Genomic DNA, 55,216 nt, shown 5'->3' with positions numbered 1-55,216 from the left:
GGCAGAACTGGCCCGCCTTGTAGTGCTTGCCGGACGGGGAGAGGATCGCGCCCTCCGCGGGGGCGGGCGCGGGGGCAGGGGCCTTCGTGCGCTTCGGGGCGCGGGGCTCGGGGGCCGACTCCTGTACGCGGGTGGACGACCGCTTGGGAGCGGGCTTCTCGCCGGTACGGGGTGGGGGTGCTACCGGGCGGGGAGTGGACGCCGTGGGTGACGGTGACGCGGTGGGGGTGCTGGTGGGGGTGGGGGTGGGGGTGGGGGACGCCGTGGTCGTGGTTGTCGCCGTGCGCGTGGGGGGTGTGGCCCCGGGTGTGTCCTGGCAGCCGGTGAGCAGCAGGGCGGCGAGCAGTGCGGTGCCGGGGAGGGCGAGTCGGCGTACGAGGCCGGAGGTGCGGGAGGTCATGCCGGGCCGTTCCTGGGCGGAGGGGAGCAGGGAGGGTCATGCCCAGGTTCATATGGGGTGGTTAAGGAAATGAGCGGCGTTCGGCCCGTTTGGGAAGGCCGAAGGGCTTGATTCGGCGGGACCTTCGGCGGGCGGCGGCCGGGAGGAACGGATCCGGGGCGAGGCCCCCCGGGGCGTTGTCAGTGGCCGTCCCTACAGTGGACGCACTGATCAAGAACGGGGGCGGTTCGGATGTTGTGGCGGTTCGAGGTCGACGGGTACGTGGTGGGGCTGGACGCGAACCTGGAGTGGGAGTTCCGCAATCCGCGCGGGGGCCGTCTCAAGCAGACGCCGAAGAAGGCGGAGGAGCACCCCGAACGGGCCGCCATGGCACGGTTCCTGCGGAAGCTGCGATTGCATCGGAACGAGTGCGCGGAGCAGGCCCAGGGGTGGGCGGACCGCGGGGTGACGGCCGTGCCCGGGGAGCTGGCCGCGGACCCGGTGTGGGGGCCCGCCCTGGAGGCGGCCGGGATCGGGGTGGGGGCCGGGCCGGAGGACCGCGAAGAGAGCCCGGTGGGCGGGGAACTGCTGGTCGGGCGGGTCTATGAGCACTCCGTTACCGGACACCGGATCGTCCAGGTGGTGGCCGAGGAGGCCGCCCGGTACCGGGACATGGTGATGCGGCACGCCGGATGGGAGCGGACGGAGGGCTTCCAGGTCGCGTTCCTGCCCGGGGCGAAGAACGAACTGCCCTGGCCCGAGCGGGCGTTGGCGGCGCACCCCGGCATGGAGGAGACCGTGCTGGCGGAGGCCGAGGAACTGTTCGACCTCGGGCTGTACAAGAAGGGCATCGACGGCTTCTTCAAGTCGCTGGAGCAGCGCGCCCCGGGCCTCGTCCCGCTGTTCCTCGACGAGATCGCGCAGTACTGCCTCCGCGGCTACCCCGGCGGCCACGGGGACGACATCGAGGCCGCCGCCGCCTACTTCGGGCGGGCCCGGCTCGCCGAGCGGGAGCGCGGGCTCCCCATGGACTACGACTGGCTGGACGGCCGGTACACGCAGTTCGCCATGGCCGGCGCGATCTCGGCGACGACCCTGCGCGCACGCGCCAAGGAACTGGCGGTCAAGGGGGCCTGCACACCGGAACACGTGGAGGACTTCCGGGAGATGCTCTGCTGCCGGGTCGACGGGGACGTCGAGAGCGAGGAGCTGTGGGTGTACGCCCAGCTGCCCGCCGACCTCGCCAAGGTCGCCAGGGCCGCCGGACTGGACCCCGAGGAGGAACTGGCGACACTGCTCGTCGACTCCGGTCTGCTCGCGGACGTGTCGCTCGCCGAGGACGCGTTCTGGGCAACCGTGCTCAAGGGCAAGGCGTACGACCTGGCGGTCGCCCAGGATCCGGAGGCGGCGCGGACGGCACTGCTGCGGCTGGTCCCGACCACCCGCCAGGAAACGCACGGCCTGTGGATGACCCTGGTCGAGCGGAGCGGACTGCTGACCTGGCTGACGGCCGGGGCGGCGGGCGCGGAGCCGGGCGAGGCGGCCGGATGGCTGAGCCGCTGCATCGCCCCGATCAACACCCGCAAGGCGTCGGCTCCGCTGCTCCACGACCTCGCGCAGCGGCTCGCGCCGCGTCTGCGGGCGGACGGGGTTGCGCTGGAGATCCCGTACGGCTCCCTGCGCCGGGAGTACTCCGAGGCGCTGCCGCTGGACCTCCTCGACGAACTGCTCGGACTGGAGGTGCCGGTGGCGGACCCGCCGCCGCTGTTCGGCAGGTCCGGCCCGGCCCAGCTCCTCACGGAGCGCCGGCCCGAACTGCGGCACCTGCGGGCGGACGCGCGGTTCGCGCCGGAGCTGCGGCGGATGCTGCGCGCCCTGCTCGACATGACGGACGGGCTCGTGCTCGGCGGCAACTCCTGGTACCAGCCCTACGAGGACAAGGGCTGGGCACAGCTGCCCGAAGCCTTTGCGAACGACCTGGGACGCCAGGTGCTGGGCGAGTGGGGCGCCGCCGAACGGGAGTGGCTGCGGGGCGGCGGGTTCGGCGTGGCGGAACTGGCGATGCTGCTCGGCAGGTTCGTCCACGCGGGAGCGGTGGTGGACGCGCTCCCCGAGGACGTGCGGAGCGGGCTCGCGAAGGACCTCGCGGCCGTCGACCCCGTGGAACTGCTGCTGCGGGAGATGCCCGAGGACACGGAGCGCGCCCAGGTCGAGAAGCTCGTCGCGGACGGGGAACCCAAGTCCACGTACCGGGTGAAGGGAATGCCGCTGTCGGGCGGCCTCCTGACGCAGGAGGGCGTGAACTGCCGGGTGGGCCTGGCGAAGCTGATCGCCCGGCTGGAGAAGCGCGGCGGGGCCGAGGCGGCCGACGCGCAGAAGACAGAACCGAAGCCCGCCGCCGCTCCCCGGGGCGGGGTGCGGGAACTCTGCGCGGACATGGCGGCCTGGGCCCGCGACGGGGAACTCCCCGTCTGGCAGGGAAACCTGACCGAGCCGAGCGCACGCTCGCCGCTGGCGACCCACGCCGTCAGCGCCCTGTTCTACCTGCACTCCTACACGCCCCGGCAGGTCCTGGCCCAGGAAGGCCGCTGGCACTCCCACCAGAACGTCGCACCTGCCGAGTTCGGCGAGTACGCGACGTACCCCTTCCTCGTGGGGGCCGCCGACGGCTCCCACCGGGAGTGGCGGATCGTGACGACCGCCTGGGGCGAGGAGAACCGGGGCGCCGCCGTCGGCCGGGCCTACCGGACGGAGAGCTCCGTCGCGGTCGTCCTGTCCGCGGGACCGTCCTACCGGCTGCTCCTGGAGCACGCGCCCGGGGGGACATTCCCCGAGGGCGGCCCGCTGGCCGCCGCCGGGCTGCCGGTCGTCGAGACGCACGAAGCGATCCCGCAGCGTCCGCCCGCGTGGTACGCCGGGTTCGCCCGGCTGTGCAAGGAGCGCGGCGCGCGCCCCGTACGCCCGGCCCTCGCGGTCGCTTTCGGTGCGGCGACCGGGCTCTCGGCCGCCGCCGCGACCGCGCTGCTCCTGGGGCGGCTGGAAGCCACCCCGTACGCACCGATCGGTGCCGAAGTGCCGTCGGCGACCCCCAGGATATTGCTGTCGGACGCGTGGGAGGTGCGGGAGGCCGACGTGGAGGCGGAGGCCGCGGCACTGCGGGACATGCTGGACCCGGACGACGTCGCGAAGCTGTACGACCTCCTGGTCCCGGACGACCCGGAACTGCTCTGGACGCAGGGCCCCGACGTCGCTCGGGCGGCCCGCTGGTGGTGCGAGCGCTTCGGGGCGCCGATCCCCGTACCGGCCGAGGTCCTGCCGACGGCGCAGAAGGAGTGCGTGCGCCCCACCGGGGAGAACGCGTTCCGCAGGAACGGGGTGCGCCGGAGGGACCCGTGGTGGCCGGTGTTCCGCTTCGACGCGGTGGCGGCGCGGGTCGCGACCGGTACGGGAGTGCTGGACGAGGGGCTGCCGCTGCACGCGGGGCCGCCGGACCTGCTGGGTTCGGTGCGGGTGGCGGCCTGGCTGGCGTACCGCACGCCGCTCGGGGATCCCTTGCGGCCCGCGATCGGCGCGGCGGTGGGGCGGCTGCGGGCGGAGGTGGAGGGGCGGAGTCCGGGCAGCCCGGTCACCGTCTTCGCCACCCAGTCCAACTACCTGATGGGGGCGCCCGAGTCGGTGGAGGCGGCGGGCCTCACCGGGCACCCGGCGGTGTCGGTCGAGGAGGACGCCACGTACGACATGCGGAACGTGCGGGTCGATCCCGCGCTGCTCCGCGGCCCGGCCGATCCGGTGCTGGACCGGCTGGACGCCTATCTGGACTCCGTGCTGCCGTCCCAGTGGGTGCCGGCGGCGAACGGGCTGCCGGGGACGGCGGAACTGCGGATGCTGCTGTCGGAGGAGTTCGCCGAACTGGGACGGGCACTGGCGGCGGAACCGGAAGGGGCTTCGGGCTGGGCGCAGGACCCGACGCGGTCGGCACCGCAGGTGGTGGAGGCGTGTGCGCTCAAGCACGGGCTGAGCGCCGACGCCGCCGCTTACTTCCTGATGCTGGCGGTGCTGCCCGATCCGACGGACCGGATGGTCAAGTTCTGGACGGGGTGGAAGCCGGCCCGGTTCAGGGCGGCGCGGGAGGAACTGGCCGCTTCGGGCCGGGTGCTGGAGGCGTCGCGGACGCGGGCGGGCCGGTCGTTGTTCGTGGCGGGGGAGTGGGCCGGGCGCAAGAGGCCGAGGCTGCCGCTGGAGGCACCCAAGGTGCGGCTGCTGGGGCCGCTGGCGGCGGAGCACCGGGCCACGGCGCACGTGGTGGCGGTACCGAGCGGGTCGGTGGCGGGGCTGTTCCGGAGGTGGGGGGCGGAGAAGGGGCTGGGGTAGGGGGCTTGGGGGGCTTGGGCGCGGGGGCTTGAGGCCGAGGGGCTTGGGCGCGGGGGCTTGAGGCCGAGGGGCTTGGGTTCGGGGGCTCTGGGGCTCTGGGGCCGGGGGACTTGGGCGCGCGGGCCCTGGGGCCGGAGGGCTCGGGTGCGTGGGGCCGGGGGCCGAGGGGCTTGGGTGCGGGGCTCGGGTGCGTGGGGCCGAGGGCCCTGGGGCCGGGGGGCTTGGGTGCGGGGCTCGGGTGCGTGGCGGGGTGTGGGGTTCCCGCGCCCCTGAAGGGGTGGTCGGTGCTGGGGGAGGTGGCCGCCGGGGCCCTGGGCTTCGGGGGTCCGTCCCTTTGGGGCGGGCGCCTCGGCGCGGTGGGCCGGGGGTGCGGCGGCGGGTTTGGCGGGCACCGTGGTGGGGGCGGCGTGGGGGTGGGACGCCGTCGTGGGGGCCGGTGCGGGGAAGGCCCGGCGGTGCTCAGAGGCTGCTGACGCCGTCGAGGTCGGACTGCCAGTAGGAGACCCGGATGGAGCTGTCGATGTACACGCCCTTGGCGGGGATCCTGACGTCGACGGAGCCGTCGAGGCCGTTGTTGCTGCGGTCGTAGAAGTTCACCTTGAGGGACTTCGCCGTGTAGCCGTTCTCGTCCTTCTCGTCGCCCTTGGAGAGCTTCACCGCCGCGTACCCCTTCTCGCCGGGCATCAGGCTGGTCACGGCCTGCGGCTTGCTCTCCTCCATGGTCGGCGGCACGGACTGGGCGTTCTCGAACTGGACCGCCGGGGAGAAGTAGAGGTCGCAGAGCTTCGAACCGGTGTTGGTCGCCGTGAGGATCATGGTGTTGATGGGGCGCTGCACCACCTGCGCGGTGACCTTGATGTTGGAGGAGTCGCAGACGGCCCGGTTCTTGGGGTCGGTCGGGTCGGAGGCGGACTGGTCCTTGCCGCCGGTGCTGCCCGAGGAACTGCTGTGGCCGCTGCTGTTGCTGCCGCCGCTGCTCTTGCCCGTGCTGTTGCCGCTGGTGCTCCCGGAGCCGCCGGTGCTTCCGGTGCCCGTGCTGGTGCCGGTGGAGGAGGAGCTGCCCTTGCCGGGCTCGGACTCGCCGCCCGGCTTGTTGTCGGAGACGGGCTGGGAGGCGGTGGGGGCCGAGGTGCCCGCCGGGCCGGCGTCCCTGGTGCCCTCCCCGTTCTCACAGGCGGTGAGCGAGAGCGTGGCGGCGAGGGCGACCGCGGAGAGCGTGATCAGACGGGTGCGGCGGTTGCGACGGACGATGCGTGCGGACATGGCGGAACTCGTTTCTGTGGTGAGGGTCTGTACGAGTGGTGGGGCTCAAGGAGCCGCTCGACCGTGGGCCGGGAGCGGCGTGCTTTGATGACCAGAGATTGCACGCAAGGTCGTCCCAGAGGCCAGAGTTGGCGGGGAGTCAGGGACGCTGGAACGTTCGCACCGGCTTTGACCTGGGGTTATGGGTGAACCCTGGAACGCCGGGCTGGGATGGAGGAACGGTGGCAGGGGCAGGCGGAACGGCCGAATTCGCGGAAGCGCTGCGTGAATTGAAGGGGCGTTCGGGCCTCAGCTACGGGGTGCTGGCCAAGCGGTTGCACATGAGTGCGTCGACGCTGCACCGGTACTGCAACGGGGATGCGGTGCCGACGGAGTTCGCTCCGGTGGAGCGGATGGCTCGGGTGTGCAAGGCGGGGCCGGAGGAGGTGGTGCGGTTGCATCGGAGGTGGATTTTGGCCGATGCGGAGAGGGGGAGGGGGAGGGGGGTTGTTGCGGAGTCCGGGTCCGCGTCCGGCGTGTCCGGGTCCGCGTCCCGGGCGTCCGGGGCCGCGCCCGGGGGTGCGCCCGGGGGTGCGTCCGAGGGGGAGGGCGGTGCGGGTTCTGCGGGGGTGGGCGGGGGCGAGGGGAGCGGCTCCGCCGGGGGGCCGCCCCCTTGCCCGCCCGTTCCGCCCCCGGGGGGCGGCCCCGCCGCCCAAGGGGACTCGGGCGGCCCCGCCGCCCAAGGGGGCGGGGGGAGTGAGGCGGGTGGCTCCGCCGCTCAAGGGGGCTTGGGTGGTGGGGCGGTTGAGGAGGGGCCGGTGGTGGATATTGGGGTGGGGGGTGGGGGTGGGACGCGTCGGAGGGGGCGGGTTGTGGGGATCGCGATTTCCACCGTGCTCGCCGTCGCGGCCTCCGTCGTCCTCGTGGTGAATCTGACCGGAGGGAAGGGCAGCGACGTCGTCGAGGGCGGGCGGGCCGCCGGTGCGGACTCCTCGCCCGGCCCCGACGGCGGCGGGCGCAGCGCCCCGCCCACCGGGGCCAAGGAGTCGCCCTCCGCCTCCGCGACGACCCGGCCGACCGGGGGCACCACCCCCACTCCCTCCGCGACCACCGGCGGAAGCGCCGGGGCCAGCGGCAGGCCCGGCGGCGCGGGCAAGGGCACGGACGGGGCGCGCAAGCCCGGGGGCGGCGGCTCGATCGTCACCGGCGACACCCCCTTCTCCGTGGCCACCCGCCCCTACGTCTACGAGAACCCCTGCAGCCAGTACTTCCTCGTCGACAGCGACCCCGCCCGCGTCGGCCCGCCGCCCAACGAGCAGGACGCCCCCGGCTGGGCCGCCGCCAACGGGGCCGTCTCCGCCGACGAGCAGGTGGTGGCGCTGACGTTCCAGGGCCGCTCGCGCGACACCGTCGTACTGGAGGCCATGCACGTACGGGTCGTGAAGAACGAGCCGCCGCTGACCTGGAACCGGTACGCCACCGGCGTCGGCTGCGGCGGCCAGGTCGACACCAAGTCCTTCGCGGTCGACCTCGACGCCGGCCGCCCCGTCACCGCCCCCACCAACGGCCAGCGCGACTTCCCGTACAAGGTCAGCGAGGCCGATCCGGAGGTCTTCTACGTGAAGGCCAGGACCGGCACGCAGAGCGTCAGCTGGTACCTGGAGGTGGAGTGGTCCAGGGGCGGGCAGCGCGGTGTGCAGAAGGTGGACGACCACGGCAAGCCGTTCCGCACCAGCGGCTCCGCCGGACGCCCCGAGTACCAGTACCCGCCGGGCGCCTCGAAGTGGTCCCGGCTGGAGTCCTAGCCCCGGGCAGGGCGCCCGCCGGCCCGCCGGGAACGGCAGCGGCCCCGCCGTCCCGGGAGGACGACGGGGCCGCTGCGCGGTCGGTCAGAGGCGTTCCGGGGTGCGGATGCCCAGCAGGGCCATCGCCCGGTGGATCGTGCGGGCGGTCAGCTCGCACAGGAAGAGCCGGTTCTCGGCGACCTCCAGCGCGGGCGCCGGCTTGATCACCGGGCACTCGGAGTAGAACGTCGTGAAGAGCGACGACAGCTGGTAGACGTACGCGGCCAGCTTGTGCGGCTCGTAGGACGCCGCCGCCTCGGCCAAGACCTCGCCGAACTGGTCCAGGTGCAGACCCAGCGCCCGCTCCGCCGGGGCGAGCGCCAGCTCCGGGTGCGCCACCGGGCCCCGCTCGCCCGCGTCGCGCAGGATCGACCGGGCACGGGCGTACGCGTACTGGCTGTAGACGCTGGTGTCGCCGTTCAGCGAGACCATCTGGTCGAGGTCGAACTTGTAGTCGCGGGCGGCCGAGGTGGAGAGGTCGGCGTACTTCACGGCACCGATGCCGATGTCCGCGCCGTTCTTGACGATCTCCTCCTCGGAGAGGCCGATCTTGTCGTTGTTCTTCTCGCGCACCACCGACGTGGCCCGCTCGACGGCCTCGTCGAGGAGGTCGATCAGCCGGACCGTCTCGCCCTCACGGGTCTTGAACGGCTTGCCGTCCTTGCCCAGCACCGTGCCGAAGCCCAGCTGGTGCGCCTTGACCTCGTCGGTCAGCCAGCCCGCCCGGCGGGCCGTCTCGAAGACCATCTTGAAGTGCAGGGACTGCCGCACGTCCACGACGTAGAGCAGCGTGGTCGCCTTGAGGTCGCCGACCCGGTCGCGGATCGCGGAGAGGTCGGTGGCGGCGTACCCGTACCCGCCGTTGGACTTCTTCACGATGAGCGGCGTCGGGTTGCCGTCCGGGCCCTTCACGTCGTCGAAGAACACGCACAGGGCGCCCTCGGAGCGGACCGCGACCCCGGACTCCTCCAGGATCCGGCAGGTCTCCTCCAGCATGTCGTTGTAACCGGACTCGCCGACGATGTCCGGGTCGGCGATCTGCATGTCCAGCTTGTTGAAGACCGAGTAGAAGTAGATCTTCGACTCGTCGACGAACCGCTGCCAGAGGGCGAGGGTCTCCGGCTCGCCCGCCTGGAGCGCCACGACCCGGTCCCGGGCCCGCGCCTTGAACTCCTCGTCGGAGTCGAAGAGCGCCCGGGACGCCTTGTACACCTTGTTCAGCGAGGACATCGCCGCCTCGCCGTCCCCGTCGGCGGCGTCCCCGTGGTCCAGCTCGGCCGGGTGCTCCAGGAGGTACTGGATGAGCATGCCGAACTGGGTGCCCCAGTCGCCGATGTGGTGGCGCCGGACGACCTTCTCGCCGGTGAACTCCAGCATCTCGACCATCGCCGCACCGATCACGGCCGACCGCAGGTGGCCGACGTGCATCTCCTTGGCGACGTTCGGCTGGGCGTAGTCGACGACCGTCGTACCGGGGTGCTCGTTGTACGGAACGCCGAGCCGGTCGTCCGCGGCGCGCGCGGCCAGCGTCTCGACGATCGCCCGGTCGGTGAGCGTGATGTTCAGGAAGCCGGGGCCCGAGACCTCGATCTCCTTCAGCACGGCGTCGTCCGCCGGGAGCTTGCCGACCACCTCGGCCGCCAGCTCGCGCGGGTTCGCCTTCGCCTTCTTGGCGAGGGCCAGGATCCCGTTGGCCTGGAAGTCGGCCCGGTCGCTTCGGCGCAGCAGCGGGTCCGCGGGGGCGGCGTCCGGCAGGGCTGCCGAGAGCGCGTCCGCGAGGCGCTGGGTGACGGTCGAAGCGAGGGAATGGACCGAGGCCATGAGGTGCCGTTCCTGTTGAAGTGGCATGGGTGGACGTCAAGTATTTCACGCGGGCGCCGGGGGGCCGGGCAACCGGGTTTCCCCCGCCCACCGCGGGACCCCGTCCGCGCCCGGGGCAACCTATTCGAGGAGCGTGCCGTCCTGTCCGTCTGGGACAATGGCCCACGCCAGCTTTCGAGAAAGAAGGACGTGCCGATCGTGGCTCAGAGCAGCACACCGGAGACCGACTGGGTCTCCCGTTTCGCAGACGACGTCATCGCCGAGTCGGAGCGACGTGCGCCTGGCAAACCGGTCGTCGTCGCGTCCGGACTCTCCCCCTCCGGCCCCATCCACCTGGGCAACCTGCGCGAGGTCATGACCCCGCACCTGGTCGCCGACGAGGTGCGGCGGCGCGGGTACGAGGTCCGCCACCTGATCTCCTGGGACGACTACGACCGGTACCGCAAGGTCCCCAACGGCGTCCCCGGCATCGACGAGTCCTGGGCCGAGCACATCGGCAAGCCCCTGACCTCGGTGCCCGCCCCGGCCGGTTCCGCGTACCCGAACTGGGCCGAGCACTTCAAGGCCCCGATGGTGGCGGCCCTGGCCGAGCTCGGCGTGGAGTTCGACGGGATCAGCCAGACCGAGCAGTACACCGCCGGTACGTACCGCGCGCAGGTGCTGCACGCGATGAAGCACCGCGCGGACATCGACGCCGTGCTCGACCGCTACCGCACCAAGGACAAGCCGGGCGGTCAGAAGAAGTCCCAGAAGCCGGTCGACGAGGCCGAGCTGGAGGCCGCCGAGGGCTCCGGCGCCGCGTCCGAGGACGACGGCACGAGCGGCTCCGCGTACTACCCGTACAAGCCCTACTGCGGGCAGTGCGAGCGCGACCTGACGACGGTCACCTCCTACGACGACGAGTCGACCGAGCTGGCGTACACCTGCGTCTGCGGCTTCGCCGAGACCGTCCTGCTGAACGAGTTCAACCGCGGCAAGCTGGTCTGGAAGGTCGACTGGCCGATGCGCTGGGCGTACGAGGGCGTGATCTTCGAGCCCAGCGGCGTCGACCACTCCTCGCCCGGCTCCTCCTTCGTCGTCGGCGGACAGATCGTGCGCGAGGTCTTCGACGGCGTGCAGCCGATCGGCCCGATGTACGCCTTCGTCGGCATCAGCGGCATGGCGAAGATGTCCTCCTCCAAGGGCGGCGTCCCGACCCCGGGCGACGCACTGCGGATCATGGAGGCGCCGCTGCTGCGCTGGCTGTACGCGCGCCGCAGGCCGAACCAGTCCTTCAAGATCGCCTTCGACCAGGAGATCCAGCGGCTGTACGACGAGTGGGACAAGCTGGAGACGAAGGTCGCCGACGGCTCCGTGCTGCCCGCCGACGCCGCCGCCCACTCGCGGGCGGTGCGCACCGCCGCCGGTGAACTGCCGCGCACGCCGCGCGCGCTGCCCTACCGGACGCTCGCCTCGGTCGCGGACGTGACCGCCGGCGCCGAGGACCAGACGCTGCGCATCCTCAGCGAACTGGACCCGGAGAACCCGGTCACCGACCTGGCCGACGTCCGGCCGCGCCTGGACCGGGCGGAGGCGTGGATCTCCACGTACGTGCCGGCCGACCAGCGCACGATCGTACGGAGCGAACCGGACACGGACGCGCTGGCCGCGCTCGACGAGAGCGGGCGGGAGTCGCTGCGGCTGCTGGTCGAGGGCCTCGACTCGCACTGGTCGCTGGACGGCCTGACGACGCTGGTCTACGGCGTGCCGAAGATCCAGGCGGGGCTGGAGGCGGACGCGAAGCCGACGCCGGAGCTGAAGGTGGCGCAGCGGACGTTCTTCGCGCTGCTGTACCAGCTGCTGGTGGGGCGGGACACGGGGCCGCGGCTGCCGACTCTGCTGCTGGCGGTGGGCGCGGACCGGGTCCGCAAGCTCCTCCAGGCCTGACCTCGCACCGCCGCCCCGCGTCCCGTGCGACGCGGGGCGCGGGGCGGCGGCAGGTGCGGGCCCGCCCCTGCGAGGGGGGGTCAGGCGATGTGTTCGTCGAGTTCCTGCTGGAAGCGTTCCTCGTAGCGCTTCGCGTACATCTCCAGCTCGTCCTCAGGCAGCTGACGCCCGTACAGGTCCTCCACGTACGAGCCCAGCTGCAGCGGCGTCGGGAACGCCGCGTTCTCCGTCGTGTACCGGCGGAAGGCGTTGTAGTACGCCTCGTCGTCCAGCACGAAGTCCGCGTCGGCGTGCGCGAAGTCCGGGCCGAACTCGGGGTCGTAGTCCGGGTCGTACCCGCCGAGCGGACGGCTGCGGTTGGGGCCGGACGGCACCATCACCTGCGGGGCGTCGTCGGGGTGCGGGCCCTGGTAGGGGGCCTGGCCCTGTGCCGTCCCGCCCTCGTGGGCCTCGTACCCGGGCTCGTAACCCTGCTCGTACGCCTGCCCTTGGTCGTACCCCTGCCCCTGGTCGTACCCCGACTCGTGCTGCTGCGGGTGCCCCACCTGTGCCGCGAACCACGGGCTCGGGTGCTGCTGCGCATCGGGCTGGTCGGTGGCCTGGGCCGGGGCTGCCTCGGCGTCCTCGGGCTGCTTCACCAGGTTCGCCCTCGGGCCGGGGATCCGCGCCGCCTCCTGCTCGGGCTGCGGCTGCTGCGGCTGCTGCGGCTGTTCCTCCCGGTCCTCCCGCTCGTCCCGCTCCTCCCGCGGAGCCGCCTCCAGTGCGGGGGCGTCCGTGGCCGGGGCCGGCGGCAGCAGGGCCGGTTCGATGCCGGCGGCGGCCAGGCCGACCGCCGCGGTGTCCGCGAGGGGTACGCCGATCTTGGCCAGGCGCAGCGGCATCAGCGCCTCGACGGGGGCCTTCCGCTTCCAGGCGCGGCCGTACCGTGCCTGGAGCCGGGCGCGGTAGATCAGCCGGTCCTGCTCCAGCTTGATGACCTGTTCGTAGCTGCGCAGTTCCCACAGCTTCATCCGGCGCCACAGCTTGAACGTCGGGACCGGGGAGAGCAGCCAGCGGGTCAGCCGCACGCCCTCCATGTGCTTGTCGGCGGTGATGTCCGCGATCCGGCCGATCGCGTGCCGGGCCGCCTCGACGGAGACCACGAACAGCACCGGGATCACCGCGTGCATGCCCACGCCCAGCGGGTCCGGCCAGGACGCCGCCCCGTTGAACGCGATCGTCGCCGCCGTCAGCAGCCACGCCGTCTGACGCAGCAGCGGGAAGGGAATCCGCATCCAGGTCAGCAACAGGTCCAGGGCGAGCAGCACACAGATGCCCGCGTCGATGCCGATCGGGAAGACGTAACTGAAGTTGCCGAAGCCCTTCTCCAGGGCCAGCTCGCGCACCGCCGCGTACGAACCCGCGAAACCGATGCCCGCGATGATCACGGCACCGGCGACCACCACACCGATCAGTATTCGGTGCGTGCGTGTCAACTGCATCGCGGCCACCCGCGATCCCCTCCCGTACGTCCAACTCGGTCCGGCCCCGGGGATTCCGTCCGGACCCGGCGGGCACAGCCTGGCACACACCAACGGGGGCCCGGCCCCACGAAAAGGAACCGAACCCCCGTAAAAGCACCCAAACAGGGCTCAGTTGTAGTCAAGTCGTTGACTACCGCGCGCGTGCCCGCGGGCACACCGCGACACGGTGCCCCACGGCGCCGCGCCCCGGAGCTGTCGCCCCGTCTGAACCCTTGCGGCCGACGCTACTTGTTCGCCGTGGCGATCGACGCCACGACCTCCTTCGCCGCCTTCTGCGCACCCTTCATCAGGTCCGCCGAGGACGGCGGCTTGGCACCCGAGTAGCCCGAGCCGTTGTAGTCCAGCGTCACCACGACATTGCCGGTACGGACCACCACGACCGCGTGCTGGAAGTCCGTACCGCCCTCGCGGGCCCCGTACGTCACCGTCGAAGCCTGGTCGCCGATGCCGCTCACCGGGTTGGACCGGACGTCCTTCGCGCCGTCCTTGCCCTGCACCTTGTTGACCTGCTTGGCCACCTGCGCCTCGGCGCGCTTCTCACCGGCGCCCAGCGCCTGGTTCGACTCGAAGCGCTGGAGCGCGTACGTCAGGTAGTGGTACTGCGAACCCTTCAGGCCCTTGTCGTCCAGGCCCTTCCACGAGCAGCCGCGCCGGGTCTCCGGGTCGGACGAGGCGTCCGGCGTGCCCTCCGCCTTGTCGGCCTTCGGCACCAGCTCGCCGACCGTCTCCTTGCCGAGCGCCTTGCACGCGTCCGGCAGCTTCGCGAACTTCGCGGGCGGCACCGTCGGCGCCGCCGAAGGAGTCTGCTTCTCCGCCGACGCACCACCCTGGTCCTGCTTCGTGCCGCCGTCAGAACCGGAAGACGAACCGGAACCGGAGTCCGACGAACAGCCGGCCACGACGAACAGCGCCGGGACGGCGACTGCGCAGGTCAGTATGCGGGCGATACGGGGGGCTTTTCGGTACATGGTTCCTGTGGTTCCTTCGCTGTCGCGTCGATGTTCGGTTCGTGTCGCGCGTTCGGTGTCGCTCACTGTGGGGGTGGCCGTCGGGTCACTCGCTGCTGGAGAACTGCTCCGCGAGTTTACGGGCCAGCGCCTGCGCCCGGTCCTGAAGCGTGGCGCTGTCGGGAGCCTGGTCGGTACGGCCCGGCTGCTCGCCGTACGTGATCCGCACGATCACGTTGGAGGTGCGGAAGACGATCGAAACGGTGCGGTCCTGCGCCGACGCGGTCCCCGCCTTCGTCAGTACGTCGTCCAGGAACGCGGCGTCGCCGAGCCCGGCGAGGGTGCGCGGCTGGAGCTCCTCGGGGTGCGGGGCCGCGGGCGTACCGGAACCGGAAGGGGAATCGGAGGCGCCGGTCGCGGGCGGCGCGGTGGGGGCGGACGGGCCCGCGGTCTGCGAGGGCGTACCGGTGCCGGACGCGGGAGGGGTCGCCGGCGGGGTCTCGGGGGCGGTGGTGCGCGGCGCGGGCAGATCGGCGGCGTCCTGCAGCTCCGTGTAGACGGCCTGCGCGCGGTCGTCGTCGCTGACGGCCGTGTCGTACGACACCACCCGTTCGAAGTCGACGACGAGCTGGTGGGCGCTGTCGGGGGACTCCGCCTTCCAGCGGCAGCCGATCCGGCGGTCCGTGTCGTACGTCACCGCGGGTTCGCCCGCGAAGAGCTTCTGCTGCTGGTCCTCGGGGAGCGCGGCGGCACCCGGCAGCATGGCCTTCAGCTGGGCCCGGTCCACGCTCCGGCAGGGCTCGGGGAGGGTCCGGTACTTGCCGGGCTGGGCGGCCGGGGCGGCGGTCTCGCCCGGCTTGGCGTCGAGGGCGCTGTCCCCCTCCGCGGTCCCGCCGGAACACCCTGCGGCCCCCGCGGCCAGCACCGCGAGAAGCGCGATACCCGGCACGGAGGCCCTTGCGTAAGCCTTGACGCCCGCCTGTCGTGGCACGGTCAGGGGCCCCCTTCGGTCGACTGTCGGTGAGCTGCCGGCGCGGAAAAGTGTTTGCCGTCCGCAGGCGGCCGATGCCCACAATGTGTATCGCACGTGCTGGTGTGGATGCCGGTCCGCTGTCCTTATCGCGGCCGTTCCCCACCCTTTTTGCGCTTTGAGCACTTTCACCAACTTTACGCCGTCTCGGGAGATCGACTCGGGGGGAATCGAGGGGCCATGTCATATGTAGAGGTACCGGGCGCGAAGGTGCCGATCCGGATGTGGACCGACCCGGCCGCGGTCGAGGACGGCGCGATGCAGCAGCTCCGCAATGTCGCCACCCTCCCGTGGATCAAGGGCCTGGCCGTCATGCCGGACGTCCACTACGGCAAGGGCGCCACGGTGGGCTCCGTGATCGCCATGCAGGGCGCGGTCTGCCCGGCGGCGGTCGGCGTCGACATCGGCTGCGGCATGTCCGCCGTCAGGACCTCCCTCACCGCGAACGACCTCCCCGGCGACCTGTCCCGCCTCCGCTCCAAGATCGAGCAGGCGATCCCGGTGGGCCGCGGTATGCACAACGACCCGGTCGACCCGGCAAGGCTGCACGGCTTCGCGACGGCGGGCTGGGACGACTTCTGGGGCCGCTTCGACGGCGTCGCGGACGCGGTGAAGTTCCGGGAGGGACGGGCCGCTAAGCAAATGGGGACACTTGGGTCAGGGAATCACTTCTGGGAGTTTTGTCTCGATTCGGACAATTCGGTCTGGATCATGTTGCACTCCGGTTCCCGGAACATCGGCAAGGAGCTGGCCGACCACCACATGGGGGTGGCCCAGAAGCTCCCGCACAACCAGGGCCTCGTCGACCGTGACCTGGCGGTCTTCATCGCCGACACCCCACAGATGGCGGCGTACCGCAACGACCTCTTCTGGGCGCAGGAGTACGCGAAGCACAACCGCGCGATCATGATGGCGCTGTCGCAGGAGGTCGTCCGGCGCGAGTTCAAGAAGGCGAAGGTGACCTTCGACCCGGTGATCAGCTGCCACCACAACTACGTCAGCGCGGAGCGCTACGACGGAATGGACCTGCTGATCACCCGCAAGGGCGCGATCCGGGCCGGCTCCGGCGAGTACGGCATCATCCCCGGCTCGATGGGCACCGGGTCGTACATCGTGAAGGGACTCGGCAACGCGGCCTCCTTCAACTCCGCCTCGCACGGCGCGGGCCGGCGGATGAGCCGTACTGCGGCCAAGCGGCGCTTCTCGACCCGGGACCTGGTGGAGCAGACGCAGGGTGTGGAGTGCCGCAAGGACTCCGGAGTGGTCGACGAGATCCCGGGCGCGTACAAGCCGATCGAGCAGGTCATCGACCAGCAGCGAGACCTGGTCGAGGTCGTCGCGAAGCTCAAGCAGGTCATCTGCGTCAAGGGGTGAGTGCTTTGGCTAGGGTTCCGGGGTTCGTCCGGATCGCCGGACCCGTATCAGTGGAGCCCCGCCCATGCACGAGTTGACGTCCGAGTCCGATCTGCGGTCCGACTGCGGGAGCTGTTTCGGGTTGTGCTGTGTGGCGTTGACGCTGACCAGGTCGTCGGACTTCGCGATCGACAAGCCGGCCGGGAAGCCGTGTCCGAACCTGGGGGAGGACTTCGGGTGCGGGATCCACGCGCGGTTGCGGGGCGAGGGGTTCTCCGGGTGCACCGTGTACGACTGTTTCGGCGCGGGGCAGAAGGTGTCGCAGGTGACCTTCGCCGGGGTGGACTGGCGTGCCGATCCCGGGGGTTCGCAGCGGATGTTCGCCCTGCTGCCGGTGATGAAGCAGCTGCACGAGCTGCTCTGGTACGTGGCCGACGCGCTGGCCCGTGAGGTGGCGCGGCCGGTGCACGCGGAGCTGCGGCGGGTGCGCGGGGAGATCGAGGCGCTCACCCGGGGCAGTGCGGACGGCCTTCTCGCGCTCGACGTGGACGGGCAGCGGCAGCGGGTGAACGCACTGCTGGTGCGGGTGAGCGAGCTGGTGCGCGGGGAGTGGGCCGCCGCCGTGCCCAGGAAGAAGAACGGGAAGAAGCGGAAGCTGGATCTGCGCGGCGCCGATCTGATGGGCGCCCGGCGTGCCGGGGCGGATCTTCGGGGTGTCAATCTGCGCGGTGCGTATGTCATCGCCGCAGACCTCAGCGGGGCCGACCTCCGGGGTGCCGATGTCATCGGTGCGGACTTCCGGGACGCGGACGTGCGCGGGGCGGACCTGAGCGCGGCCCTCTTCCTCACCCGGACGCAGGTGAACGCGGCCACCGGGGACGCGGCGACCCGCATCCCGGACACCCTGGAGCGGCCCGCGCACTGGACGGCCTGAGGGGCGGCCCGGGTACCGGGGGGGGGGGGGGACCGGCTGAGCGGGGGTGCGGGGCGAAGGGGGAAGGGCGAAGGGGGAAGGGTTCGGGGCGTGGGGGCGGGGCGAAGGGCGGGTCCTGGCCCTTGTCTCCCGTTGCGGCTCAGAAGTAGTAGGGGTCTCCGGTGGCCGGGGCCAGTACCCGTTGGCGGTCGTTGTCGGGGTTGAGGTCCCGGGTCACCGGGCGGAGTTCGGCCGAGCCCATGCGGACCGTGCGGATGTCCATCACCGTTTCCGCCGGGGAGCCGGGTACCCGAAGCGTGAGGTCGAGGGGGTGGGGGGTCGTCGAGCCGGCTCGCAGGGGGCCCGTTTCGCAGACGACGACCGCGGCGCCGGACCTCCGGCAGGTGTCGGGGAGTCCGCCGACGACCGGGTGCGAGAAGGACACCCGTACCGCCGCCGAGTCCAGGCTGACCGGGCCGTGGTTCCAGGTGCGCAGCCGTACGGTGAGCCTGCCGTCCTCCGTGTAGACGATCCGGCCGTGGTGGGCGAGGTCGGCCTCCGGCCCTTCGGAGGAGAGGGGGGTGGGGGTGTGGAGGGGAGGGGGCTGGGTGGGTGCCGCCGTCGCGGTGAGGGGGGTCAGGGGAACGAGTGCCAGGGCCAGGGCGGGCAGTCCTTTGCGCAGCTGAGATGACATGCCCACCTACGTACCCGTTCCGTTCGGAAATCGCTCCCCGCCCGCCCCTCATGCCACCCTTATGCGCATGCTCGTAGCCCGCTCAGCAGCCCTCTTCCTGCTCGCCGCCCTGTTCGAGATCGGTGGTGCCTGGCTGGTCTGGCAGGGCGTGCGGGAGCACAAGGGGTGGGTGTGGATCGGGGCGGGGGTCATCGCCCTCGGGCTGTACGGGTTCGTCGCCACGCTCCAGTCCGACGGTGACTTCGGGCGGATCCTCGCCGCGTACGGCGGTGTCTTCGTGGCCGGGTCGATCGCCTGGGGCATGGTCGCGGACGGGTACCGGCCGGACCGCTGGGACGTGGCCGGGGCGCTGATCTGTCTGGCCGGTATGGCCTTGATCATGTACGCGCCGCGCGGGCGCTGACCGCGCCTATCCTCGTAGGCACATCGCGCGGCCCCCGCGGACCGCACCCTGACCGCGGACCACCGGGTTCCGGTGGACCGAGGGGCCCCGCGGACCACGCCCGTCCACGTCACGTACGTACGAGGAGCAGCCCGTATGCCCAGCGCCCCCATCGCCGTCGTCACCGGAGCGAGCAGCGGCATCGGCGCTGCCACGGCCCGCCAGCTGGCCGCGGCCGGTTACCGCGTCGTGCTCACCGCCCGCCGCAAGGACCGCATCGAGGCCCTCGCCGAGGAGATCGAGGCGGCCGGTCACCAGGCCGTGCCGTACGCGCTGGACGTGACGGACCGGGCGGCGGTCGACGAGTTCGCGACCGCGTTCCGCACGATCGCCCTGCTGGTCAACAACGCGGGCGGGGCGCTCGGCGCGGACCCGGTGGCCACCGCCGACCCCGCGGACTGGCGGACCATGTACGAGGTCAACGTGCTGGGGACGCTCAACCTCACGCAGGCGCTGCTGCCCGCCCTCACCGCCTCCGGGGACGGCACGGTCGTGGTGGTCTCGTCGACGGCGGGCCACGGCACGTACGAGGGCGGTGGCGGTTACGTGGCCGCCAAGCACGGCAGCCACGTGCTCGCCGAGACGCTGCGGCTGGAGATCGTCGGCACTCCGGTGCGGGTGATCGAGATCGCTCCCGGCATGGTGCGGACCGAGGAGTTCGCGACGACCCGGTTCCGCGGTGACACGGAGAAGGCGGCCAAGGTGTACGCGGGTGTGGACGCGCCGCTCAGCGCGGACGACGTGGCGGAGACGATCACCTGGGCGGTGACCCGCCCGAGCCACGTCAACATCGACCTCCTGGTGGTGCGTCCGCGCGCCCAGGCCTCCAACACGAAGGTCCACCGGGAGCTGTGAGGGGCGTGCGAGGGGCGGCCGTCCCGGCTGCTCCTCGCCCCGGCTGCCCCTCGCCGGTCCCGGCCGCTCCCGCCGCTCCCGGCCGCCCCGTCGTCCCGGCCGATCGGCTGCCCCCGCCGCCCCGCCCCTACTTCCCGGCGTCCGCCGCCCATGCCACGTACCCGTCCGGCCTGATCAGCAGGGAGGACCGGCGGGCCCAGTGCGCGCGGACCGTGTGCGGCGGGATGTCGGTGGGGAGCGGGCCGTCGGCCGCCGCGACCAGGACGTACTCGCCCTTGCGGAGCAGTTCGTACAGCCTGCCCTCGGCCAGCGCGAGGTCCGGGACGCGGCGGCCGACCAGCGGGTGGGAGCCGCGCGGGGAGCCGTACGCGATGCCGATGCCGGAGATCATGCCCATCGCGCGCGAGGTGACGGGGCGCAGGGTGTTGAAGAGGCGGGTGGCGACGGCGCGGCCGGCGCGCTGGAGCGGGGTGTGTGCCATGGCCATCCGGATGAGTGCCCCGCTGGAGCGCAGCACCATGGCCCCGACCGGGTGCCGTTCGTCGTGGTAGGTGTCGAGGAGGGTGTCCTCGGCCCGTCCGCGCAGTACCGCGGCCAGCTTCCAGGAGAGGTTGGCGGCGTCCTGGAGGCCGGTGTTCATGCCCTGGCCGCCGGCCGGTGAGTGAACGTGTGCGGCGTCCCCGGCGAGGAAGACGCGGCCCGACCGGTAGGCGGGGACCTGGCGTTCGTCGCTGTGGAAGCGGGAGAGGAAGCGGGGGTCGTGCATGCCGAAGTCGTCGCCGAGCGCGGTGCGGGTGATGTGCCGGACCTCGTCGAGGTCGAGCGGGTCGGACTCGGGGACCTCGTGGTTGCGGTCCCAGCCCATCACCCGGTGGTAGCCGTCGCCGAACGGGACCATGAAGGTGAAGGCGTCGCCCCGGCCGCCGACGGTGAGGACGGAGTCGGGTTCCTCCCGCAGGCGTACGTCGGCCAGCACGATCGACTTGATGACGGACTCGCCGGGGAAGGGCAGCCCGAGCGCGTCGCGCACGGTGCTGTGGACGCCGTCGGTGCCCACCAGGTAGGGGGCGTCCAGTACGGCGGTCGTGCCGTCCGCGGTGCGGAGTTCGGCGGTGACGGAGGTGGTGCGGGCGGTCAGGCCGACGAGTTCGGTGTCGTAGCGGAACTCGACTCCCGCGGTGCGGGCCCGGCGCTCCAGCAGCCGTTCGATCTCGTACTGCGGGGTGATCAGCACCAGGGGGAAGCGGGAGCGCAGCCGTGCGAGGTCCAGTGAGAGGTTGCCGAACATCCGGAGGCGGGTGAGGGTGCGTCCGGTCTCCAGGAGTTCGTCGGCGAGGCCGCGGGCGTCGAGCACTTCGAGGGTGCGGGCGTGCACGGCGAAGGCGCGGGTGAGGTTGCCCGCGGTGTGGGCGCGGCGCTCGACGAGCGTGACGCGCAGTCCTGCCGCGGCGAGGTCGCCGGCGAGCAGGAGGCCGGCGGGGCCCGCCCCGACGACGATCACATCGGCGGATCCGGTGGTGTCGGAGGCTCGTGCGGCGTCGGGGTCTTCCTTGGAGGTCGGCATGACGGCACCCTTTCCGGTGTCCCGGCCCCGTACACCCGCGAGGGCGGGGCCGTTGCCGGGGGCGGCGGGCGGATTCAGCCGAATTCCGCGACCGCCGCGTCGACGACCTCGGCGAGCCTGGTGTGGTGGGCGCCGCGCCAGTAGGGGCGGTCGCAGGCGGTGCACTGGGCGAACACGTCCTGGGTGCGTTCCGTGCCGGGGGCCAGCAGTCCCGCCACCGACTCCTTGGTGGCCTCCTTCAGGGTGCCGTTGCAGGCGGTGCAGCGTGTCCAGGGGGCCAGTACGGGGCTGAACCGGCCCAGGATGTCGCGGAGTTGGGCGTCCGGCCGGTCGCTGTAGACGTATGCGCCCGCCCACAGTTCGCGGCGGCGCAGCAGCCCCCGGTCGCGGGAGAGCAGGACGCGCCGCTCGCGTGCGGAGTGGGTGGCGAGGGCCGGGTCGCCGATGTCCTCGCTGAAGTACGCCGCGTCGACGCCGAGCAGCCGCAGCCGCCGGGCGAGCGTGCCGAGGTGCACGTCGAGGAGGAAGCGCAGCGGTGCCCCGGGCACGGACTGCGGGCGGGCGACGGCCCGTACCTCGATGCGTTCGCCCTCGGCGGGGACGTGGGCGGTGGTGGCCGGGTGTCCGTCCACGTACAGCTGGCCCGCCTCGGTGAGCGGGACGCCCAGCGACTCGACGACGTGGCCCAGGGTGGAGGCCCCGTCGGTGACGGCGTCGGTGCGGCCCGCGCGCCGGTCGGGGGCGATGAAGAGGTGCAGTTCGGGGGCGAAACTTATCTGGATCTCCGGTCCGTTCACGTCGTCAGGATGCCATTGGGGCAGGTCCGGGTCGCGGGAGTTCGGAAACCCGCGGCGGGCGCGACGGCCGTGAACCTTCCTTCCCGGGCCGCGGGACCGCTGATCTAGGCTGCCGCCATGAAGATCGTTGACCTCGCCCCCGGCGACCCCCGGCTGCTCGCCGACCTGCTGCCCGTGCTGCGTGAGCTGCGTCCGCACCTCACCGAGGAGTCCTTCACGGAGGTGTACGCGCAGGGGCATCCGGCGGGGCTCCGTTTCTCCGCCGGGTACGACGACGCGGGTGTCTGCGTGGGTGCGGCCGGCTGGCGGGTGGTGGCCAACACCAGCACGCTGCGGATGCTGTACGTGGACGACCTGGTGACGGCGGACGCGGCGCGCTCCACGGGCGTCGGCGCGCGGCTGCTGGAGTACCTCCAGGAGCGGGCGGCGGAGCTGGGCTGCCGGGAGTTCGTGCTGGACTCGGGGACGCAGCGCACCCGGGCGCACCAGTTCTATCTGCGGGAGAAGATGGAGATCGTGGCGTTCCACTTCGCGAAGGACGTCCCGGCCTCCTCGGCCGGCTGACCGGATTGGTCCGTTCGGGCGGTGTGATTCCGGGTGTTCGCGGATCCGGCGGGGCACCCGTTCTGCCTCTGCCTGGTGTGAGCGGCAGGAGCGGGCCCGCTCCTGCCGGACGGGGGGCTCAGAGCCAGCCGTTGCGCCGGAAGCTGCGGTGCACGGCGAAGCAGGCGGCGGCCATCAGGACGACGGCGAGCGGGTAGCCCCAGGTCCAGTGGGTTTCCGGCATGAAGTCGAAGTTCATCCCCCAGATTCCGCAGCCCAGCGTGGGCACGGCGATGATCGCCGCCCATGAGGTGATCTTCCGCATGTCCTCGTTCTGCGCGACGGTCACCTGGGCGAGGTGTGCCTGGAGTATCGAGTCGAGGAGCCCGTCGTAGGTGGTGATCTGCTCGACGGTACGGGCGAGGTGGTCGGCCACGTCCCGGAAGTACGGCTGGAGTTCGTGCGGCACCGGTGGCATCGGCCGCAGCGGGTCGGTGAGTGCGAGCAGCGGGCGGTCCAGCGGGGCCACCGCCCTGCGCAGTTCGACCAGTTCGCGCTTGAGCTGGTAGATCCTGCCCGGGTCGACCTTGGCCGCCTCCGCGCTGAAGACGGCCGTCTCCACGGTGTCGATGTCGTCCTGCACGGCGTCCGCGACCGCCTCGTACTCGTCGACCACCTGGTCGGCGATGGCGTGCAGGACGGCGGCGGGGCCCAGGGCGAGCTGTTCGGGGTCGTTCTCCAGGGCTTCGCGGATCGGCCCCAGGGAGCCGCTGCGCCCGTTGCGCACGGTGATCACGAAGTCGGGTCCGGTGAAGACCACCAGTTCGCCGGTGTCGACGATCTCGCTGGTCGCGGTCAGCTCTTCGTGCTCGACGAAGCGCACCGTCTTGAAGACCGCGAAGAGGGTGTCGTCGTACCGGGTGAGCCGGGGCCGCCGGTGCGGGCCCCCGGCGCCCGCGACGGCCAGCGGGTGGAGCCCGAACAGCTCGGCCAGTTCGTCGAGTTCGCTCTGCTGCGGCTCGTGCAGTCCGATCCACAGGAAGGACCGGTCGCCGCCCTTGCGGACCCGCTCCAGGGCCTCGGCCGCCGAGCAGTCCCTGGCCCGCCGTACGCCCTCCTCGAAGACCACGCAGTTCTCCACGGCGCTGCCCAGCGGGGAGCGGGCCGGGTGGCTGAGGTCGACGGTGCGGCGGGTGACCCGGCGGACCGCGCGGCGCAGGTGGCGCAGCCGGGGCCGGGGCAGCGAGGCGGGCAGGGACACGCGGGGGAGGGACACGTCGGGGGCTCCTGGTGGAGGTCACGGCCGGGCCGCGCCCTCGTGGCCGCCCGGGGCCTGAGCGGCCGTTCCCCACCCTGCCCCTTCGGGCGCCTCCCACTCCACCAGGGGAGGGCAAACCGTGGGGTGTCCGCAGGCCCTGGGCAGGTGGCGCAGGGCGAAGGCGCCGAGTGCGGCGTGCAGCAGGGCGGCGAGGGCGGCGGCCGTGTGCAGCCCGTTGACGAAGGCGGACCTGGCGTCGTCGGCGAGTGCGGCGGTGAGGCCGGGCACTTTCAGGGTCTCGTCGAGGGTGGCGGCGACGTCGGGGCCCTGGAGCCGGAAGAGCAGGGCGGCCAGCGAGCCGAGGAGGGCGATGCCGAGGGCGTTGCCGATCTCGTTGCTGGTCTCGGCGATGGCCGCGGCGGAGCCGGCCCGCTCCGGGGGGACGGCCGCGATGGCGGTGTCGGCGACGACGCTGAAGGAGATGCCGTAGCCGACGCCGGTGACCACGGTGGACGCCACGTACCAGCCGGTGCCGCCGGTGACGGTGGTGGCGAGCAGCAGCAACAGGCCGCCGGTGATGAGGAAGTGGCAGGCGACGAGGGCGTTGCGGGTGCCGAAGCGGGCGACGAGGGCGGGGGTGGTGACGCAGGTGACGGTGAGGACGGCGGCGCCGGGCAGGGCGACGAGCGCCGCGTCCAGGACGCTCAGTCCGAGCACCGACTGGAGGTAGGTGCCGCCCAGGAAGGCCACCGCGGACCAGGCGGCCAGCGGCAGGAGTCCGGTGACGGCCGCGATGGCGAAGACCCGGTCACGGAACAGCCGCAGGTCGATCAGTGGGTGCTCCAGCCGCAGTTGGCGCCGTACGAACCAGTACAGGGCGAGGGCTCCGGTGACCGCGGTGGCCGAGGCCAGCGGGCCGGGCCCTTCGGCGGCGGTGTGCTTGATGCCGTGGACGGCGAGGAGGATGCCCGCGGCGGACAGGAGCACGCTGGGCACGTCGATGCGGCCGGTCCCGGTGGTGCGGACCTCGCGCAGCAGCACCGGGGCCAGTGCCAGGAACAGGGCGACGACCGGCAGGTTGATCAGGAAGACGGAGCCCCACCAGAACGCGTTCAGCAGTTGGCCGCCGACGACGGGGCCGATCGCGAACCCGGCGGCGAAGGTGGCGGCGAAGATCCCGACGGCCCTGGTGCGCCGGCGCGGGTCGGGGAACAGTTCGCTGAGCACCGCCAGTGCCGAGGGCAGCAGGGTGGCTCCGGCGACGCCCATCAACGCCCGGAAGGCGATGAGCAGTTCGGGGGTGGTGGCGAGGGCGGCTCCGGCCGAGGCCAGTCCGAAGAGCGCGGCGCCGGCCATCAGGAGCCGCAGCCGCCCGTACCGGTCGCCGATGCCGCCGAACGCGACGAGCAGCGACCCGACGGCGAATCCGTACACGTCCAGGATCCACAGCGACTGGTCCGCGGTCGGCGACAGCGCCTCGGTGACGGTGGGCATGGCCAGGAAGAGGACGGAACTGTCCATCGCGACCAGCAGTACGGGCCCGAGCACGACCAGCAGACCGAGCCAGGCGCGGGAGGCGGGGGGAGGGGAGGCGGGGGTGGTCTTCATGGGACGGGAGCCTGCGGCGGTACGGGCGCGGCTGCCATCCCCGTGCCGTGGGTACACCTGACAGGGGCACCCGCGCGGGCCGCCGCCCGCCTACGCTCGAGGTCATGGAGCTGGAGAGCCTCGGGGCCTACCTGAAGAACCGCCGCGACCGGATCACCCCGGCCGCCGCCGGGCTGCGCACCTACGGAACGGCCCGCCGGGTGCCGGGACTTCGCCGTGAGGAGCTGGCCCAGCTCGCGGGGGTCAGCGCCGGCTACTACACCCGGCTGGAGCAGGGCCAGGCGGGCACCGCCTCGCAGCAGGTGCTCGACGCGCTGGCGGGCGTCCTGCAGCTGGACCGGGTCGAGACGATGCACCTGCACAACCTGGCCCGCCGTACGACCGCCGCCCGGCTGGTCAGGCCCCGCCCGGAGAAGCCGCACCCGCGGGTGCTGGCGCTGCTGAACTCGCTGGGCGAGAACACCCCGGCCGTGGTGCTGGGCCGCCGCGGCGACGTACTGGACTGGAACCGCACCGGGCACGCCCTGGTCGCCGAGCACCTCGACTTCGGGGCGCCGCACGATCCGGCGCGCCGCCCCTCGGTGCCCCGGATGTTCTTCCTGGACCCGCTCACCCGCGAGCTCTACCGCAACCGGGACGTGCTGGCCCGCGCCCATGTGGCGTATCTGCGGCTGACCGCGGGCCGGTATCCCGACGACGCCCGGCTGGCCGAGCTGATCGGTGAACTCGCCATGAAGAGCCAGGAGTTCGCCAGGCTCTGGGCCACGGGCGACGTCGCGGACTGCACGGTGGGCACCCAGTTGCTGCGGCACCCGACCGTCGGCGGGCTGGACGTCGACTACCAGGTGTGGCTCCAGCCGGAGAGTCCGGACCACCGGCTGGAGATCTACACGCCCAACGGCCCGGCGTCCGCGGACGCGCTGCGGCTGCTCGCCGACCAGGCCGCGGAGCGCTCACCGGAGGCTGCCGGGGCAGCTGCTCAGCCGTCCTTGTCCGGTACCAGGAACACGTGAACCGACTGGTCCTTGGCGCGCAGCCGGGCGCTGCCGGCGCCCTTCTTCGCCCGGTCGGAGACGATCACCACGTGGTCCTTGGAGACCCAGGCCAGGCCCTCGGGGTTGCCGTAGAGGGTGCGTCCCTTGGCGTCGGTCGGGAGCCGGTGCACCGTGCCCTTGTCCACCTGCCACTTCTTGGGGGAGAGCCGGCCCACCCACAGTGCGGACGACGCCTGGGAGAGGACGGCGATCCGCCCGTCGCGCACGGACACGCTGCTGTAGTCCTCGAAGGGCAGTGACCGGGGCAGCCGGACGGTGTCCGTGTGCTTCCAGCTCTTGGCCGTGCGGCGGAAGACCTGGATCCGGCCGCCGCCGGGCCTGCGGCCCTTCTTGCCGCCGGCGCACCGGTTGCCCTCGCACAGGGCGAGCAGGTGGCCCTTGCCGCCGCGCTCGACCCATTCCAGGCCCTCCATGCCCTTGTTGGCGTCGGGCAGCGGGAAGTCCAGGAGCGCGGAGCCGACCGGGCGCAGTTTCGCGTCGTACTCCCGCACCCGGGCCCGGTAGCCCTTGGGTTTGACCGGTTCCGCCTCGCTGAGCAGGTAGTAGTGGTCCTTGCGTTCGTCGTGGGCGAGGTCCTCGTAGCCCTGGTTGGCCTTGGCGGCGCGCCGGGTGCCGCCGGGCTTCTGCTGGGTGCGGGCGGTGACGACGCCGTTCTCCGGTGCCTTGGGCGACAGTTCGCTGCCGACCCGCAGGAGGTCGGGGAGGTTGTCGCAGACGATGAGGAAGGTGCCGTCGTGGTGGACGACGCCGCTGGCCTCCAGGCGGCTGCCCGCGCTGTCGCCGATCAGGTCCTGGATCTTGGCCTCCTTGACCAGGCGCAGTTCGCGGGCCTTCGCGGCCTTGGCCCCGGTGCGGTTCTTCTTTCCGGCCTTGGTGCGGTTCTTGGTCGCGGTCATGCGGGCAGCACCTCCATCGCGCCGGGGAACGTGGCCCCGCTGGCGCCGTTGGGATAGGTCTTGCGCAGTTCGGCGAGCTGCTGGCGTGCGCTGTCGTGGCGCATGCGCGTGTAGTGGAAGATCCCGTACGTGAACTGTGCGCCGCGGCTCAGTTCCCACTGGCGGTAGCCGGCCCGGTACACCTCGTCGTTGGTGAACTGCCGCCCGGTGAAGGGCTGTCCGTGCCGGCTGGTGGATTCGCCGTACGCGGCGGCCGAGACGCGCTGCCAGAGGCCGTCGGTGCGTCCGGAGCCCTCCGCGCCGATCAGTGCGGCGACCCGGTCGGGCACGAACTCGGTGTCCAGCAGGTATTCCAGGTGGTCGAGGTAGTACTGGCAGAAGTCGTGGTGCCGCAGCAGGTTGGTGAACAGCGGGAGGCGGGACTCGGCGTGCGGTGCGTGGGTGGTGCGGCAGTAGTTCCGGGTCATCGAGGGCCAGTCGAGCAGGTCCGTGTACTGCCACGGGGTGGCGAAGAAGTCGATGCCGGAGCTGTTGTCGTAGTCCCAGGGGACGAACGTGAAGTACGGCCGTGCCATGAACCCCGTCGGGTCGCCGAGCCGTCCCGAGTTGTAGAGGTAGTAGTTCGACGGTGTCGCGAAGTAGTTGTCCCAGCTGCCGAGGAGGACGTTGGCGCCCGCCCAGCGCAGGAAGGCGGGCACGTTGAGGATCTCCTCGACGGAGGCGCGGAACGCGTCGGACGCGAACCGGTCCTCGCCGCCCGGCAGACCGGCGCCGTCGACGGTCCGCACCAGGGCGGCGAGGTCGTCGTAGGTGGCGGCGGCCGGCACGTCCTCGTTCGTCTTCAGCCGGTAGGTGCGGTCGTCCTCCCGGCTGCCGGCGGTGAAGTACTGGCGTCCGCCGTCGTCGCCGTCGGTGCCGGTGCGGTGCTCCAGCGTCGCGCAGCCGACGTCGCCGCAGTACGCCTTGTAGAGGTTGCCCTCGGCGTTCCTGCCGAAGTGGTCCTTCAGGAACTTCCGGTCGACCTGCTCGATGACCGAGAAGAGCCCCAGGTACCGGTCGTTGATCGAGAAGGTGGCGTAGGTGTGCTGGGAGGCGGGGACGCCCGCGCGTTCCAGCAGCCGCCAGGCGAGTGCCTCGCGCATCTGGGACGGGTCGTTGTACATCGCCTTGAGGTTGATCCGCTCCATGCCGTAGAGCCGGTCCTCGCTGGTGCCGACCTCGAAGTCGATCTTCCAGGAGCGTTTGGGCGCGCGTGCCGTCATGTTGCCGCTGTTGACCATGGAGAAGGACGGGGTGGCGAGCAGGGTGTCGTCCGGTGCGCCGCTCCTGGCCAGGGTCAGCCGGGCCCCGGGCGGTGCCTGGAGGACCTTGTCGGCGGTCAGTACGCCGGGCGGCCAGCCGGTGACCTCGACGTGGTACATGTCCTGGTCGAAGAACTCGGCCTTGTCCCGGGCCGCGCCGAGGTACGTCTCCACGATCCGGCCGATCGCGGTGGGCCGGTCGTCCGGGTCGCGCAGTACGAGGCCGAGGTCCGCCGGGGCGGCCGTGGCCTCCGCCGCCCCGCCGCCCGGCTGGCCCTGTTCGGCGAGCAGCAGGTCGTACAGGGCGCTGAACTCGGCCTTGGTGCGCAGTGCGGCGTCGACCGGGCCCGCCGTCGCGTTGGCGCGTTCGGCGAGCCGCCGTCCGGTGCCCGGAGGCAGCTCGGAGGGCACGAGGGTCTGGTTCTTGAAGGCGTCCCGGAACGTGCCCTTGCCGATGATCCTGTCCACGCCGGCCTCCCCTGGGGTGAACCTCTTTCTCTACGCCCGGCGGTACATGACCGCCAGCCCCGGAATCGGCCTGGCCGGGGCTGGGAGGGGAGGGTTCACCGGGCCTGTGGGGCCGGGAGTTGCTCGATCGGCGGGGGTGGTCGCGGACGGGCGGCCGAAGGTGCCGAGGACGCGGGGCGCTAGGCCGCCGTCACCAGTCCGGCGCGCAGCGCCGCCGCCCACTCCACCAGCAGTTCCTGGTACCGCGCCTCGTCGGCCGCTGACAGTGCGCCGTCCGTGCGCGACCAGAGCGCGCGGATCTCGGCGTTGACGACGGCTGCGGAGCGGACGGTTCCAGGTGTGTGCGGCGTAGGAGAAGTGGAGGACATGGGAACAACCCTAGGCGCTGCCACTGACAATCGGCATTCCGCGCAGCTGAGAATGGCGTGAAATCCCTATGATCATGGGGTTCACGGCAGGGGTCGCGGAGCGGAAGCGGAAGCCTGGGCTGCGGTCAGGGCCAGACCAGGCAGTAGGCCTGGTGGCCCGCCTCGTGCAGGCGGTGGCTGAAGTCCTGCCACTCGTGCAGGAGTTGGTAGACGTTGAAGGCGTCGCTCGGGCCGCCGCGGTCGGGGACCGTGGACCAGATGAAGGCGGCGGCGCCCACCGCTTCCTCGCCGATGCCGCGCAGCGGGTCGACGACCGTCATGGGGAGTTTCACCACGGCGTAGTCCGGGTGGAGGACGACCAGTTCCAGCGGGGGGACCTTGTGCAGGGGTATGCCCTGGATGCCGGTGAGGACCATCGCGGCCATCGTCTCCGGCTTGATCTTGGTGAACATGCCGCCCATGCCCAGCTCGTCGCCGCCCAGCTCCTCCGGGCGCATCGAAATGGGCACGCGGGCGGCCGTCGCGCCGTTCGGGGCACCGAAGTACTTGTAGGTCACCCCCACCCGGCCAACCCTGCTTCCCGTACCCGATCCCGAACCCGTGTGTGCTTCGGCGGACGCGTCGGTGCCGTCGGCGTCCGCGTGTACCGCACGCTCCCGCCGCCGGTGTCGACCGCGCCTGGCCCGCTCGGGACCCAGATCGTCGGCCGGCTCGCCCAGTCCGCCACCGCGATGCATATCTCTCACCCGACTGTGCTGTGTGTCAGCGCCTTTGCCATGCCATTCCAAGCGGCGCGACCCCCGGCGCGCAACCCGATCATCGTCCCAGTGACCTCCCCCGCCGCGGGGCGGTGAAACACCTGTCCGCAAGGACGGGCGGGCCTCTGACACCATTGCTGTGTGAGCCTCCCCTATGACGCCCCAGTTTCGCAGACGCTTTTCGACCGCGCGTCCCTTGTGACGCCCGGCGGCGTGAACTCCCCGGTACGGGCCTTCAGGGCCGTGGGCGGTACGCCCCGGTTCATGGTGTCCGGTGCCGGTCCGTACCTCACCGACGCCGACGGACGTGAGTACGTCGACCTCGTGTGTTCGTGGGGGCCGATGATCCTCGGCCACGCGCACCCGGAGGTCGTCGCCGCCGTCCAGGAGGCGGTCGCCCGCGGCACCTCCTTCGGTACGCCCGGTGAGGGCGAGGTCGCGCTCGCCGAGGAGATCGTCGCCCGGATCGACCCCGTCGAGCAGGTACGGCTGGTGTCCTCGGGCACCGAAGCGACCATGTCGGCCATCCGGCTCGCCCGTGGATTCACCGGCCGCGCCAAGGTCGTGAAGTTCGCCGGCTGCTACCACGGGCACGTGGACGCGCTGCTGGCCGCCGCGGGTTCGGGGCTGGCGACCTTCGCCCTGCCGGACACGCCGGGCGTCACCGGCGCCCAGGCGGGCGACACCATCGTGCTGCCGTACAACGATCTGGACGCGGTGCGCGCCGCCTTCCGCGCGCACCCCGGCGAGATCGCCTGTGTGATCACCGAGGCGTCGCCCGGCAACATGGGCGTCGTCCCGCCGGGCGAGGGGTTCAACGCGGGCCTCAAGGCGCTCTGCCAGGAGAACGGCGCGCTCTACATCTCCGACGAGGTGATGACCGGATTCCGCACCAGCAGGGCCGGCTGGTACGGCGTCGACGGCGTCGCCCCGGACCTGATGACCTTCGGCAAGGTCATGGGCGGCGGCTTCCCGGCGGCGGCCTTCGGCGGCCGGCACGACGTGATGGAGCACCTCGCTCCGGTCGGCCCGGTCTACCAGGCGGGCACCCTCTCCGGTAACCCCGTCGCCACCGCCGCGGGCCTCGCCCAGCTGCGGCTGCTCGGCGACGCGGAGTACGCGAAGGTCGACGAGGTCTCGCGGGAGATCCGCACGCTGGTCGGCGACGCGCTGACGAAGGAGGGCGTGGCGCACCGCGTGCAGACCGCGTCCAACATGTTCTCCGTCTTCTTCACGCCCGACGAGGTGCGCAACTACGACCAGGCGCGGCAGCAGGAGTCCTTCCGCTTCACCGCGTTCTTCCACGCGATGCTGGCCGGCGGCGTCTACCTGCCGCCGTCCTCCTTCGAGTCCTGGTTCGTCTCCACCACCCACGACGAGCGGGCGATCGAGCGCGTCGCCGCCGCCCTGCCCGCCGCCGCCCGAGCCGCAGCAGAGGCCACCGCATGAGCAACAAGGACCTGACCGTCGTCCACCTGATGCGGCACGGCGAGGTGCACAACCCGGACGGCGTCCTCTACGGCCGCCGTCCCGGCTACCACCTCTCCGAACTCGGCCGGAAGATGGCCGACCGGGTCGCCGAGCACCTGGCGGAACGTGACATCACCCACGTCGTGGCCTCCCCGCTGGAGCGCGCCCAGGAGACCGCCACCCCGATCGCCAAGGCGCACGGCCTGGACCTGGCGACCGACCCCGCGCTGATCGAGGCCGCCAACGTCTTCGAGGGCAAGACCTTCGGCGTCGGCGACGGCGCGCTGCGCCGCCCGGAGAACTGGAAGCACCTCACCAACCCGTTCCGCCCCTCCTGGGGCGAGCCGTACATCGAGCAGGTCGTACGGATGATGGGCGCGCTGAACGCGGCGCGGGACGCGGCGCGCGGCCACGAGGCCGTGTGCGTCAGCCACCAGCTGCCGATCTGGATCGTCCGCAGCTTCGTCGAGCGGCGGCGGCTGTGGCACGACCCGCGCAAGCGGCAGTGCACGCTGGCCTCGCTGACCACGTTCACCTACCAGGGCGACAAGATCGTTTCGGTCGGCTACACGGAGCCGGCCCGGGACCTCGTCCCCGCGCACCTGCTGGCCGGGGCGAAGCCGGTGAAGGGCGGGGCGAAGGCGTTCGGCGCCTGAGCCGGGACGGCCGGAACCGGTCCCGGGGGCGCCCCCGGGACCGGTCGTTTTCGGCCGCGGGTTCACAGGTGATCCACACCGGGGTCACAGCGGCGCCACCAATTGACTCGCCCTGTAATTCGGCGAACACGCAGTGAATTATGTGCTGTTTGCCGGAACCGCTGTCTTCGGCGCACCCTCTAAAAAGTTGTCCATCTGAGTGGGCGACGGTGCGACGAATGCGGATGGGGAGTTATGCGCGACATCAGGCAGCTCAGCCGGCGAGGCCTTCTGGGACTCGGCGCGGGAGCAGCGGCCGCGGTCGGCCTCGCCGCCTGCAAGGGCGGCGAGGGCAGCGCACCCGCGGGCAAGGGCCAGGACGCCGCAATGCCGGGCAAGGGCGGCGGCACTCCTGCGCCGACCGCCGAGGCCAAGCCGATCGGTGACGGTTCGACCGCCGACACCGGGAAGCAGCCCAACCAGCCCGAGAAGCCGGTTCCGCTGGAGCCCGGCCAGGCCCCTCCGCAGTTCGTGGTGTTCTCCTGGGACGGTGCCGGCGAGGTGGGCAACGGCCTCTTCCCGCGTTTCCTGAAGCTCGCCAAGGAGCACGACGCGGCGATGACGTTCTTCCTCTCCGGGCTCTATCTCCTCCCGGAGTCGAAGGCCAAGCTCTACAAGCCGCCGAACAACCGCGTCGGCGCATCCGACATCGGCTACCTCACCGACGCCCACATCAAGGACACCCTGAAGTACGTCCGGCAGGCGTGGCTGGAGGGCCACGAGATCGGCACCCACTTCAACGGCCACTTCTGCGCCGGCTCCGGCTCGGTCGCCAAGTGGACGCCCGCACAGTGGGAGTCCGAGATCGACCAGGCGGTGAAGTTCGTCACCGAATGGAAGACGAACTCCGGCTGGACCGACCTCGACCCGCTGCCCTTCGACTACAAGAAGGAACTCGTCGGCGGACGCACCCCCTGCCTGCTCGGCCAGGACAACCTGCTGCCGATCGCCAAGAAGCTGGGCTGGCGGTACGACGCCTCCTCGCCGGGCGGCCGGCAGATGTGGCCGGTGAAGCGGGGCGGCGTCTGGGACCTGCCGCTCCAGCAGATCCCTTTCCCCGGCCGCGGCTTCGAAGTCCTTTCGATGGACTACAACATGCTCGCCAACCAGTCGAAGAATTCCACCAAGGGAATGCCCTCGCGCTATCCCGAATGGCGGAAGCAGGCGGCCGGCGCGTACATCAAGGGATTCCAGCGCGCCCACGAGACGAACCGCGCCCCCTTCTACATCGGCAACCACTTCGAGCAGTGGAACGGCGGCATCTACATGGACGCCGTCGAGGAGGCGCTCAAGCACATGGCCGGGAAGAAGGACGTGCGCCTGGTCTCCTTCAAGCAGTACTGCGACTGGCTGGACGTGCAGGACCCCAAGGTCCTCGCGAAGCTGCGCAAGCTGGAGGTCGGACAGAAGCCGACGGGTGGCTGGAACGCCTACCTGAAGGCCGCCGTCTAGACCGCGGCGCCACTGCTTATGGCCTCTTGACAAGGGGCTTTGCGGGCACGTAGGGGGGCGTCGAAGATCGATGGAACTGCCATGCGAAACTTTTCACATGAGCCCAGTCCGCGCCCCCCGCCGCCGCTCGATCCGCGCTTCCCGCACCGCTCTCGCGGTCTCGGGCATCCTCGTCGGCGCCCTCGCACTGTCGGCCTGCGGTGGCGACGGCAGCGCGTCGTCGGGCGGCGGCGGCACCAACTTCGTCGCCGGCAAGGACGGCATCGACACGGTCCCCAAGGAGGACCGCACCGCTGCCCCCAAGCTCGACGGCACGACCCTCCAGGGCGAGAAGTTCGACGTCTCCTCGCTCAAGGGCAAGGTCGTCGTGCTGAACATCTGGGGTTCCTGGTGCCCGCCCTGCCGGGCCGAGGCGCCGACCTTCGCGAAGGTCTCCAAGGAGCTCAAGAACAAGGGCGTGGAATTCGTCGGCATCGACACCCGTGACGACCAGAAGGCCCTCGCGGTGCAGTTCGAGAAGGACGCCGGGATCGAATACCCGAGCCTCTACGACCCGGACGGCAAGCTGATGCTGCGCTTCCCCAAGGGCAGCCTCAACCCGCAGGCCATTCCGTCCACCATCGTCATCGACAAGGACGGCAAGGTCGCGGCGCGCTCGCTGGCCGCGCTCAGCCAGAAGAAGCTCCGCTCGATGATCGACCCCGTGATGGCCGAGAAGTGAGTACGGCCCTCCTGCCACTGGCCGCCGACGCCACCGAGACCGTCCAGTCCGGCGCGCTGCTGCTCGCGCTGCCGATCGCGCTGCTCGCGGGCCTGGTCTCGTTCTTCTCGCCGTGCGTGCTGCCGCTGGTCCCGGGCTACCTGTCGTACGTCACGGGCACGAGCGGTACGGACCTGGCCGAGCAGAAGCGCGGCCGGATGGCGGCCGGGGCCGGACTGTTCGTGCTCGGCTTCAGCGCCGTCTTCGTCTCCGGCGGCGCCCTCTTCAGCTATTTCGGCTCCACCCTCCAGTCGTACAAGGGCACCACCAACATCGTCCTCGGCATCCTCATGGTGCTGATGGGCCTCTTCTTCATGGGTGCCTTCCCCTTCCTCACCCAGCGCGAGTACCGCTTCCACAAGAAGCCCGTCGCGGGTCTGGTCGGGGCGCCGGTGCTCGGTGTCCTCTTCGGGATCGGGTGGACGCCGTGCCTGGGGCCCACGCTCGGTGTGATCCTCGGCCTGTCGATGAACGAGGCCGCCCCGATGCGGGGCACGCTGTTGATGGCCGTGTACTGCATCGGCCTCGGAGTTCCGTTCATCCTGGCCGCCATCGCCTTCCGCAAGGCGCTCGGCGCGTTCGGCTGGGTGAAGAGGCACTACGTGTGGGTCATGCGGATCGGCGGGATCATGATGATCGTCACCGGTCTGCTGCTCCTCACGGGCCTCTGGGACTCCGCCGTACAGGGCATGCAAAGCTGGTCGGACAGCTTCCAGGTGGGGATCTAGTTCCATGAGCAAGACAGAAGAACCGGTGGAGACGGACGAGCGGGCGGCAGGGGACCGGCTCTCCACGGCCCCCAAGGACGACCGCGAGACCGACCCCCAGGGGGGCGGGCCCGCCCCCGCCTCCTTCGGCGTCATCGGCTGGGCCCGCTGGTTCTGGCGGCAGCTCACCTCGATGCGCATCGCGCTGATCCTGCTGTTCATGCTGTCGCTGGGGGCCATCCCCGGCTCGCTGATCCCGCAGCGCAGCGTCGACCAGACGAAGGTCGACGACTTCTTCAAGGCGCACGAGACGCTCGCACCGCTCTACGACAAGGTGCAGCTCTTCGACGTCTACAGCTCGGTGTGGTTCTCCGCGATCTACATCCTGCTGTTCGTCTCGCTCATCGGCTGCATCGTGCCCCGCACCTGGCAGTTCGTCGGCCAGCTGCGCTCCAGGCCGCCGGCCGCGCCCGGCCGGCTGACCCGGATGCCCGCGTACACGACCTGGCGGACCGACACCTCCCCCGAGGAGGTGCGTGAGCTGGGTCTCGCGCTGATGAAGAAGCGCCGCTTCCGCGCGGACTCCTCGGGCGACGCGGTCACCGCCGAGAAGGGCTACCTCCGCGAAGCCGGGAACCTGATCTTCCACATCGCCCTGATCGTGCTGCTGCTCGCCTTCGCGACCGGCCAGCTCTTCAAGTCCGAGGGCGGCAAGCTGATCACCGAGGGCGGCGGCTTCTCCAACACGCTCACCCAGTACGACGACTTCAAGTCCGGCTCGCTCTTCGACCGCGACCACGACCTGGAACCGTTCAGCTTCCGGCTCGACAACTTCGTCGGCACCTACGAGCGGACCGGCCCGCAGCGCGGCACGCCCCGCCTGTACGAGGCCCACCTCACCTACTCCGAGGGCGTGGACGGCCCCGAGAAGAAGGCCGTCGTCGAGGTCAACACGCCGCTGACCGTCGGCGGCTCCAAGGTCCACCTGATCGGCCACGGCTACTCCCCGGTGATCACCGTCCGCGACCCGCGCGGCCAGGTCGTCTTCAAGGGCCCGGCCCCGCTGTTGCCCACCGACTCCAACGTCACCTCCACCGGCGCCATCAAGGTGATGGACGGCTACCGCGACAAGGACGGCAAGAAGACCCAGCTGGGCTTCACCGCCGTGTTCGTGCCGACCTTCGGCGGCGCCGGCAAGGGCAGCATGTTCTCCAAGTACCCCGGGCTGGACTACCCGGCGCTCGCGCTGACCGCCTTCCACGGCAGCCTCGGCGTGGACGCCGGCCTGCCGCAGAACGTGTACCAGCTCGACACCCGCAAGATGACCCAGTTCAAGAAGCCGGACGGCAGCCCCTTCGCGAAGATGCTGCTGCCCGGCGAGAAGATGGACCTTCCCGGAGGGGCCGGTTCGGTCACCTTCGAGAAGGACATCAAGGAATGGGCGACCTTCCAGGTCTCCCAGCAGCCCGGCAACATGTGGGCCCTGGCCGGTGCGGTCGCCGCCATCGTGGGCCTCGCCGCCTCCCTGTTCATCCAGCGCCGTCGCGTCTGGATCCGTGCCGTACGGGCGGACGACGGGACCACCGTTGTCGAGATGGCCGGACTCGGCCGCAGCGAGTCCGGCCGGCTCCCCGAGGAACTCGCCGCACTCGCGGAAGCCCTCCACTCCCAGGCGCCGACGACCACGACGCCCTCCTCTGTCGAACCCCCTGCCGAAGGAGCGCGCGCGTGATCCTCGCAGCCGCCACCGAAACCAACCAGAACCTGGCGGAGATCAGCAACGTGCTGATCTACTCCGCGATGGCCGTCTACACCCTGGCCTTCCTCGCCCACATCGCCGAGTGGACCTTCGGCAGCCGCAGCAGGGTGGGCCGTACGGCCGCCGCGCTGACCGAGCCCGCCGCGGCCCCCGCGGTGACCGTCCGCGCCAAGGGCGGCACGGCGGTGCTCGACAAGCCGAAGGTGGTCACCCGCGCCGCCGCCGGAACCCGTGACGCGGCGGACGGCGAGGGCGCCGCGGGCGGCACCTTCAAGGGCGACCTCTACGGCCGGATCGCGATCTCGCTCACCTTCCTCGGCTTCCTGATCGCCGCGGGCGGCGTCGCCTGCCGTGCCATGTCGGTGCAGCGCGCCCCCTGGGGCAACATGTACGAGTTCTCGATCACCTTCTCCACGGTGGCCGTCGGCGCGTACCTCGCCTTCCTGCTGACCAAGATGAACGTCCGCTGGATCGGTCTGCCCCTGGTCACCACGGTCCTGCTCGACCTCGGCATCGCCACCAAGTGGCTCTACACCGACAGCGACCAGCTGGTCCCGGCGCTGGACTCCTACTGGCTGTGGATCCACGTCTCCACCGCGATCTTCTGCGGTGCCGTCTTCTACGTCGGCGCGGTCGGCACCATCGGCTACCTGCTGCGCGACCGGTACGAGGTGCGGGCCGAGCTGGGCGAGACGGCCGACGTCTTCAAGGCGCACCTGGCCTCGCTGCCGCCCGCCAACGGCTTCGTCATGGCGGTCCGCAAGGCGCGCGTCCCCTTCCGCCGCCTGATGGACAGCACGGTCTCCCGGCTGCCCGCGGCGGCCACGCTGGACAAGTTCTCGTACCGCATCAACGCCGGTGTCTTCCCGCTGTGGACGTTCACGATCGTCGCGGGCGCCATCTGGGCGGGCGACGCGTGGGGCCGCTTCTGGGGCTGGGACCCCAAGGAGGTCTGGTCCTTCGTCACCTGGATCGCCTACGCCTGCTACCTGCACGCCCGCGCCACCGCCGGGTGGAAGGGCCGCAAGGCCGCCTACCTGGCGCTGTTCGCCTTCGCGACCTGGCTGTGGAACTACTACGGGGTGAACATCTTCATCACCGGCAAGCACTCCTACGCGGGAGTCTGACGGCGGGACCCCGCCCGGGGCTCCACGACCGATTGCTCCCTACAGCCCGGCCCGGTTCGCGTCCCGTACGCGGCCGGGCCACGCTGTTTCCCATGACGACGGCGATTCCCTCCCTCCCGTACGGCAAGGCCGAACCGCGCCCGAACGCCTGGTTCCTGCGCTACGAGCTGCCGCTGCCGCATCCGCTGGACCACGTCTGGGCGGCGGTGGCCACCCCGGCGGGCCTGAGCCAGTGGCTCGCGCTCCCCGACCCCTGGGACCCGCACCTGGGTTCCGCGACCGCCTTCCACTGGCAGTACGCGGGCTCGCAGTTCACCGAAGAGGGCCGGATCACGGCCTGGGACCCGGGCCGGGTCGCGGAGTACACGCTCACCGGCAACGGCCGCGCCCGCTTCCACCTGGAGGCCAACGGCCCCGGCAGCACCGTCCTGCGCTTCACCAACGAGCTGCGCGACCTCGACGAGAACGAGCGCCACAGCCGCCTCGCGGGCTGGCACGTCCACTTCGAGCTGCTGGCCTCCGCACTGGCCGGAACCCCCTACGACTGGTCGTCCTGGTCCCTCGACCGCTACCGGGAACTGCTCTCCGACTACGAGTCCCGCCCCTAGAACCCCGCACCCGCGGCAACGCCCGGCAGCCGGCCACGGCCGGCTCTCCGCCGACGGGCGGAGGGGCCGGAGGGGCTTCGTGGGAGGGGTCAGGGCTTCGGCTTGTCCTCCGGGCCCCTGCCCGGGTCTTCGCCGCCGCGGCGCTTCAGTTCTTCCTCGCGGCGGCGGAGGTCGGCCTCCCAGTCCTTCAGGAGGGACTCGTCCTTCTTGCTCTCGTCCTTCTTGTTCTCGTCCTTGATCGACTTCAGGAAGTCCGGGTTGTCGTCGGGGGCCACCCAGGTGGTGCGACGGCCGCGGTGCCACTCCGACGGCGCATGGCCGCCCTGGGCAGTCCTGCGGTTCTTGCCGGCGGCCAGCCAGACGATCGGGCCGACGATCCAGAAGAGCAGGATGATGAAGACCCAGGCCACCTTGGGCAGGTGCTTCGCCTCGTCCTCGGGGGTGTTCAGGCAGTCGATGAACGCGTAGATCGTCAGCGCCAGCGGCAGGATGAACATCAGTGCCCTGAGCATGGAGTGCTTCCCCCTGGGGACGTCAGACGGGCCGGACCAGCGGCCCCGGTGAGGGGCCAAGGGTAGTCGGTGTCCGATACTGGACGACATGGCTTACGACGATCTCCGCTCGTTCCTCCGCGCCCTGGACCGCGAGGGCGACCTCAAGCGCATCAAGGCCGAAGTCGACCCGTACCTGGAGGTCGGGGAGATCGTCGACCGCGTGAACAAGGCGGGCGGTCCGGCGCTCCTCTTCGAGAACGTGAAGGGCACCACGATGCCCCTCGCGATGAACGTCTTCGGCACGGACCGCCGCCTCCTCAAGGCGCTCGGCCTCAAGTCGTACGGCGACATCAGCGAGCAGATCGCCGGGCTGCTCAAGCCCGAGCTGCCGCAGGGCTTCATGGGCGTACGGGACGCCTTCGGCAAGCTGGGCTCGATGGCCCACGTGCCGCCGAAGAAGGTGAAGTCGGACGCGGCCCCGGTCCAGGAAGTGGTGCTGAGCGGCGACGACGTCGACCTGGAGAAGCTGCCCGCGCTCTTCACCTGGCCCGAGGACGGCGGCTCCTTCTTCAACCTGGGGCTGACCCACACGAAGCACCCCGAGACCGGCATCCGCAACCTCGGCCTCTACCGCCTCCAGCGCCACGACAAGCGCACCATCGGCATGCACTGGCAGATCCACAAGGACAGCCGCAACCACTACCAGGTGGCGGCCAGGCGCGGCGAGAAGCTGCCGATCGCCATCGCCTTCGGTGCGCCGCCGGCCGTGACGTACGCGTCGACCGCCCCGCTGCCCGGTGACATCGACGAGTACCTGTTCGCCGGTTTCCTCCAGGGCAAGCGGGTCGAGATGGTCGACTGCAAGACCGTTCCGCTCCAGGTCCCGGCGCACGCCGAGGTCGTCCTGGAGGGGTGGCTGGAGCCGGGCGAGATGCTGCCGGAGGGTCCCTTCGGCGACCACACCGGCTTCTACACGCCGCAGGAGGACTTCCCGGCGCTGAGGATCGACACGGTCACCATGCGCCGCCGTCCGCTCCTCCAGTCGATCGTCGTCGGCCGCCCGCCGACGGAGGACGGCCCGCTGGGGCGCGCCACGGAGAGCTTCTTCCTGCCGCTCCTCAAGATCATCGTCCCGGACATCGTGGACTACCACCTCCCCGAGGCGGGCGGCTTCCACAACTGCATCATCGTGTCGATCGACAAGAAGTACCCGAAGCACGCGCAGAAGGTGATGTCGGCGATCTGGGGCGCCCACATGCTGTCCCTGGAGAAGCTGATCGTGGTCGTGGACTCCGACTGCGACGTCCGCAACTACCACGAGGTCGCCTGGCGGGCCTTCGGGAACGTCGACTACTCCCGCGACCTGACGGTCGTCGAGGGCCCGGTCGACCACCTCGACCACGCCTCCTACCAGCAGTACTGGGGCGGCAAGGCGGGCGTCGACGCGACGAAGAAGCTGCCCGAGGAGGGCTACACCCGCGACGGCGGCTGGCCGAACATGGTCGAGTCCGACCCGGAGACGGCCCGGAAGGTGTCCCGCCGCTGGAAGGAGTACGGCCTGTGAGCCGGCTCCCGGGCACCCTCCGCTGAGGGGAGCGCCCCCGCGGGACCTCCGCGCCGCACCCCACCCCCTCCCACCGTCCTAAGGAATCTCGTATGACCTCGGCCGCCGCAGCCGTACCCCAGCCCGGCCGGACCAGGGCGTTCCTCAACCTCGTCCTGATCGAGCACTCCGTGTTCGCGCTGCCCTTCGCGTACATCGCGGCGCTGACGGCCATGTTCCAGCTGGACCGGAACATCCACTGGGGCAGGCTGCTCCTGGTCACGGTCGCGATGGTCGGTCTGCGCACCTTCGCGATGGCGGCGAACCGGATCATCGACCGCGAGATCGACGCCCGCAATCCGCGCACCGCGAACCGGGAGATCGTCACGGGCGCGGTCAGCGTCAAGTCCGCGTGGACGGGCGCGGGGATCGCGCTCGCGTTCTTCCTCGGTGCGGCGGCGCTGCTCAACCCGCTGTGCCTGGCGCTGGCGCCGGTCGCGGTGATCCCGATGGTCGTCTATCCGTACGGCAAGCGGTTCACCAACTTCCCGCACGCGATCCTCGGTCTGGCCCAGGCGATGGGCCCGATCGGGGCGTGGATCGCGATCACGGGGGAGTGGTCGTGGGACGCGGTGGTGCTGGGGCTCGCGGTCGGCATCTGGATCGGCGGCTTCGACCTGATCTTCGGGTCGCAGGACGTGCAGGCGGACCGGGCGCACGGGGTGAAGTCGGTGCCGGCGCGGTTCGGCATTCCGGCGGCGCTGCACGGGGCGCGGGTCTGCCACGTGATCACCACGGGCCTGCTGGTCTGGTACGGGCTGCTGACCGGTGCGGGCGTCTTCTTCTGGATCGGCATGGTGATCGTCGCGGTGGCCTTCGTGTACGAGCACACGATCGTGCGTCCGCACGACCTGTCCCGGCTGAACCGGGCCTTCTTCACGGTGAACGGTTTCATCGGGATCGCCCTGTTCGCCTGTGCCCTGCTGGACCTCCTGATCCGCGGCCTCACCGTCTGACGTCCCGGGCCGTACGGGTCCCACGCGTCCGGGACCGCGCCGCCCGGCCCGGGGGAGCCCGGGGCACCCGGGACCTTGCCCGGGTCACGGGAGCGGCCCCCCGATAGGCTCCGTCCATGACTGAGCCCGTCGTTGAACGCAAGCGCATCCCCTGGGTCGTGGGGGTTTCGGGGGCGTCAGGCACGCCGTACGCCGCCGCCGTGCTGCGCGGTCTGCTGGACGCGGGCGAGGCGGTCGACCTGGTCGTCAGCCGGGCCTCGCGGCTGACCATCCTGGACGAGACCGGTATCGGGTACCGCGACAGCCACTGGCGCGAGGACCTCGCGACGTGGCTGGCCAGGGGTGCGGACGGCAAGCCGGACACCTTCGCCGGTTACGACCTGTCCGAGGAGAAGGACGCGGTGCGGCACTGGAGCGCGGGCGATCTGGCGGCCGGGCCCTCCTCCGGCTCGTACGCCGTCAAGGGCATGCTCGTGGTCCCGGCGTCGACGGCCAGTGTGGCGGGTGTGGCGCTCGGTCTCTCGAAGGACCTGTTGCAGCGGGCCGCGAGCGTGACGCTCAAGGAGCGGCGGAAGCTGGTGATGGCGGTGCGCGAGACACCGCTGAACGGGCAGACGCTCAAGCATCTGGTGACGCTGGACGAGGCGGGCGTCGTGGTGCTGCCCGCCTCTCCGGCGTTCTACGCGGGTGCGACGCACATCCAGGATCTGGTGGACTTCGTCGCGGGGCGGGTGCTGGACGCGGCGGGTGTGCCGCACAGCCTCTACCGCCGTTGGGAGGGGGAACTCGGGGGAGCCTCCCGCAACCCTTAGGTGGGGACGGGTGCCTACTTCGCCGTGCGCTTCAGGCGGGCGGCGATCTCGCGCACCGCGGCGGGACGGGAGGCGGGCTTGTGGGCACGCGAACGGTTGGCCAGCTCCTGCAGTTCGCGCATGCGGACGTAGGCCATCTCGGTCGTGTACACGGTGTCACTCTCCATGGAGTCAGAAGGATCTGTAAGAAGAACTTGGATCTGGTGAAAGATCTACAGGGGATTCGGCCCCTGTGCCTTAGATTCTATACGTAAACTCGCGGTATCGCTGAACAATGGAAGGCTTCAGGCATATGGACGCCGTGGACAGGCAGCTCATCCAGGCTCTTCGGGAGAACGGCAGGGCCTCGTACGCCGAGCTCGGAAGGCTCGTCGGCCTCTCCGGCCCGAGCGTCACCGACCGCATCAACCGCCTCGAATCGGCGGGTGTGATCACCGGGTACCGCGCCACCGTCGACGCCAAGTCGCTCGGTCTCGGCGTCACCGCGCTCATCGGCATCTCGCTGTCCGACGCGGCCGACCACGAGGACGTGGCGCGCCGGCTGAAGGACCTGGAGGAGATCGAGGACTGCTGGTTCATCGCGGGCGACGACTCGTACATGCTCAAGATCCGCGCCGGTGACGTGGACGGCCTGGAGCGCACCATCCGCCGTCTCTCCGGCACCAAGGGCGTCTCCCGCACCCGCACCACCATCGTCCTGTCCACGAAGTGGGAGAACCGGGTCGGAGAGTTGCCGGAAGAGGTGTAGGCGTACGGTTGGCGGAGGCTTGTTGTACGTACGAAGACATGGGAGGCGGCCGGGTATGGACGCGGGACTCAAGCGCGAACTGGAGCAGAAGGTCCGGGCCGGGGAGCGGCTGAGCCGCGAGGACGGCATCGCGCTCTACGAGTCGGACGACCTGGCCTGGCTGGGCGCGCTCGCCCACGAGGTGCGTACGAAGAAGAACGGCGACGTCGTCCACTTCAACGTCAACCGCCACCTCAACATGACCAACGTGTGCACCGCGTCCTGCGCGTACTGCTCGTTCCAGCGCAAGCCGGGCGAGAAGGACGCGTACACGATGCGCATCGAGGAGGCCGTCCGCCTCGCCAAGGCGATGGAGAACGAGAACCTCACCGAGCTGCACATCGTCAACGGTCTGCACCCGACCCTCCCGTGGCGCTACTACCCGCGCTCGCTGTCCGCCCTGAAGGAGGCCCTCCCGCAGGTCTCCCTCAAGGCGTTCACGGCCACCGAGATCCACCACTTCGAGACCATCTCCGGGCTGTCGGCCTCCGAGATCCTCGACGAGCTGATCGAGGCCGGCCTGGAGTCCCTCACCGGCGGCGGCGCCGAGATCTTCGACTGGGAGGTGAGGCAGCACATCGTCGACCACAACACCCACTGGGAGGACTGGTCGCGGATCCACCGCCTCGCCCACGAGAAGGGCCTCAAGACCCCGGCCACCATGCTCTACGGCCACATCGAGGAGCCCCGCCACCGCGTGGACCACGTGCTGCGGCTGCGCGAGATGCAGGACGAGACCGGCGGTTTCCAGGTCTTCATCCCGCTGCGCTACCAGCACGACTTCGTGGACATGAAGGACGGCAAGGTCCGCAACAAGCTCCAGGCGCGGACGACCATGGCGACGGGCGCCGAGGCGCTGAAGACCTTCGCGGTCTCCCGCCTGCTCTTCGACAACGTCCCGCACGTCAAGGTCTTCTGGGTGATGCACGGCGTCCAGACCGCGCAGCTCGCCCTCCAGCACGGCGCCGACGACATGGACGGCTCGGTCGTCGAGTACAAGATCACGCACGACGCGGACGACTACGGCACCCCGAACAAGCTGGGCCGCGACGACCTCCTCGAACTGATCCGGGACGCGGGCTTCCGCCCGGTCGAGCGCAACACGCGCTACGAGATCATCAAGGAGTACGAGGGCCCGGACCCGGACCGCCGCGAGAGCCCGCAGGCGATGCGCGTCTGACCCACGGCACCGTGAGCCACCGAAGGGGCCCCGACCGGACAGGTCGGGGCCCCTTCGCGTTGCCGCCCGCCGGGCGTCCCGCCCGCCGCGCACCGGGCCTCCCGGTGATCATTGGGGCCTTACGTCCCGGTCGCGGGGGACCTTTGCCGCTGCTTACGCGTTCCGTACAGGAGTAGCTTGTGAATGTATTCACAAGGAGCCCCGAACGGGCTCGACCCCAAGCCCCACAAGGGCAGCAGCAGAAGCAAGGTGAGCACAGTGGCAACCCTTCCTCTTGAGCGCGAAGGCACCCACGAAGGCGTTCGCACCGCCCCCGGCAGCCAGGACGCGGTCGTCGTCCGCAGCCGCGGTGCCCGTGCGGCCCTGGTCGGCCTGCGCCTCCTCGTCGCCTGGACCTTCCTCTGGCCGTTCCTCGACAAGGTCTTCGGGCTCGGCTTCGCCACCAAGAGCGAAGCGGCCTGGATCAACGGCGGCTCGCCCACCGAGGGATTCCTGCTGCACGGCACCCAGGGCCCCTTCGCCCACGTCTTCGACGGCGTCGCCGGAGCGCCCTGGCTGGACGTGCTGTTCATGGTCGGCCTGCTCGGCATCGGCCTGGCGTTCCTGCTCGGCGTCGGCACCCGGGTCGCCGCCGTCTCGTGCACCGCGATGATGGCCTTCATGTACCTGGTCAGCCTCTGGCCGGCCAGCAACCCGGTCACCGACTCGCACTGGATGATCGCCCTGGCGGGCATCGCGGTCGCCGCCACCGGCGCCGGGGACACCTGGGGTCTGGGCCGCCCGTGGAAGAACCTGGCACTGGTCCGCCGCCACCGCTGGCTGATCTGAGCCGCGAGGCGGCCCCGGGACCGGCCCCACGGCCCGCGAGAAGGGGCCCGCATTCTCAAGCACAGGGGCCCGGCAGCGTCGCCGGGCCCCTGTGCTTGACTGGTAGTGCCTGTCCTGTCTGTCGATGTCCCCGTCGGCCCCCGTAAGAGAAGAAGGTCCCGCCGTGAGCACCAAGAACGCCACGATTCGCTACACCGCGATGCGCTTCGGCGTCTTCGCCGCCTGCTTCTTCGTGGTGTGGCTCCTGGTCGTCCTGCGGGTCCTGCCCTCCGGGGTCGGCGGCATGTCCAACGTCTTCTGGGTGCTGATCCTCGCGATCGTCATTTCCGCGCCGCTGAGCTTCGTCCTGCTGCGCAAGCAGCGCGACGCCATGTCGGAGAACATCGTGGCCAAGGTGGACGAGACCAAGGCCCGCCTGGAGGCCAACAAGCGCCAGGAGGACGTCGCGTAAGCGTCCTGTAAGCCGCGTCACACCCAACGGCGCCCCGGGAGCGAGCCACTGGCTCAACTCCCGGGGCGCCGTTGGTCTTTCACCCCACCTGCTCGGTGTTCCCCCAGCCTCCCCCCAAAGAAGACCTTTGATGTTCTCAAAGTACAAGTGTTAACGTGTTCGACATGACGACATCCGCCGCGCCCCGCAACCCCATGAGCGTTCCGCTCGTGGCGCGCCTGCATGTCGATCTCTGCCGCCGGGTTTCGGCCGCCTGTCGCCGCTCCGTCTGAATCTTCAGCGCGACCCCCTTCTTTCCCCACCCCTGCCTTACGCAGCTTTCCTTCACCGGAGTGTGCTCGTGTCCGCGTCCCCCGCGCAGCAGGCCGAGCAGGCCGATCGGCCTGCGAAGCCCAAGAAGAAGAACCCGATATCGAGGATCCCCTTCGGCGTCCAGGTCCTGCTGGGTCTGGCCCTCGGCGTCCTCTTCGGCTGGCTCGCCCGGCAGTACGACATCGCCTGGCTCAGCACGACCCTGGAGACGGTCGGCAAGACCTTCGTCGGTCTGCTGAAGCTCGCGGTCGCCCCGCTGGTCTTCTTCGCCATCCTGGTGTCGATCACCAACCTCCGCCAGGTCAACAACGCCGCCCGGCTGGCGACCCGCACGCTCCTCTGGTTCATGATCACGTCGCTGATCGCGGTGGCCATCGGCCTCGTGCTCGGCCTGATCACCAACCCGGGCGCGGGCACCGGCCTCACCCCGGCCGACGGCAAGAAGCCCGAGAACGCGGGCTCCTGGATCGACTTCCTCACCGGGATCATCCCCACCGACATCATCACGCCGTTCCAGGAGCTGGAAGTCCTCCAGATCGTCTTCATGGCGGTCGTGGCGGGCATCGCGGCCCTCGCCCTGGGCGAGAAGGCCAAGCCGATCCTGACCCTCTCCACCTCGGTCCTGGAGCTCCTCCAGAAGGCCCTGTGGTGGGTCATCCTGCTGGCCCCGCTCGGCACCGTCGGCCTCATCGGCAAGGCCGTCTCGCAGTACGGCTGGGACCTCCTCGGCCCGTACGCGACCTTCACCGCCGACATCTACATCGGCTGCGCCCTGGTCCTCTTCGGCGTCTACCCGCTGATCCTGGCCACGGTCGCCAAGGTGAGCCCGGTCCAGTTCTTCAAGGGCGCCTGGCCCGCGATCCAGCTGGCCTTCGTCTCCCGCTCCTCGGTCGGCACCATGCCGGTCACCCAGCGGGTCACCGAGCGCCTCGGCGTTCCGAAGGAGTACGCCTCCTTCTCCGTGCCGTTCGGCGCCACCACCAAGATGGACGGCTGCGCCGCGATCTACCCGGCGCTCGCCGCGATCTTCATCGCGCAGATCTTCGGTGTGCAGCTCGGCATCAAGGAGTACCTGCTGATCGTCTTCGTCTCGGTCATCGGCTCGGCGGCCACCGCCGGTCTGACCGGAGCGACGGTCATGCTGACCCTGACCCTCTCCACCCTGGGCCTGCCCCTGGAGGGCGTCGGCCTGCTGATGGCGATCGACCCGATCCTCGACATGATGCGCACGGCCACCAACGTCGCCGGCCAGGTCGTCGTCCCGGTCGTCGTCTCGGCCCGCGAGAAGATCCTCGACCACGACGCGTACAACTCGGCGACGTCGTCCCCGGTCGACGAGTACGAGCCGGCCGAGTCCCGCGACAAGGTCGCGGTCGCCGCGTAACCCGGTTTCCGGTCCCGCGGTACGTGCTGTACGGGTGCCCCCGAGCGAACTCCGCCCGGGGGCACCGGCGCGTCGAGCCGTAGGCTTGCCCGAGGGTACGAGGGTGGCGGCCACGACCGGGCCGGCACCGCGAACAGGACAGGGCGATGGGGGTACTCGGGGTGGACTCGGCGGAGCATCCGAACCGGACGGTCCAGGGGGACGGAACCGACACGGCGGACCGGGTGGTGCGGCCCCGCAGAGCGAAACGGATGCCCCGGGCGGTACGGGAGCAGCAGATGCTGGACGCCGCGGTGAGCAGCTTCGCCCGGTACGGCTACCGGGCCGCCTCCATGGACCAGATCGCCGAACTGGCCGGGGTCTCCAAACCGCTCGTCTACCTCTATCTGAACTCCAAGGACGAACTGTTCACGGCGTGCATCAGGCGTGAGGCGGGGGCGCTGATGGCGGCGGTACGGGCCGGGGTCGAACCCGGGCTGCCCGCCGACCGGCAGCTGTGGGACGGGCTCACGGCGTTCTTCGCGCACACGGCGCGGAACCCGGACGGGTGGGCGGTGCTGCACAGTCAGGCCCGTACGCACGGGGAGCCGTTCGCGGCGGAGGTCGCGGTGCTGCGGGCGGAGATCGCGGACTTCGTCACGCACCTCATCGGGGAGGCGGCCCGCGAGGCGCGCAACGACCCGCACTTCGCGGACCGGGAGGTCGCGGGGCTCGCCCAAGCGCTCGTCGGAGCGGCGGAATCCCTCGCGGACTGGGCGAACGCCACCCAGGGGGTATCAGCGAGGGAGGCGGCGGCCACCCTCATGAACTTCTCCTGGGCCGGCCTGGAAAACCTCCTCCAAAACCACCCCTGGACCCCCAACTAACCCCCGCCCGAGCCCCCTCGGGCGGCGGTGCCGCCTGCCGAGCCCCCTTGGGCGGCGGGGCCGCCCTTTCCCACCCACCCCCGCCCCCGCCCCCTTGGGCGGCGGGGCCGCCCCCCGGGGGCGGAACGGGCGGGCAAGGGGGCGGCCCCCGGCGGAGCCGCACCCCTTCCGGGGTGGGCCGGGAGCGGAGAAGGTGGGCCGGGGCCGGGGTCCGCCCCCCGTGCCCACCCGTTCCGCCCCAAGGGGGCGGCCCCTGTGCCCCCGGGGAGCGGGCGGCACTGCGCTGCTTCAGGGCTGGTCCGTGAGGGAGATCGCCGAGACCGGGCACGCCCTCACCGCCTCCCCCAGCAGCACACTCCCCCCACCCCCCTCCATCCCCGGCAATACCTCCGACAGCCCCTCGTCGTCCTGCGTGAACACCGCCGGCGCCGTCAGCACACACTGACCCGCCCCGATGCACACGTCCCTGTCGATGTCGATCCGCACCCGCGCTCTCCCCTCTCCCGTGACCTCTTCCGCAACCTCCACCGCACTCACCACGCCACCGGCAGCTCCGTCAGACCCTGGATCGTGTCGCCCGGTTTGTGCGGCACCTCCGCCGCCGGAACGGCCAGCCGCAGCCCCGGCAGCCGCCGGAACAGCGTGCCGAGCGCGATCTCCATCTCCGCCCGCGCCAGGTTCTGACCCAGGCACTGGTGGATCCCGAAGCCGAACGCCAGATGCCGTTCCGACCTCCCCAGGTCCAACGCGTCCGGCGCCTCGAAGACCTCCGGGTCCCGGTTGATCAGCGACGTCGACAGCACCACGCAGTCCCCGGCCCGGATCGTCACCCCGGCGATCTCGATGTCCTCCGTCGCCAGCCGCGACATCCCGTCCGCGATCGACAGGAACCGCAGCAACTCCTCGCAGGCCTCCGTCACCCCGTCCGGGTTCTCCCGGAACCGCGCCAGCTGCTCCGGGTGCTCCAGCAGCGTGAACGTCCCCAGCGCGATCATGTTCGCCGTCGTCTCGTGCCCGGCGATCAGCAGGATCTGCGCGAGGTCGATCAGCTCCCGCTCGTCGTCGAACACCTCGATCATGTCGTCCAGCAACCCGACCGGAAGCCCGCTCTTCTCGCCTCCGGCCCGTTTGCGCTCAACCAGTTCGCCCAGATACGCGTCCAACGAGTCCCGGGCCCCCTCCACGTCCTCGCGCCGGGGTCCGCGCAACAGCCGCCGCGACTGCTCCTCGAAGTACTCGTGGTCCTCGTACGGAACCCCCAGCAGTGCGCAGATCACCATCGACGGCACCGGCAGCGCGAAGGCGCTCACCAGGTCCGCCCGCCGCTCCGGCCCCTCTTCCATCGCGTCCAGCAGCCGGTCCACCGTCTCCTGGATGGCGGGCCGCAGCGCGTTCGTCCGCTTCAGCGTGAACCCGGGGATCAGCTTGCGCCGCTGCACGTTGTGTTCGGGGTCGTCCACACCGAGCAGCGCGATCTTCCGGCGCTCCACCCCGACCAGGCGTTTCGTGAAGACCGGGAATTCCGGCCGCTCCCGTGCCGAGGAGAGCCGCTGGTCGGCGAGGAGCGCGCGGGCCTCCGCGAGTCCGGTGACCATCCACACCGGCGTGCCGTCGAAGATCTCGATCCGGCTGACCGGCCGCCCCGCCTCGCGCAGCGGGTCGTAGGCGGGCGGCGGGGCGTAGGGGCAGGTGCGGTCCTGCGGGAAGACGACGGGCCCGGTGGGCGCGTGCTGGGCCGTCGTATCGGTTGCTTCGGGTGCGTGCGTTCCGGATGCCTGCGTTGTCTCAGTCACGGGCGACCTCACCAGCTCACGTGGAAAGTGGAGGAACCTCTACCGATCGATCACTTCCCACTAGATGCCTTGGGCACCTACCCGTCTACGAGATGTTCAGCCAAACGGGGCGTACTTGACGAAGGCCCGCCAAGCGGCCGGGGAGACGCCGAACTGGGGACTTGCGTCGCCGAGTTTGGAGTCACGTACGTGAATGGCGGCGGGGTGTGCGGCGACCTCTACGCACTCGCCGCCCTCGCCGCTGCTGTAACTCGACTTCCGCCACTCGTAGGCGACTTCGAGGCACTGGCCGCCCTCGCCGTCGCTGTAGCTCGATTTGAACCAGGTGAGGTGTTCGGCGTTCATCGATCTCCCAGAATCTTCTCGATAAAGGCCAGCGACTCGGGTGGCCTGAGGGCCTGTGTTCGCATAATCGCATAGCGAGCTTCGAGCTCGCGGACCTCCTGCGGGCTGGTGATCAGGCGTGGGTGCCCCTGGGCTTCGGTGTATCCCACGTGCTTTTCGTTCTTGGCCACGAGCAGGGTGAACGCGCTCCCCAAGTTGCAGTGTTCGAACCGCTCGGTCTGCATCACCTGGAGCTGTACGTTTCGTGCCCGGCCGATCTCCAACAGGTGACGCAACTGCTCGCGCTGAACGTCGTATCCGCCGATGGGGCGCCGCAGAACCACCTCTTCGAGGATGAAGCTGAACTCTGGGGCCGGCCACTTTTCGAAGACCTGCTGCCGCGAGAGCCGGTCGGCCACGCGCCTCTCGATGGTCCCCTCATCCAGGAGAGGGCGCCGCTGCGAGAAGACCGCACGCGCGTAGGCCTCCGTCTGGAGCAGCCCGAGGATGGTCTGATTGCTGTAGTCGTGCAGCTCCAGCGAATCAGCCTCCAACTTGGCGTAGTTCCGGTACCAGTCCGGATGCCGCGTCCGATTCTTCTTCAGCGCCTCCACCACATCCGGAACGGCTGCCTTGAACGTTCCGTGGGCGTCCAGCGCATCGTCGACCGCAGCCAGTAGGTCGGGCTGGGGGGTCCGTACACCCCGCTCGATCGCCGAGACGAGGTCCGCACCGAAATTGACCGCAGCAGCCAACTCGGTCTGCTTCATGCCCCGGTACTCCCGCAGCGCCTTGATCTGTTTGCCCAGCGCGCTGAAGAGATGCGCGGTGCCGTCTTCCTGGGAGGGGGTCTCGGGGGTCGCTTCCTGCTCCGGATGCTGGATCACTCAGTGCCGCCTTCTGAGTCACGGTCGACCGGTCGTACTCCGCGTGCCACGCGCCCGTACAACTACCGTCAGTCGCCGGGTTCCTGCTGTTCAGGGTAGGTCCGAGCGACCACGCTCTGTCACATGAACAGCGAAATCACCACGCACAGAGTCGAGTTCGAGCAGTTGATCAGTTCCACCCGGCGCGGGGCCCGGCTCGCCCGGCTGCTGGCGCAGCGGCAGGTGGCCCAGTGGGGGGTGCCGTACGGCTGCGAGTTCTCCGACACGGTGGTGGCGGTCGTCGCGGAGCTGGCGGCCAACGCCGTACTGCACGGGCACCTGCCGGGCCGGGGCTTCTCGCTGCGGCTGGTGCTGGACGGCGTACTGCGGATCGAGGTGTCGGACGCGCGGGGCGAGCGGCTGCCGGTGGCGAAGGAGGGGCCGCCGGGGGAGGAGGAGGGCGGGCTCGGGCTGCTGCTGGTGGGGGAGCTGGCGGTGGACTGGGGAGTTACGGAGCGCGACCCCGGCAAGACGGTGTGGGCGGAGCTGGTCTGGCCGCTCGCGTGACCTGAGGCGGGCCGCCGGTGCTCAGGCCCTCTTCAGGAGCGCGTCGATCGCGGCCCCGGTGAGCACGGGGATCACCACGGCGTCGTCCCGCAGTCCGGCGGGAAGCTGCGGGCGGACCTCCTCGGAGCGCAGCACGGCCGGGGCGTCGGGGCACACGAGCACGGCGTTCAGGCGGCGCACCAGCTTGGCGAGCACGTCGAGGACGTCGCCGGTGGAGAAGCGGTGGAAGGTCACGCAGTCGGGGCGTACGTGCACATCGGCCTCGCCGCCGTCCCGGGTCCGCAGGCCGCAGTAGTGGTACTCGCCCTCGTCCTTGGCGTACTCCGCGTACGGGGCGAGCACCGTACGTGCCGCCCCGGTGTCGAGGGCGGCCGAGTCGCCGCCCTCGAAGCGCATCACGAACACCTCGTAGCTCATGCGGGACATTCTGGGCCCCGCCGGGACTAGTAGAAGTGCGGGTGCCCCATGGCGATGAGCACTCCGGCGACGGCGAGGCCGGTCAGGGCCAGTACGAGGAGGTGCGCGACCGGTGCCCGGGAGGTGCCTCCCGGCAGCGGGTCGAGTGCGCCGGCCGTGCCGGGCGACCACCAGACGAAGGCCACGAGCAGGACGACAGAGAGGAGCGGCAGGACGACCGGTCCGTGCGTGAAGTGCGGAACGGCACCGCTGATCCCGATGACCCCGGCCGCGCCCAAGAGCACGCCCCGGCCGTCGAAGAAGGCGCGCACCGGACCGGGCCGCTCGTGCACGACGGTGGCCGCGCCGATCGCGGCGACCACGGCGAACGGGACCGTGGCGAACAGGCAGACGCGCCAGCCCAGACCGAGGGGGAACAGGAAGTCCGCCAGCAGGCCGAGTGCCGGGGCGCTGCCCGCGACGGCGACGTAGATCCCGAGTGCCCTGCGGCGTTCCCGGGGGTCGGGGAAGGAGCCCGCGACGAGGGCCGGAGCGGCTGTCGAGACCAGTGCGGCGAAGGCGCCCTGGAGCGCCCGGGAGGCGATCAGCACGTCGGCGGAGGGGGCCATGCCGCTGACCGTGGCGGTCACCGCGAAGCCCACCGCGCCGATGATCAGCGTGCGTCGGCGGCCGAGGGCGGCCGTGATGCGGAAACCAAGGAGCAGCAGCACCGCGAACGCCAGGGCGTAGGCGAGGGGCACCACGTCCAGGTAGACGGTGGACGAGACCTTCAGACCGTCGGTGGCCATCCCCAGCTCGTCGAAGGCACCCAGCTGGATCATGGCGATGTTGGAGAACACCGCGTCGAACAGCACGGTCAACTGGACCAGGGCGAGCGCCGGCAGCCCCCACCACCGCCTGGGCAACTCCGGCCCCGGGACCGCTCCCGGGCCTTGCGGGTGGGCCGGTGCCGTGGGCGCGGCCCAGATGCCGGGCGGCGTGCCCTGCGGCGGCACCTGGGGTGCACCGGCACCGGCACCGGAGTGGGCGGGCGCGGTCGGCGCGTACGCGGGCTGCACCGGCTGTCCGGGGTGTCCGGGCGCGGGCTGCGCGGGCGGCGCGGGCTGTCCGGCCGGGGCCGCGGGGGCGTAGTCCAGCAGGTGGGCGGCGCGGCGGCCCAGCTGCGCGAGCACCGTCCCCGGCAGCCACTCGCCGGCCTGGGCGGCCTCCGTGCGCGCCGCCACCTCGTCGGGGGTGGGCCGCTTGGCCGGATCCTTCTCCAGACACGCGCGTACCAGCCCGAGGAGCGGTTCCGGTACGCCCGTCAGGTCGGGTTCCTCCTCGGCGACCCGGAACAGGTGGGCGTTCAGCCCGGTCTCGGCGGCACCGAAGAGCAGCCGCCCGGTGGACGCGTACACGAGCAGCGCGCCCAGGCAGAACACGTCGGACGCCGGGGTGAGTTCGAGGCCGCGCACCTGCTCGGGGGACATGAACCCGGGCGAGCCGATCAGGGTGCCGGTGCGGGTGAGGAGGCTGTCCACGGCGAGCCCGTCCATCGCCCGCGCGATGCCGAAGTCGATGACGCGGGGGCCGTCGACCGTGATCAGCACATTGGACGGCTTGAGGTCGCGGTGGATCAGCCCCGCCCCGTGCACGGCCTTCAGGGCGAGCGCGAGCCGGTTGGCGAGGGTGCGCACCGACTGCTCGGGCAGCGGACCGAAGTCCTGCGCCACGACGGTGGTCAGGTCGGGCCCCGGGATGTACTGGGTCGCCACCCACGGCACGGCGGCGTCGGTGTCGGCGTCCAGGACGTCGGCCGTCCAGGCCCCGCCCACCCGCCGGGCCGCGGCCACCTCACGGGCGAACCGGCTGCGGAACTCGGCGTGCTGCGCGTGCTCGGCCTGCACGACCTTCACCGCGACCGTACGCCCGAGGTCGGACCGGCCCAGATACACCAGCCCCATCCCGCCCGCACCGAGGCGGGCGATCAGGCGGTACGGGCCTATGTGTGCGGGGTCCTCCCCCGTCAGTTGCTCCACGGCGGGAAGCTCAGCCCTTCGGATCGGGTCGGGGGCGGCGGCACGCGGTGCGGGTCATACGGGGTCCCCCTGGCTGGACACGGAGATCCCAACGTAGAACAACTGCCCCTACGCCGAGGTCATTTGCGCACACCCGCACACCGGGGGCACGGGCAGGGGCCTCAGAAGGGCGGCTCCCCGGTGTACGCGGCGGACGGTCCCGGATGCGCCGATCGGCCCGGGTGCGCGGCTCGGCTACTGATCGCAGGGCGGCGAACTCCTCTTCCGCCAGCGCACGCGGAGGGCGCGTCCCGAACTCCGTACGGCACTCGTACGTACCGCCCCACCCGGGACGTCACCGCGCTACTGGCCGCCCCACGGGCCGTCCGGCACCAGCGCGGTCAGTACGGCCAGCAGTTCCGGTGGCTCGACCGGGTCGGCGAGGGAGGCCAGTTCCTTCCAGGGAACCCAGCGGTGCTCGCCGAGGTTGACCTGCTCGTCGGGAAGCAGACCGGTCCGCACCAGCGGCGGCTGCTCGGTGTCGAAGCGGGCGGCGAAGAAGTGCTCGGTACCCGTGAAGCGTCTGCCGTTCCACTGGACGTCGCGCTCGACCGGCACCGACCGGTCGCGGATCGCGCACGGGTCGAGACCGGTCTCCTCGGCGAGTTCGCGCCGTGCCGTCGCGAGGGGCGTCTCGCCGGGTTCCATGCCGCCACCCGGCGGCTCCCAGAGCCACGCCCCGTCGAACGGGTCGCGCCAGTGCAGCAGGAGCACGCGGTGGGCGGCGTCCAGACAGACGATGCGGGCGGCGGGCCGTTGAGTCGTTTCCACGCTTGGGACGGTACGCCGTCCCCGAAATCTTGATCAATACCCGCGTCGGCCAACCGCACGGGCGGACGGGCCGACCGCGTACCGTCGTCCCACCCCTGATCTCGTCCCTCACCTCTCGCTTGACCCTCACACCGTGTGAGGCGGTCGGCTCGGAGACATCATGTTCACCATCGGAGACTTCGCCCGGCACGGCCGCGTATCGGTCCGGATGCTG

Annotated in this window: 52 protein-coding genes and 1 pseudogene (2 of these 53 only partly in view); 29 read left to right on the top strand and 24 right to left on the bottom strand. The window is 71.2% G+C overall.

All coding sequences use genetic code 11. The annotated features are described in order from the left end of the window. Nucleotides 1-400: the 5' portion of a hypothetical protein gene (locus ACFYVL_RS39490; protein WP_389253950.1), read on the bottom strand. The gene continues 92 nt to the left of window position 1, outside the view; the window shows 400 of its 492 coding nt (coding positions 1-400); it begins with the start codon at nt 398-400; its stop codon lies off the left edge, out of view. 231 nt (nt 401-631) lie between these two features. Between ACFYVL_RS39490 and ACFYVL_RS39485 the strand changes: the two genes are divergently transcribed. Then, a complete protein-coding gene (locus ACFYVL_RS39485) occupies nt 632-4,750 on the top strand; it encodes a hypothetical protein (RefSeq protein ID WP_389253948.1) in 4,119 nt (1,372 codons plus the stop codon). 459 nt (nt 4,751-5,209) lie between these two features. Here the strand turns inward: ACFYVL_RS39485 and ACFYVL_RS39480 are convergent, their stop codons facing one another. Continuing rightward, nucleotides 5,210-6,013, bottom strand: a complete 804-nt coding sequence (locus tag ACFYVL_RS39480) for a DUF4232 domain-containing protein (protein ID WP_389253946.1) — start codon at nt 6,011-6,013, stop codon at nt 5,210-5,212. Between the two features lie 35 nt (nt 6,014-6,048). On the opposite strand from ACFYVL_RS39480, the pseudogene ACFYVL_RS39475 reads away from it, so the two are divergent. Together ACFYVL_RS39475 and ACFYVL_RS39470 are read left to right on the top strand one after the other, a co-directional pair. Next, nucleotides 6,049-6,390, top strand: a pseudogene (locus ACFYVL_RS39475) (helix-turn-helix domain-containing protein); the annotation flags it as partial. A gap of 474 nt (nt 6,391-6,864) precedes the next feature. Then, nucleotides 6,865-7,797: a hypothetical protein gene (locus ACFYVL_RS39470; protein ID WP_389254005.1), complete on the top strand. Its 933-nt coding sequence runs from the start codon at nt 6,865-6,867 to the stop codon at nt 7,795-7,797. An 84-nt stretch (nt 7,798-7,881) separates the two neighbouring features. Here the strand turns inward: ACFYVL_RS39470 and argS are convergent, their stop codons facing one another. After that, entirely contained in the window at nt 7,882-9,657 is a 1,776-nt protein-coding gene (gene argS, locus ACFYVL_RS39465) for an arginine--tRNA ligase (RefSeq protein ID WP_389253945.1), read from the bottom strand. A gap of 189 nt (nt 9,658-9,846) precedes the next feature. Here argS and lysS point away from each other — a divergent pair, with 189 nt between their 5' ends. Further along, nucleotides 9,847-11,583 carry a lysine--tRNA ligase gene (gene lysS / locus ACFYVL_RS39460; protein ID WP_389253944.1) on the top strand — a complete coding sequence of 579 codons (1,737 nt, stop codon included), beginning with the start codon at nt 9,847-9,849 and terminating at the stop codon, nt 11,581-11,583. A gap of 80 nt (nt 11,584-11,663) precedes the next feature. On the opposite strand, the gene ACFYVL_RS39455 is transcribed toward lysS, so the two are convergent. The 3 genes from ACFYVL_RS39455 to ACFYVL_RS39445 form a co-directional block, all read right to left on the bottom strand. Then, entirely contained in the window at nt 11,664-13,064 is a 1,401-nt protein-coding gene (locus ACFYVL_RS39455; protein ID WP_389253943.1) for a DUF2637 domain-containing protein, read from the bottom strand. A gap of 266 nt (nt 13,065-13,330) precedes the next feature. Further along, nucleotides 13,331-14,074 carry a DUF3558 domain-containing protein gene (locus ACFYVL_RS39450; protein ID WP_389253941.1) on the bottom strand — a complete coding sequence of 248 codons (744 nt, stop codon included), beginning with the start codon at nt 14,072-14,074 and terminating at the stop codon, nt 13,331-13,333. An 85-nt stretch (nt 14,075-14,159) separates the two neighbouring features. Then, complete coding sequence (locus ACFYVL_RS39445) at nt 14,160-15,002, bottom strand: DUF3558 domain-containing protein (protein ID WP_389253939.1); 843 nt, start codon at nt 15,000-15,002, stop codon at nt 14,160-14,162. 261 nt (nt 15,003-15,263) lie between these two features. Here ACFYVL_RS39445 and ACFYVL_RS39440 point away from each other — a divergent pair, with 261 nt between their 5' ends. Next, nucleotides 15,264-16,457 carry an RtcB family protein gene (locus tag ACFYVL_RS39440; protein ID WP_389253937.1) on the top strand — a complete coding sequence of 398 codons (1,194 nt, stop codon included), beginning with the start codon at nt 15,264-15,266 and terminating at the stop codon, nt 16,455-16,457. 64 nt (nt 16,458-16,521) lie between these two features. Further along, a complete protein-coding gene (locus ACFYVL_RS39435) occupies nt 16,522-17,370 on the top strand; it encodes a pentapeptide repeat-containing protein (RefSeq protein WP_389253935.1) in 849 nt (282 codons plus the stop codon). Between the two features lie 139 nt (nt 17,371-17,509). On the opposite strand, the gene ACFYVL_RS39430 is transcribed toward ACFYVL_RS39435, so the two are convergent. Beyond that, complete coding sequence (locus ACFYVL_RS39430; protein WP_389253933.1) at nt 17,510-18,043, bottom strand: hypothetical protein; 534 nt, start codon at nt 18,041-18,043, stop codon at nt 17,510-17,512. A 67-nt stretch (nt 18,044-18,110) separates the two neighbouring features. Here ACFYVL_RS39430 and ACFYVL_RS39425 point away from each other — a divergent pair, with 67 nt between their 5' ends. Continuing rightward, complete coding sequence (locus ACFYVL_RS39425; protein ID WP_389253931.1) at nt 18,111-18,446, top strand: YnfA family protein; 336 nt, start codon at nt 18,111-18,113, stop codon at nt 18,444-18,446. A 135-nt stretch (nt 18,447-18,581) separates the two neighbouring features. Further along, nucleotides 18,582-19,340, top strand: a complete 759-nt coding sequence (locus ACFYVL_RS39420; protein ID WP_389253929.1) for an SDR family NAD(P)-dependent oxidoreductase — start codon at nt 18,582-18,584, stop codon at nt 19,338-19,340. 127 nt (nt 19,341-19,467) lie between these two features. On the opposite strand, the gene ACFYVL_RS39415 is transcribed toward ACFYVL_RS39420, so the two are convergent. Both ACFYVL_RS39415 and ACFYVL_RS39410 read right to left on the bottom strand, forming a co-directional pair. After that, nucleotides 19,468-20,904 carry an FAD-dependent monooxygenase gene (locus ACFYVL_RS39415; RefSeq protein WP_389253927.1) on the bottom strand — a complete coding sequence of 479 codons (1,437 nt, stop codon included), beginning with the start codon at nt 20,902-20,904 and terminating at the stop codon, nt 19,468-19,470. Between the two features lie 74 nt (nt 20,905-20,978). Continuing rightward, nucleotides 20,979-21,701, bottom strand: coding sequence for a Mut7-C RNAse domain-containing protein (locus ACFYVL_RS39410; protein WP_389253925.1), 723 nt, complete (start codon nt 21,699-21,701; stop codon nt 20,979-20,981). 117 nt (nt 21,702-21,818) lie between these two features. On the opposite strand from ACFYVL_RS39410, the gene ACFYVL_RS39405 reads away from it, so the two are divergent. Further along, nucleotides 21,819-22,265 (top strand): GNAT family N-acetyltransferase, encoded by a 447-nt coding sequence (locus ACFYVL_RS39405; protein WP_389253923.1) that lies wholly within the window; start codon nt 21,819-21,821, stop codon nt 22,263-22,265. 118 nt (nt 22,266-22,383) lie between these two features. On the opposite strand, the gene ACFYVL_RS39400 is transcribed toward ACFYVL_RS39405, so the two are convergent. Further along, entirely contained in the window at nt 22,384-23,520 is a 1,137-nt protein-coding gene (locus ACFYVL_RS39400) for a magnesium and cobalt transport protein CorA (RefSeq protein WP_389253921.1), read from the bottom strand. Between the two features lie 21 nt (nt 23,521-23,541). Continuing rightward, entirely contained in the window at nt 23,542-25,110 is a 1,569-nt protein-coding gene (locus ACFYVL_RS39395; RefSeq protein WP_389253919.1) for an MFS transporter, read from the bottom strand. A 104-nt stretch (nt 25,111-25,214) separates the two neighbouring features. Between ACFYVL_RS39395 and ACFYVL_RS39390 the strand changes: the two genes are divergently transcribed. Next, nucleotides 25,215-26,123 carry a helix-turn-helix domain-containing protein gene (locus ACFYVL_RS39390; RefSeq protein WP_389253917.1) on the top strand — a complete coding sequence of 303 codons (909 nt, stop codon included), beginning with the start codon at nt 25,215-25,217 and terminating at the stop codon, nt 26,121-26,123. On the opposite strand, the gene ACFYVL_RS39385 is transcribed toward ACFYVL_RS39390, so the two are convergent. The 4 genes from ACFYVL_RS39385 to ACFYVL_RS39370 form a co-directional block, all read right to left on the bottom strand. Beyond that, nucleotides 26,090-27,061, bottom strand: coding sequence for a hypothetical protein (locus tag ACFYVL_RS39385; protein ID WP_389253915.1), 972 nt, complete (start codon nt 27,059-27,061; stop codon nt 26,090-26,092). The genes ACFYVL_RS39390 and ACFYVL_RS39385 overlap by 34 nt on opposite strands. Next, nucleotides 27,058-28,830, bottom strand: coding sequence for a CotH kinase family protein (locus ACFYVL_RS39380; RefSeq protein ID WP_389253913.1), 1,773 nt, complete (start codon nt 28,828-28,830; stop codon nt 27,058-27,060). Before ACFYVL_RS39380 ends, ACFYVL_RS39385 begins: the two co-directional genes overlap by 4 nt. 179 nt (nt 28,831-29,009) lie before the next feature. Next, nucleotides 29,010-29,198 carry a hypothetical protein gene (locus ACFYVL_RS39375; RefSeq protein WP_389253911.1) on the bottom strand — a complete coding sequence of 63 codons (189 nt, stop codon included), beginning with the start codon at nt 29,196-29,198 and terminating at the stop codon, nt 29,010-29,012. Between the two features lie 125 nt (nt 29,199-29,323). Continuing rightward, complete coding sequence (locus ACFYVL_RS39370; protein WP_389253999.1) at nt 29,324-29,935, bottom strand: hypothetical protein; 612 nt, start codon at nt 29,933-29,935, stop codon at nt 29,324-29,326. A 162-nt stretch (nt 29,936-30,097) separates the two neighbouring features. Between ACFYVL_RS39370 and hemL the strand changes: the two genes are divergently transcribed. From hemL to ACFYVL_RS39330, 8 genes are all read left to right on the top strand, one after another. Continuing rightward, entirely contained in the window at nt 30,098-31,405 is a 1,308-nt protein-coding gene (hemL, locus tag ACFYVL_RS39365; RefSeq protein WP_389253909.1) for a glutamate-1-semialdehyde 2,1-aminomutase, read from the top strand. After that, complete coding sequence (locus ACFYVL_RS39360) at nt 31,402-32,082, top strand: histidine phosphatase family protein (RefSeq protein WP_389253907.1); 681 nt, start codon at nt 31,402-31,404, stop codon at nt 32,080-32,082. The genes hemL and ACFYVL_RS39360 overlap by 4 nt, the downstream gene beginning before the upstream one ends. 243 nt (nt 32,083-32,325) lie before the next feature. Beyond that, entirely contained in the window at nt 32,326-33,573 is a 1,248-nt protein-coding gene (locus ACFYVL_RS39355; RefSeq protein ID WP_389253997.1) for a hypothetical protein, read from the top strand. A gap of 97 nt (nt 33,574-33,670) precedes the next feature. Then, nucleotides 33,671-34,294 (top strand): TlpA family protein disulfide reductase, encoded by a 624-nt coding sequence (locus ACFYVL_RS39350; protein WP_389253905.1) that lies wholly within the window; start codon nt 33,671-33,673, stop codon nt 34,292-34,294. Further along, complete coding sequence (locus ACFYVL_RS39345; RefSeq protein ID WP_389253903.1) at nt 34,291-35,061, top strand: cytochrome c biogenesis CcdA family protein; 771 nt, start codon at nt 34,291-34,293, stop codon at nt 35,059-35,061. The genes ACFYVL_RS39350 and ACFYVL_RS39345 overlap by 4 nt, the downstream gene beginning before the upstream one ends. 4 nt (nt 35,062-35,065) lie before the next feature. Further along, nucleotides 35,066-36,772, top strand: coding sequence for a cytochrome c biogenesis protein ResB (locus ACFYVL_RS39340; RefSeq protein WP_389253901.1), 1,707 nt, complete (start codon nt 35,066-35,068; stop codon nt 36,770-36,772). Beyond that, nucleotides 36,772-37,926 (top strand): c-type cytochrome biogenesis protein CcsB, encoded by a 1,155-nt coding sequence (gene ccsB, locus ACFYVL_RS39335; protein ID WP_389253995.1) that lies wholly within the window; start codon nt 36,772-36,774, stop codon nt 37,924-37,926. Before ACFYVL_RS39340 ends, ccsB begins: the two co-directional genes overlap by 1 nt. 92 nt (nt 37,927-38,018) lie before the next feature. Beyond that, the gene (locus ACFYVL_RS39330) at nt 38,019-38,534 is read left to right on the top strand and encodes an SRPBCC domain-containing protein (protein WP_389253899.1); all 516 of its coding nucleotides are present in this window, start codon (nt 38,019-38,021) and stop codon (nt 38,532-38,534) included. An 89-nt stretch (nt 38,535-38,623) separates the two neighbouring features. On the opposite strand, the gene ACFYVL_RS39325 is transcribed toward ACFYVL_RS39330, so the two are convergent. Further along, on the bottom strand, nt 38,624-39,046 hold the full coding sequence (locus ACFYVL_RS39325) for a PLD nuclease N-terminal domain-containing protein (protein ID WP_389253897.1): 423 nt from the start codon (nt 39,044-39,046) through the stop codon (nt 38,624-38,626). An 88-nt stretch (nt 39,047-39,134) separates the two neighbouring features. Between ACFYVL_RS39325 and ACFYVL_RS39320 the strand changes: the two genes are divergently transcribed. The 3 genes from ACFYVL_RS39320 to ACFYVL_RS39310 all read left to right on the top strand — a co-directional run bounded on the left by ACFYVL_RS39320 (nt 39,135) and on the right by ACFYVL_RS39310 (nt 42,399). Then, a complete protein-coding gene (locus ACFYVL_RS39320; protein ID WP_389253895.1) occupies nt 39,135-40,592 on the top strand; it encodes a menaquinone biosynthesis decarboxylase in 1,458 nt (485 codons plus the stop codon). Nucleotides 40,593-40,684: 92 nt separating this feature from the next. Continuing rightward, nucleotides 40,685-41,587: a menaquinone biosynthesis prenyltransferase MqnP gene (mqnP, locus tag ACFYVL_RS39315; protein WP_389253893.1), complete on the top strand. Its 903-nt coding sequence runs from the start codon at nt 40,685-40,687 to the stop codon at nt 41,585-41,587. A 116-nt stretch (nt 41,588-41,703) separates the two neighbouring features. After that, nucleotides 41,704-42,399, top strand: a complete 696-nt coding sequence (locus ACFYVL_RS39310) for a UbiX family flavin prenyltransferase (protein WP_389253891.1) — start codon at nt 41,704-41,706, stop codon at nt 42,397-42,399. Between the two features lie 14 nt (nt 42,400-42,413). On the opposite strand, the gene ACFYVL_RS39305 is transcribed toward ACFYVL_RS39310, so the two are convergent. Further along, a complete protein-coding gene (locus tag ACFYVL_RS39305) occupies nt 42,414-42,551 on the bottom strand; it encodes a hypothetical protein (protein WP_389254003.1) in 138 nt (45 codons plus the stop codon). A gap of 140 nt (nt 42,552-42,691) precedes the next feature. On the opposite strand from ACFYVL_RS39305, the gene ACFYVL_RS39300 reads away from it, so the two are divergent. The 6 genes from ACFYVL_RS39300 (at nt 42,692) to ACFYVL_RS39275 (ending at nt 48,207) form a co-directional block, all read left to right on the top strand. Beyond that, nucleotides 42,692-43,147, top strand: a complete 456-nt coding sequence (locus ACFYVL_RS39300) for an Lrp/AsnC family transcriptional regulator (RefSeq protein ID WP_389253889.1) — start codon at nt 42,692-42,694, stop codon at nt 43,145-43,147. Nucleotides 43,148-43,202: 55 nt separating this feature from the next. Continuing rightward, a complete protein-coding gene (gene mqnE, locus ACFYVL_RS39295; protein WP_389253887.1) occupies nt 43,203-44,366 on the top strand; it encodes an aminofutalosine synthase MqnE in 1,164 nt (387 codons plus the stop codon). A 258-nt stretch (nt 44,367-44,624) separates the two neighbouring features. Further along, entirely contained in the window at nt 44,625-45,194 is a 570-nt protein-coding gene (locus ACFYVL_RS39290; RefSeq protein WP_389253884.1) for a DoxX family protein, read from the top strand. Between the two features lie 124 nt (nt 45,195-45,318). Then, nucleotides 45,319-45,645: a DUF4229 domain-containing protein gene (locus ACFYVL_RS39285; protein ID WP_389253882.1), complete on the top strand. Its 327-nt coding sequence runs from the start codon at nt 45,319-45,321 to the stop codon at nt 45,643-45,645. A 340-nt stretch (nt 45,646-45,985) separates the two neighbouring features. Then, the gene (locus tag ACFYVL_RS39280) at nt 45,986-47,341 is read left to right on the top strand and encodes a dicarboxylate/amino acid:cation symporter (RefSeq protein ID WP_389253880.1); all 1,356 of its coding nucleotides are present in this window, start codon (nt 45,986-45,988) and stop codon (nt 47,339-47,341) included. A gap of 251 nt (nt 47,342-47,592) precedes the next feature. Further along, nucleotides 47,593-48,207 (top strand): TetR/AcrR family transcriptional regulator, encoded by a 615-nt coding sequence (locus tag ACFYVL_RS39275; RefSeq protein WP_389253993.1) that lies wholly within the window; start codon nt 47,593-47,595, stop codon nt 48,205-48,207. 288 nt (nt 48,208-48,495) lie between these two features. Here the strand turns inward: ACFYVL_RS39275 and ACFYVL_RS39270 are convergent, their stop codons facing one another. From ACFYVL_RS39270 to ACFYVL_RS39255, 4 genes are all read right to left on the bottom strand, one after another. Beyond that, the gene (locus ACFYVL_RS39270) at nt 48,496-48,693 is read right to left on the bottom strand and encodes a ferredoxin (RefSeq protein WP_389253878.1); all 198 of its coding nucleotides are present in this window, start codon (nt 48,691-48,693) and stop codon (nt 48,496-48,498) included. Nucleotides 48,694-48,740: 47 nt separating this feature from the next. Continuing rightward, the gene (locus tag ACFYVL_RS39265; protein ID WP_389253876.1) at nt 48,741-50,000 is read right to left on the bottom strand and encodes a cytochrome P450; all 1,260 of its coding nucleotides are present in this window, start codon (nt 49,998-50,000) and stop codon (nt 48,741-48,743) included. Between the two features lie 96 nt (nt 50,001-50,096). Then, nucleotides 50,097-50,345: a DUF397 domain-containing protein gene (locus ACFYVL_RS39260; protein ID WP_389253874.1), complete on the bottom strand. Its 249-nt coding sequence runs from the start codon at nt 50,343-50,345 to the stop codon at nt 50,097-50,099. Then, a complete protein-coding gene (locus ACFYVL_RS39255) occupies nt 50,342-51,208 on the bottom strand; it encodes a Scr1 family TA system antitoxin-like transcriptional regulator (RefSeq protein ID WP_389253991.1) in 867 nt (288 codons plus the stop codon). Before ACFYVL_RS39255 ends, ACFYVL_RS39260 begins: the two co-directional genes overlap by 4 nt. 126 nt (nt 51,209-51,334) lie before the next feature. Between ACFYVL_RS39255 and ACFYVL_RS39250 the strand changes: the two genes are divergently transcribed. Next, nucleotides 51,335-51,757 (top strand): ATP-binding protein, encoded by a 423-nt coding sequence (locus ACFYVL_RS39250; RefSeq protein WP_389253872.1) that lies wholly within the window; start codon nt 51,335-51,337, stop codon nt 51,755-51,757. A 21-nt stretch (nt 51,758-51,778) separates the two neighbouring features. Here the strand turns inward: ACFYVL_RS39250 and ACFYVL_RS39245 are convergent, their stop codons facing one another. From ACFYVL_RS39245 to ACFYVL_RS39235, 3 genes are all read right to left on the bottom strand, one after another. Then, nucleotides 51,779-52,174 (bottom strand): hypothetical protein, encoded by a 396-nt coding sequence (locus ACFYVL_RS39245; RefSeq protein WP_389253870.1) that lies wholly within the window; start codon nt 52,172-52,174, stop codon nt 51,779-51,781. Nucleotides 52,175-52,200: 26 nt separating this feature from the next. Continuing rightward, on the bottom strand, nt 52,201-54,192 hold the full coding sequence (locus ACFYVL_RS39240; protein WP_389253867.1) for an MFS transporter: 1,992 nt from the start codon (nt 54,190-54,192) through the stop codon (nt 52,201-52,203). A 342-nt stretch (nt 54,193-54,534) separates the two neighbouring features. After that, nucleotides 54,535-55,002: an NUDIX hydrolase gene (locus ACFYVL_RS39235; RefSeq protein ID WP_389253864.1), complete on the bottom strand. Its 468-nt coding sequence runs from the start codon at nt 55,000-55,002 to the stop codon at nt 54,535-54,537. A 160-nt stretch (nt 55,003-55,162) separates the two neighbouring features. Between ACFYVL_RS39235 and ACFYVL_RS39230 the strand changes: the two genes are divergently transcribed. Further along, nucleotides 55,163-55,216 carry the beginning of a MerR family transcriptional regulator gene (locus tag ACFYVL_RS39230; protein WP_389253862.1) on the top strand. 771 nt of this gene lie beyond the right edge of the window, so the window shows 54 of its 825 coding nt (coding positions 1-54); its start codon is at nt 55,163-55,165; the stop codon falls past the right edge of the window.

The sequence above is a fragment of the Streptomyces sp. NPDC004111 genome (genome assembly GCF_042874215.1).
GTDB lineage: Bacteria > Actinomycetota > Actinomycetes > Streptomycetales > Streptomycetaceae > Streptomyces.
Note: the sequence above shows the minus strand (reverse complement) of the source record. Positions and strands in the feature narration are given on the sequence as shown.

Excerpts from the sequence above, each read along its gene's own strand:
- ACFYVL_RS39435 (WP_389253935.1), top strand. The coding sequence starts at position 16,522 with ATGCACGAGTTGACGTCCGAGTCCGATCTGCGGTCCGACTGCGGGAGC.
- ACFYVL_RS39420 (WP_389253929.1), top strand. The coding sequence starts at position 18,582 with ATGCCCAGCGCCCCCATCGCCGTCGTCACCGGAGCGAGCAGCGGCATC.
- ACFYVL_RS39485 (WP_389253948.1), top strand. The coding sequence starts at position 632 with ATGTTGTGGCGGTTCGAGGTCGACGGGTACGTGGTGGGGCTGGACGCG.
- ACFYVL_RS39325 (WP_389253897.1), bottom strand. The coding sequence starts at position 39,046 with ATGCTCAGGGCACTGATGTTCATCCTGCCGCTGGCGCTGACGATCTAC.
- ACFYVL_RS39310 (WP_389253891.1), top strand. The coding sequence starts at position 41,704 with ATGACTGAGCCCGTCGTTGAACGCAAGCGCATCCCCTGGGTCGTGGGG.
- ACFYVL_RS39450 (WP_389253941.1), bottom strand. The coding sequence starts at position 14,074 with ATGTACCGAAAAGCCCCCCGTATCGCCCGCATACTGACCTGCGCAGTC.
- ACFYVL_RS39425 (WP_389253931.1), top strand. The coding sequence starts at position 18,111 with ATGCTCGTAGCCCGCTCAGCAGCCCTCTTCCTGCTCGCCGCCCTGTTC.
- ACFYVL_RS39370 (WP_389253999.1), bottom strand. The coding sequence starts at position 29,935 with ATGCATCGCGGTGGCGGACTGGGCGAGCCGGCCGACGATCTGGGTCCC.
- ACFYVL_RS39395 (WP_389253919.1), bottom strand. The coding sequence starts at position 25,110 with ATGAAGACCACCCCCGCCTCCCCTCCCCCCGCCTCCCGCGCCTGGCTC.
- ACFYVL_RS39385 (WP_389253915.1), bottom strand. The coding sequence starts at position 27,061 with ATGACCGCGACCAAGAACCGCACCAAGGCCGGAAAGAAGAACCGCACC.
- ACFYVL_RS39480 (WP_389253946.1), bottom strand. The coding sequence starts at position 6,013 with ATGTCCGCACGCATCGTCCGTCGCAACCGCCGCACCCGTCTGATCACG.
- ACFYVL_RS39250 (WP_389253872.1), top strand. The coding sequence starts at position 51,335 with ATGAACAGCGAAATCACCACGCACAGAGTCGAGTTCGAGCAGTTGATC.
- ACFYVL_RS39430 (WP_389253933.1), bottom strand. The coding sequence starts at position 18,043 with ATGTCATCTCAGCTGCGCAAAGGACTGCCCGCCCTGGCCCTGGCACTC.
- ACFYVL_RS39340 (WP_389253901.1), top strand. The coding sequence starts at position 35,066 with ATGAGCAAGACAGAAGAACCGGTGGAGACGGACGAGCGGGCGGCAGGG.
- ACFYVL_RS39245 (WP_389253870.1), bottom strand. The coding sequence starts at position 52,174 with ATGAGCTACGAGGTGTTCGTGATGCGCTTCGAGGGCGGCGACTCGGCC.
- mqnP (WP_389253893.1), top strand. The coding sequence starts at position 40,685 with ATGACCTCGGCCGCCGCAGCCGTACCCCAGCCCGGCCGGACCAGGGCG.
- ACFYVL_RS39390 (WP_389253917.1), top strand. The coding sequence starts at position 25,215 with ATGGAGCTGGAGAGCCTCGGGGCCTACCTGAAGAACCGCCGCGACCGG.
- ACFYVL_RS39455 (WP_389253943.1), bottom strand. The coding sequence starts at position 13,064 with ATGCAGTTGACACGCACGCACCGAATACTGATCGGTGTGGTGGTCGCC.
- ACFYVL_RS39330 (WP_389253899.1), top strand. The coding sequence starts at position 38,019 with ATGACGACGGCGATTCCCTCCCTCCCGTACGGCAAGGCCGAACCGCGC.
- ACFYVL_RS39300 (WP_389253889.1), top strand. The coding sequence starts at position 42,692 with ATGGACGCCGTGGACAGGCAGCTCATCCAGGCTCTTCGGGAGAACGGC.
- ACFYVL_RS39440 (WP_389253937.1), top strand. The coding sequence starts at position 15,264 with ATGTCATATGTAGAGGTACCGGGCGCGAAGGTGCCGATCCGGATGTGG.
- ACFYVL_RS39375 (WP_389253911.1), bottom strand. The coding sequence starts at position 29,198 with ATGTCCTCCACTTCTCCTACGCCGCACACACCTGGAACCGTCCGCTCC.
- ACFYVL_RS39285 (WP_389253882.1), top strand. The coding sequence starts at position 45,319 with ATGTCCCCGTCGGCCCCCGTAAGAGAAGAAGGTCCCGCCGTGAGCACC.
- ACFYVL_RS39405 (WP_389253923.1), top strand. The coding sequence starts at position 21,819 with ATGAAGATCGTTGACCTCGCCCCCGGCGACCCCCGGCTGCTCGCCGAC.
- argS (WP_389253945.1), bottom strand. The coding sequence starts at position 9,657 with ATGGCCTCGGTCCATTCCCTCGCTTCGACCGTCACCCAGCGCCTCGCG.
- mqnE (WP_389253887.1), top strand. The coding sequence starts at position 43,203 with ATGGACGCGGGACTCAAGCGCGAACTGGAGCAGAAGGTCCGGGCCGGG.
- ACFYVL_RS39275 (WP_389253993.1), top strand. The coding sequence starts at position 47,593 with ATGCCCCGGGCGGTACGGGAGCAGCAGATGCTGGACGCCGCGGTGAGC.
- ACFYVL_RS39360 (WP_389253907.1), top strand. The coding sequence starts at position 31,402 with ATGAGCAACAAGGACCTGACCGTCGTCCACCTGATGCGGCACGGCGAG.
- ACFYVL_RS39350 (WP_389253905.1), top strand. The coding sequence starts at position 33,671 with ATGAGCCCAGTCCGCGCCCCCCGCCGCCGCTCGATCCGCGCTTCCCGC.
- ACFYVL_RS39415 (WP_389253927.1), bottom strand. The coding sequence starts at position 20,904 with ATGCCGACCTCCAAGGAAGACCCCGACGCCGCACGAGCCTCCGACACC.
- ACFYVL_RS39320 (WP_389253895.1), top strand. The coding sequence starts at position 39,135 with ATGGCTTACGACGATCTCCGCTCGTTCCTCCGCGCCCTGGACCGCGAG.
- ACFYVL_RS39260 (WP_389253874.1), bottom strand. The coding sequence starts at position 50,345 with ATGAACGCCGAACACCTCACCTGGTTCAAATCGAGCTACAGCGACGGC.